Source organism: Halostella sp. PRR32 (assembly GCF_034808085.1).
GTDB classification, from domain to species: Archaea; Halobacteriota; Halobacteria; order Halobacteriales; family Natronoarchaeaceae; genus Halostella; species Halostella pelagica.
Map to the genome: position 1 here is coordinate 1 of NZ_JAXHGL010000001.1, position 54,114 is coordinate 54,114.

The 54,114-nt window shown below is 62.7% G+C and carries 64 protein-coding genes, 2 tRNA genes and 1 pseudogene; 33 read left to right on the forward strand and 34 right to left on the reverse strand.

The features are described from left to right. The first annotated feature begins 714 nt into the window (after nt 1-714). Nucleotides 715-1,323 (forward strand): transcription initiation factor IIB family protein, encoded by a 609-nt coding sequence (locus tag SM753_RS00005; RefSeq protein WP_323190089.1) that lies wholly within the window; start codon nt 715-717, stop codon nt 1,321-1,323. On the opposite strand, the gene SM753_RS00010 is transcribed toward SM753_RS00005, so the two are convergent. Continuing rightward, nucleotides 1,320-2,099, reverse strand: a complete 780-nt coding sequence (locus tag SM753_RS00010; RefSeq protein ID WP_138798636.1) for a GTP cyclohydrolase III — start codon at nt 2,097-2,099, stop codon at nt 1,320-1,322. The two genes, SM753_RS00005 and SM753_RS00010, sit on opposite strands and share 4 nt — an antisense overlap. 138 nt (nt 2,100-2,237) lie before the next feature. Between SM753_RS00010 and SM753_RS00015 the strand changes: the two genes are divergently transcribed. From SM753_RS00015 to SM753_RS00035, 5 genes are all read left to right on the forward strand, one after another. Next, the gene (locus SM753_RS00015) at nt 2,238-2,630 is read left to right on the forward strand and encodes a pyridoxamine 5'-phosphate oxidase family protein (RefSeq protein ID WP_323190090.1); all 393 of its coding nucleotides are present in this window, start codon (nt 2,238-2,240) and stop codon (nt 2,628-2,630) included. A gap of 248 nt (nt 2,631-2,878) precedes the next feature. After that, entirely contained in the window at nt 2,879-4,429 is a 1,551-nt protein-coding gene (locus SM753_RS00020; protein ID WP_323190091.1) for a TrkH family potassium uptake protein, read from the forward strand. Continuing rightward, the gene (locus tag SM753_RS00025) at nt 4,426-4,638 is read left to right on the forward strand and encodes a hypothetical protein (RefSeq protein WP_138797391.1); all 213 of its coding nucleotides are present in this window, start codon (nt 4,426-4,428) and stop codon (nt 4,636-4,638) included. Before SM753_RS00020 ends, SM753_RS00025 begins: the two co-directional genes overlap by 4 nt. A 46-nt stretch (nt 4,639-4,684) precedes the next feature. Then, entirely contained in the window at nt 4,685-5,371 is a 687-nt protein-coding gene (locus tag SM753_RS00030; protein WP_323190092.1) for a TrkA family potassium uptake protein, read from the forward strand. A 595-nt stretch (nt 5,372-5,966) separates the two neighbouring features. Beyond that, entirely contained in the window at nt 5,967-6,179 is a 213-nt protein-coding gene (locus SM753_RS00035) for a hypothetical protein (protein WP_323190093.1), read from the forward strand. Between the two features lie 276 nt (nt 6,180-6,455). Here the strand turns inward: SM753_RS00035 and SM753_RS00040 are convergent. The 4 genes from SM753_RS00040 to SM753_RS00055 form a co-directional block, all read right to left on the reverse strand. Further along, nucleotides 6,456-6,633 (reverse strand) — tRNA-Trp (locus SM753_RS00040). A gap of 61 nt (nt 6,634-6,694) precedes the next feature. Then, complete coding sequence (locus SM753_RS00045; protein ID WP_138797394.1) at nt 6,695-6,919, reverse strand: DUF5795 family protein; 225 nt, start codon at nt 6,917-6,919, stop codon at nt 6,695-6,697. 38 nt (nt 6,920-6,957) lie between these two features. Next, complete coding sequence (locus SM753_RS00050) at nt 6,958-7,839, reverse strand: DUF5794 domain-containing protein (RefSeq protein WP_323190094.1); 882 nt, start codon at nt 7,837-7,839, stop codon at nt 6,958-6,960. A gap of 6 nt (nt 7,840-7,845) precedes the next feature. Then, entirely contained in the window at nt 7,846-8,049 is a 204-nt protein-coding gene (locus SM753_RS00055) for a hypothetical protein (protein WP_323190095.1), read from the reverse strand. Nucleotides 8,050-8,201: 152 nt separating this feature from the next. Between SM753_RS00055 and guaB the strand changes: the two genes are divergently transcribed. The 3 genes from guaB (at nt 8,202) to SM753_RS00070 (ending at nt 10,907) form a co-directional block, all read left to right on the forward strand. Then, nucleotides 8,202-9,701 (forward strand): IMP dehydrogenase, encoded by a 1,500-nt coding sequence (gene guaB, locus SM753_RS00060; RefSeq protein ID WP_135534050.1) that lies wholly within the window; start codon nt 8,202-8,204, stop codon nt 9,699-9,701. A 413-nt stretch (nt 9,702-10,114) separates the two neighbouring features. After that, nucleotides 10,115-10,618 (forward strand): dual specificity protein phosphatase, encoded by a 504-nt coding sequence (locus tag SM753_RS00065; RefSeq protein ID WP_323190096.1) that lies wholly within the window; start codon nt 10,115-10,117, stop codon nt 10,616-10,618. A 151-nt stretch (nt 10,619-10,769) separates the two neighbouring features. After that, nucleotides 10,770-10,907, forward strand: a complete 138-nt coding sequence (locus tag SM753_RS00070) for a hypothetical protein (RefSeq protein WP_168192953.1) — start codon at nt 10,770-10,772, stop codon at nt 10,905-10,907. Nucleotides 10,908-10,961: 54 nt separating this feature from the next. Here the strand turns inward: SM753_RS00070 and SM753_RS00075 are convergent. Together SM753_RS00075 and SM753_RS00080 are read right to left on the reverse strand one after the other, a co-directional pair. Continuing rightward, nucleotides 10,962-11,035: transfer RNA gene (locus SM753_RS00075), tRNA-Lys, on the reverse strand. Nucleotides 11,036-11,142: 107 nt separating this feature from the next. After that, entirely contained in the window at nt 11,143-11,289 is a 147-nt protein-coding gene (locus tag SM753_RS00080; RefSeq protein ID WP_168192954.1) for a hypothetical protein, read from the reverse strand. A gap of 354 nt (nt 11,290-11,643) precedes the next feature. Here SM753_RS00080 and SM753_RS00085 point away from each other — a divergent pair, with 354 nt between their 5' ends. Then, on the forward strand, nt 11,644-13,098 hold the full coding sequence (locus SM753_RS00085) for a DHH family phosphoesterase (RefSeq protein ID WP_135534052.1): 1,455 nt from the start codon (nt 11,644-11,646) through the stop codon (nt 13,096-13,098). On the opposite strand, the gene SM753_RS00090 is transcribed toward SM753_RS00085, so the two are convergent. Further along, nucleotides 13,095-13,388 carry a PRC-barrel domain-containing protein gene (locus SM753_RS00090; RefSeq protein WP_135534053.1) on the reverse strand — a complete coding sequence of 98 codons (294 nt, stop codon included), beginning with the start codon at nt 13,386-13,388 and terminating at the stop codon, nt 13,095-13,097. The two genes, SM753_RS00085 and SM753_RS00090, sit on opposite strands and share 4 nt — an antisense overlap. Before the next feature lie 419 nt (nt 13,389-13,807). Here SM753_RS00090 and SM753_RS00095 point away from each other — a divergent pair, with 419 nt between their 5' ends. Together SM753_RS00095 and SM753_RS00100 are read left to right on the forward strand one after the other, a co-directional pair. Beyond that, nucleotides 13,808-14,290 carry an HPP family protein gene (locus tag SM753_RS00095; RefSeq protein ID WP_323190097.1) on the forward strand — a complete coding sequence of 161 codons (483 nt, stop codon included), beginning with the start codon at nt 13,808-13,810 and terminating at the stop codon, nt 14,288-14,290. 240 nt (nt 14,291-14,530) lie between these two features. Then, nucleotides 14,531-15,619 carry a hemolysin family protein gene (locus SM753_RS00100; RefSeq protein WP_323190098.1) on the forward strand — a complete coding sequence of 363 codons (1,089 nt, stop codon included), beginning with the start codon at nt 14,531-14,533 and terminating at the stop codon, nt 15,617-15,619. 89 nt (nt 15,620-15,708) lie between these two features. On the opposite strand, the gene SM753_RS00105 is transcribed toward SM753_RS00100, so the two are convergent. The 6 genes from SM753_RS00105 to SM753_RS00130 all read right to left on the reverse strand — a co-directional run bounded on the left by SM753_RS00105 (nt 15,709) and on the right by SM753_RS00130 (nt 20,836). Then, nucleotides 15,709-16,257, reverse strand: a complete 549-nt coding sequence (locus tag SM753_RS00105) for a hypothetical protein (RefSeq protein WP_323190099.1) — start codon at nt 16,255-16,257, stop codon at nt 15,709-15,711. Further along, nucleotides 16,241-16,582 (reverse strand): hypothetical protein, encoded by a 342-nt coding sequence (locus SM753_RS00110; protein WP_323190100.1) that lies wholly within the window; start codon nt 16,580-16,582, stop codon nt 16,241-16,243. Before SM753_RS00110 ends, SM753_RS00105 begins: the two co-directional genes overlap by 17 nt. 1 nt (nt 16,583) lies before the next feature. Next, on the reverse strand, nt 16,584-16,892 hold the full coding sequence (locus tag SM753_RS00115) for a hypothetical protein (protein WP_323190101.1): 309 nt from the start codon (nt 16,890-16,892) through the stop codon (nt 16,584-16,586). Nucleotides 16,893-16,995: 103 nt separating this feature from the next. Continuing rightward, nucleotides 16,996-17,619, reverse strand: a complete 624-nt coding sequence (locus SM753_RS00120) for an HAD-IA family hydrolase (RefSeq protein WP_323190102.1) — start codon at nt 17,617-17,619, stop codon at nt 16,996-16,998. Between the two features lie 59 nt (nt 17,620-17,678). Further along, on the reverse strand, nt 17,679-18,740 hold the full coding sequence (locus SM753_RS00125; RefSeq protein ID WP_323190103.1) for a phosphotransacetylase family protein: 1,062 nt from the start codon (nt 18,738-18,740) through the stop codon (nt 17,679-17,681). Beyond that, nucleotides 18,737-20,836, reverse strand: coding sequence for an acetate--CoA ligase family protein (locus tag SM753_RS00130; RefSeq protein ID WP_323190104.1), 2,100 nt, complete (start codon nt 20,834-20,836; stop codon nt 18,737-18,739). The genes SM753_RS00125 and SM753_RS00130 overlap by 4 nt, the downstream gene beginning before the upstream one ends. A 233-nt stretch (nt 20,837-21,069) precedes the next feature. Here SM753_RS00130 and SM753_RS00135 point away from each other — a divergent pair, with 233 nt between their 5' ends. Beyond that, nucleotides 21,070-22,857 carry a PQQ-binding-like beta-propeller repeat protein gene (locus SM753_RS00135; RefSeq protein ID WP_323190105.1) on the forward strand — a complete coding sequence of 596 codons (1,788 nt, stop codon included), beginning with the start codon at nt 21,070-21,072 and terminating at the stop codon, nt 22,855-22,857. Here SM753_RS00135 and SM753_RS00140 read toward each other — a convergent pair. The 4 genes from SM753_RS00140 to SM753_RS00155 form a co-directional block, all read right to left on the reverse strand. Beyond that, nucleotides 22,813-23,289: a YbaK/EbsC family protein gene (locus SM753_RS00140; RefSeq protein WP_135534064.1), complete on the reverse strand. Its 477-nt coding sequence runs from the start codon at nt 23,287-23,289 to the stop codon at nt 22,813-22,815. The two genes, SM753_RS00135 and SM753_RS00140, sit on opposite strands and share 45 nt — an antisense overlap. A gap of 126 nt (nt 23,290-23,415) precedes the next feature. Continuing rightward, nucleotides 23,416-24,414, reverse strand: coding sequence for a carbohydrate kinase (locus SM753_RS00145; protein ID WP_323190106.1), 999 nt, complete (start codon nt 24,412-24,414; stop codon nt 23,416-23,418). Nucleotides 24,415-24,582: 168 nt separating this feature from the next. Next, on the reverse strand, nt 24,583-24,915 hold the full coding sequence (locus SM753_RS00150) for a HalOD1 output domain-containing protein (protein WP_323190107.1): 333 nt from the start codon (nt 24,913-24,915) through the stop codon (nt 24,583-24,585). Between the two features lie 55 nt (nt 24,916-24,970). Then, nucleotides 24,971-25,630 (reverse strand): helix-turn-helix domain-containing protein, encoded by a 660-nt coding sequence (locus SM753_RS00155; protein WP_323190108.1) that lies wholly within the window; start codon nt 25,628-25,630, stop codon nt 24,971-24,973. Nucleotides 25,631-25,793: 163 nt separating this feature from the next. Here SM753_RS00155 and dpsA point away from each other — a divergent pair, with 163 nt between their 5' ends. Next, entirely contained in the window at nt 25,794-26,327 is a 534-nt protein-coding gene (gene dpsA, locus SM753_RS00160; RefSeq protein WP_323190109.1) for a DNA starvation/stationary phase protection protein DpsA, read from the forward strand. A gap of 106 nt (nt 26,328-26,433) precedes the next feature. Here dpsA and SM753_RS00165 read toward each other — a convergent pair whose 3' ends face one another. Then, nucleotides 26,434-26,604 (reverse strand): hypothetical protein, encoded by a 171-nt coding sequence (locus tag SM753_RS00165; protein WP_168192955.1) that lies wholly within the window; start codon nt 26,602-26,604, stop codon nt 26,434-26,436. Nucleotides 26,605-26,709: 105 nt separating this feature from the next. Here SM753_RS00165 and SM753_RS00170 point away from each other — a divergent pair. After that, nucleotides 26,710-27,015 (forward strand): annotated as a pseudogene (locus tag SM753_RS00170) (macro domain-containing protein); the annotation flags it as partial. Here the strand turns inward: SM753_RS00170 and SM753_RS00175 are convergent. Continuing rightward, nucleotides 26,955-27,929, reverse strand: a complete 975-nt coding sequence (locus tag SM753_RS00175; protein WP_323190110.1) for an aldo/keto reductase — start codon at nt 27,927-27,929, stop codon at nt 26,955-26,957. The pseudogene SM753_RS00170 and the gene SM753_RS00175 sit on opposite strands and share 61 nt — an antisense overlap. Nucleotides 27,930-28,119: 190 nt before the next feature. Continuing rightward, nucleotides 28,120-28,536, reverse strand: a complete 417-nt coding sequence (locus SM753_RS00180; protein ID WP_323190111.1) for a DoxX family membrane protein — start codon at nt 28,534-28,536, stop codon at nt 28,120-28,122. A 135-nt stretch (nt 28,537-28,671) separates the two neighbouring features. Here SM753_RS00180 and SM753_RS00185 point away from each other — a divergent pair, with 135 nt between their 5' ends. The 3 genes from SM753_RS00185 to SM753_RS00195 all read left to right on the forward strand — a co-directional run bounded on the left by SM753_RS00185 (nt 28,672) and on the right by SM753_RS00195 (nt 30,238). Next, a complete protein-coding gene (locus SM753_RS00185) occupies nt 28,672-29,019 on the forward strand; it encodes a helix-turn-helix domain-containing protein (protein WP_323190112.1) in 348 nt (115 codons plus the stop codon). Between the two features lie 25 nt (nt 29,020-29,044). Beyond that, entirely contained in the window at nt 29,045-29,239 is a 195-nt protein-coding gene (locus SM753_RS00190) for a hypothetical protein (protein WP_135534072.1), read from the forward strand. 72 nt (nt 29,240-29,311) lie between these two features. Continuing rightward, a complete protein-coding gene (locus SM753_RS00195) occupies nt 29,312-30,238 on the forward strand; it encodes a biotin--[acetyl-CoA-carboxylase] ligase (RefSeq protein ID WP_323190113.1) in 927 nt (308 codons plus the stop codon). A 35-nt stretch (nt 30,239-30,273) separates the two neighbouring features. On the opposite strand, the gene SM753_RS00200 is transcribed toward SM753_RS00195, so the two are convergent. The 4 genes from SM753_RS00200 to SM753_RS00215 form a co-directional block, all read right to left on the reverse strand. Then, nucleotides 30,274-30,810, reverse strand: a complete 537-nt coding sequence (locus SM753_RS00200; protein WP_323190795.1) for a universal stress protein — start codon at nt 30,808-30,810, stop codon at nt 30,274-30,276. A 64-nt stretch (nt 30,811-30,874) separates the two neighbouring features. Beyond that, complete coding sequence (locus SM753_RS00205) at nt 30,875-31,888, reverse strand: amidohydrolase family protein (RefSeq protein WP_138797414.1); 1,014 nt, start codon at nt 31,886-31,888, stop codon at nt 30,875-30,877. A 63-nt stretch (nt 31,889-31,951) separates the two neighbouring features. Further along, the gene (locus SM753_RS00210) at nt 31,952-33,181 is read right to left on the reverse strand and encodes an HD domain-containing protein (RefSeq protein WP_138797415.1); all 1,230 of its coding nucleotides are present in this window, start codon (nt 33,179-33,181) and stop codon (nt 31,952-31,954) included. A 623-nt stretch (nt 33,182-33,804) separates the two neighbouring features. Continuing rightward, nucleotides 33,805-34,125, reverse strand: coding sequence for a DUF4188 domain-containing protein (locus SM753_RS00215; RefSeq protein ID WP_323190114.1), 321 nt, complete (start codon nt 34,123-34,125; stop codon nt 33,805-33,807). 221 nt (nt 34,126-34,346) lie between these two features. Between SM753_RS00215 and SM753_RS00220 the strand changes: the two genes are divergently transcribed. Then, the gene (locus tag SM753_RS00220) at nt 34,347-35,531 is read left to right on the forward strand and encodes an aminotransferase class I/II-fold pyridoxal phosphate-dependent enzyme (RefSeq protein ID WP_323190115.1); all 1,185 of its coding nucleotides are present in this window, start codon (nt 34,347-34,349) and stop codon (nt 35,529-35,531) included. A 582-nt stretch (nt 35,532-36,113) separates the two neighbouring features. Here SM753_RS00220 and SM753_RS00225 read toward each other — a convergent pair. From SM753_RS00225 to SM753_RS00240, 4 genes are all read right to left on the reverse strand, one after another. After that, on the reverse strand, nt 36,114-38,765 hold the full coding sequence (locus SM753_RS00225; protein WP_323190116.1) for a PAS domain S-box protein: 2,652 nt from the start codon (nt 38,763-38,765) through the stop codon (nt 36,114-36,116). A 416-nt stretch (nt 38,766-39,181) separates the two neighbouring features. Then, a complete protein-coding gene (locus SM753_RS00230; RefSeq protein WP_323190117.1) occupies nt 39,182-39,361 on the reverse strand; it encodes a hypothetical protein in 180 nt (59 codons plus the stop codon). 147 nt (nt 39,362-39,508) lie between these two features. Then, on the reverse strand, nt 39,509-40,243 hold the full coding sequence (gene psmB / locus SM753_RS00235) for an archaeal proteasome endopeptidase complex subunit beta (protein ID WP_369335308.1): 735 nt from the start codon (nt 40,241-40,243) through the stop codon (nt 39,509-39,511). 86 nt (nt 40,244-40,329) lie between these two features. After that, nucleotides 40,330-40,509 (reverse strand): hypothetical protein, encoded by a 180-nt coding sequence (locus SM753_RS00240; protein ID WP_135534085.1) that lies wholly within the window; start codon nt 40,507-40,509, stop codon nt 40,330-40,332. Nucleotides 40,510-40,815: 306 nt separating this feature from the next. On the opposite strand from SM753_RS00240, the gene SM753_RS00245 reads away from it, so the two are divergent. The 3 genes from SM753_RS00245 to SM753_RS00255 all read left to right on the forward strand — a co-directional run bounded on the left by SM753_RS00245 (nt 40,816) and on the right by SM753_RS00255 (nt 43,225). Further along, nucleotides 40,816-41,187 (forward strand): DUF555 domain-containing protein, encoded by a 372-nt coding sequence (locus tag SM753_RS00245; protein ID WP_135534086.1) that lies wholly within the window; start codon nt 40,816-40,818, stop codon nt 41,185-41,187. Nucleotides 41,188-41,225: 38 nt separating this feature from the next. Continuing rightward, a complete protein-coding gene (locus SM753_RS00250) occupies nt 41,226-41,765 on the forward strand; it encodes a CBS domain-containing protein (RefSeq protein WP_323190118.1) in 540 nt (179 codons plus the stop codon). Nucleotides 41,766-41,875: 110 nt separating this feature from the next. Continuing rightward, nucleotides 41,876-43,225 (forward strand): hypothetical protein, encoded by a 1,350-nt coding sequence (locus SM753_RS00255; protein WP_323190119.1) that lies wholly within the window; start codon nt 41,876-41,878, stop codon nt 43,223-43,225. 15 nt (nt 43,226-43,240) lie between these two features. Here the strand turns inward: SM753_RS00255 and purM are convergent, their stop codons facing one another. After that, nucleotides 43,241-44,221 carry a phosphoribosylformylglycinamidine cyclo-ligase gene (purM, locus tag SM753_RS00260; RefSeq protein ID WP_369335316.1) on the reverse strand — a complete coding sequence of 327 codons (981 nt, stop codon included), beginning with the start codon at nt 44,219-44,221 and terminating at the stop codon, nt 43,241-43,243. Nucleotides 44,222-44,368: 147 nt separating this feature from the next. Here purM and SM753_RS00265 point away from each other — a divergent pair, with 147 nt between their 5' ends. The 4 genes from SM753_RS00265 to SM753_RS00280 are packed head-to-tail and all read left to right on the forward strand — an operon-like array spanning nt 44,369 to nt 46,931. After that, nucleotides 44,369-44,848, forward strand: a complete 480-nt coding sequence (locus tag SM753_RS00265) for a hypothetical protein (RefSeq protein ID WP_323190121.1) — start codon at nt 44,369-44,371, stop codon at nt 44,846-44,848. Beyond that, on the forward strand, nt 44,845-46,314 hold the full coding sequence (locus SM753_RS00270) for a molybdopterin-dependent oxidoreductase (RefSeq protein ID WP_323190122.1): 1,470 nt from the start codon (nt 44,845-44,847) through the stop codon (nt 46,312-46,314). The genes SM753_RS00265 and SM753_RS00270 overlap by 4 nt, the downstream gene beginning before the upstream one ends. 42 nt (nt 46,315-46,356) lie before the next feature. Beyond that, entirely contained in the window at nt 46,357-46,632 is a 276-nt protein-coding gene (locus SM753_RS00275; protein WP_135534091.1) for a winged helix-turn-helix domain-containing protein, read from the forward strand. Nucleotides 46,633-46,640: 8 nt separating this feature from the next. Next, nucleotides 46,641-46,931 carry a hypothetical protein gene (locus tag SM753_RS00280; RefSeq protein ID WP_369335309.1) on the forward strand — a complete coding sequence of 97 codons (291 nt, stop codon included), beginning with the start codon at nt 46,641-46,643 and terminating at the stop codon, nt 46,929-46,931. A 41-nt stretch (nt 46,932-46,972) separates the two neighbouring features. Here SM753_RS00280 and SM753_RS00285 read toward each other — a convergent pair whose 3' ends face one another. Together SM753_RS00285 and SM753_RS00290 are read right to left on the reverse strand one after the other, a co-directional pair. Beyond that, nucleotides 46,973-47,578 carry a metalloprotease gene (locus SM753_RS00285; protein ID WP_135534093.1) on the reverse strand — a complete coding sequence of 202 codons (606 nt, stop codon included), beginning with the start codon at nt 47,576-47,578 and terminating at the stop codon, nt 46,973-46,975. Continuing rightward, a complete protein-coding gene (locus tag SM753_RS00290) occupies nt 47,578-48,897 on the reverse strand; it encodes a TraB/GumN family protein (RefSeq protein WP_323190123.1) in 1,320 nt (439 codons plus the stop codon). The genes SM753_RS00285 and SM753_RS00290 overlap by 1 nt, the downstream gene beginning before the upstream one ends. Nucleotides 48,898-49,021: 124 nt before the next feature. Here SM753_RS00290 and SM753_RS00295 point away from each other — a divergent pair, with 124 nt between their 5' ends. Together SM753_RS00295 and SM753_RS00300 are read left to right on the forward strand one after the other, a co-directional pair. Next, nucleotides 49,022-49,462 (forward strand): acyl-CoA thioesterase, encoded by a 441-nt coding sequence (locus tag SM753_RS00295; protein ID WP_323190124.1) that lies wholly within the window; start codon nt 49,022-49,024, stop codon nt 49,460-49,462. Nucleotides 49,463-49,535: 73 nt separating this feature from the next. Then, the gene (locus tag SM753_RS00300; protein WP_323190125.1) at nt 49,536-49,994 is read left to right on the forward strand and encodes a hypothetical protein; all 459 of its coding nucleotides are present in this window, start codon (nt 49,536-49,538) and stop codon (nt 49,992-49,994) included. Between the two features lie 78 nt (nt 49,995-50,072). Here the strand turns inward: SM753_RS00300 and SM753_RS00305 are convergent, their stop codons facing one another. After that, the gene (locus tag SM753_RS00305; protein WP_323190126.1) at nt 50,073-50,660 is read right to left on the reverse strand and encodes a hypothetical protein; all 588 of its coding nucleotides are present in this window, start codon (nt 50,658-50,660) and stop codon (nt 50,073-50,075) included. Nucleotides 50,661-50,878: 218 nt separating this feature from the next. Here SM753_RS00305 and SM753_RS00310 point away from each other — a divergent pair, with 218 nt between their 5' ends. Further along, entirely contained in the window at nt 50,879-51,385 is a 507-nt protein-coding gene (locus SM753_RS00310; protein ID WP_323190127.1) for a GNAT family N-acetyltransferase, read from the forward strand. A 342-nt stretch (nt 51,386-51,727) separates the two neighbouring features. On the opposite strand, the gene SM753_RS00315 is transcribed toward SM753_RS00310, so the two are convergent. Continuing rightward, a complete protein-coding gene (locus SM753_RS00315; RefSeq protein WP_323190128.1) occupies nt 51,728-51,871 on the reverse strand; it encodes a hypothetical protein in 144 nt (47 codons plus the stop codon). 140 nt (nt 51,872-52,011) lie between these two features. On the opposite strand from SM753_RS00315, the gene SM753_RS00320 reads away from it, so the two are divergent. From SM753_RS00320 to SM753_RS00335, 4 genes are all read left to right on the forward strand, one after another. Further along, complete coding sequence (locus tag SM753_RS00320) at nt 52,012-52,680, forward strand: bacterio-opsin activator domain-containing protein (protein ID WP_323190129.1); 669 nt, start codon at nt 52,012-52,014, stop codon at nt 52,678-52,680. A gap of 56 nt (nt 52,681-52,736) precedes the next feature. Then, nucleotides 52,737-53,078, forward strand: coding sequence for a hypothetical protein (locus SM753_RS00325; protein WP_135534101.1), 342 nt, complete (start codon nt 52,737-52,739; stop codon nt 53,076-53,078). Nucleotides 53,079-53,156: 78 nt separating this feature from the next. Further along, nucleotides 53,157-53,510: a cupin domain-containing protein gene (locus tag SM753_RS00330; RefSeq protein ID WP_135534102.1), complete on the forward strand. Its 354-nt coding sequence runs from the start codon at nt 53,157-53,159 to the stop codon at nt 53,508-53,510. A gap of 217 nt (nt 53,511-53,727) precedes the next feature. After that, on the forward strand, nt 53,728-53,910 hold the full coding sequence (locus tag SM753_RS00335) for an HEWD family protein (protein WP_323190130.1): 183 nt from the start codon (nt 53,728-53,730) through the stop codon (nt 53,908-53,910). The last annotated feature ends 204 nt before the right edge of the window (nt 53,911-54,114 follow it).

A 54,114-nucleotide genomic window follows, 5' to 3' on the forward strand; every position in this document is an offset into this window, starting at 1 on the left:
GACCCCGATAGCAATGGCCTCCGGCAGGATCAACCGGAATGTACCTGGCCACTAAGGGCCAGGGGGCGTGGCGGGTATACTCAGACGAGTATACACCATCTTGCGTGGTCCGTAATTCGGCGACAACCGGATCGCGACCGATCGGGTGTCACCGAACTACCAAGGCTAACATCAGATCCCATCGTGTACGGCGGACCGCAGGGGTGGAATCCTCATGTCCTTCGGACTTCATTGTAGTGGACGACGGGTACATAAACCCGTCGAACCCACCTGCGGACATCGGTCCGCGGGAAGTCCGAGGCGGGACGTCCCGCCTCACTTCTTCGGACTAATTTGTAGAGTCGGAAGGGTACATAAACCCTTCGACCCAGCTCCGTCGGGCCGAAGCCCGACAGAACCCCGGGAGGGCGGCACGATGCTCGCCAACTCGGCGTCCGAGTACGGACTCGATTGTAGAGTACTTGGGTACTTAAACCCGTTCATCTTCGGTCGGCCCGTAGTAGTCCGAAATTCACCTGGAGGGACGAGGAATCTCTCGCCCTCCGCGTGTGTTGCGTCGCATCCTATTCGAGGCGAGGTAATCATAAAAGGCCGTCGAATCGGTTACTATGCAATTAACGTTCCTGTAGTATGTTGGTAATGTTCGAAATCGACGAAAGAGATAGATGTGTGCGGGCTGAATGGAGACACGAACACGTCGGTTCGTTGGGAATCATGGATATCGAAGCCCTGCGTGAGAGCGGTAGCGAACAGATCCACACCGTCGCGAGCGCACTCGACCTGCCTGACAGTGTGTGTGAAACTGGATACGCCATCTTCCACCAGGTGTACACGCCTGAGACACAGCAAGGGAGACCCTGTGACGTGATCGCCACGGCGGCTCTGTATCTGGCGTGCAAGCAAGAGAACGTTCCCGTCCATCCGACAGACATCGCTGAAGAGGCTGACCTCCAAGAGAAGTATCTCTACAGGCGTTCGAAGTGGATCCAGTCGGAGTTAGGAACGCGGATCCAGTCGTTCAACCCGAACGACTACGTCGACGAGTACTGCGAACAGCTCGGCCTTCCCGATGAAACGCGAAAGCTGGCTCAGAACATCGTCACCGTTACCACCGACCGAGGACTGGCCTCCGGTAAGTCGCCGCGAGGATTCGCCGCCGCTGCAGTGTACTACGCTGCGACGGTTCACAAGGAAGACTGTACGCAGGGTGACGTCCACGAGATCGCGGACGTGAGCAAAATCACGATACGGAACCGCTACCAGGAACAGGCGGAGGCGGTCGGCGACCTACTGTCGGACGGGGGCGAACTCGCGGCGGATTAATCGCCGTGAGCCAGATCGCTGGCTCGTTCGACCTGCGTCCCGTTGTACCGACACTGTTCGAGCGCGTGTTTCGCCGCCATACCGGCCTCGTGTGCGTTGCTCGCACGTCCAACGCCGACCTGTAAGTCCACGTCCACGCTCTCCGCGACGTGGTCGATGGCGTCCTGATACTCTGTGGCGTCGAGGTCCGGGCAGGTGGCGATGACGTTGTCGCCGCCCACGAAGAACGATAGCGACTCGTGCGCGCGGCGCATGTAACGCATGAGTTCCGCGTACCCCTGCTCGATAGTGATGAACGAGTCGAAGGCGTTGAGTTCGTCGGTGTACTTTCCGGTTGCGTTGATCACGTCGAAATGTGCGATCTGAACGTCGTCGTCGCTCCGTTCGAGATCAGAGAGCGGCTCTCCGCGGAGGATCTCTCTGCGGCCTTTGTCCTGTGCGCTCCCGGCGTCCTGTAACTGTGCAGTCGCATCGTCGAGCGCCGCGACCGGTGATGGGGCTGCAGCGACGCTGAGACTGATAGAGACCGGATATCGGTTCCCGATAGACTCCTGAACGCGCGCGTGGTCGTCGATATCCAGACCGTTCGTCACCGCGATCATATTGTCGAATCGGGTGAAGAACACGTACCCGTCGCGATTGCCGACCAGTTGCGATAGGTCGGCGTAGAGGCGGGACTGCATCGTCTGGAGATCGACCTCGCGTCGCGGTTCCGGAGTCACCGTCCAGGGACCGTAATTATCGATCTGAACGAGTGTTACCTGAGTGTTCGCCACGATGAGCGGTGCTATGGTGTACTCCCTTATTCCAGTATTGATTGACATCAGGCTGGGATCGACCCCCTCGACCACCACTGCCCGCTCGCGTTCAGCGACGTACCAAATCATACCCGTCACGCGCGCGTACGCGAAACCGTGTCTGACACCACTACATCCGAGGCCGAACGATTACTCACGAGCGAGCCATTAATGGCGCATCTCGCAACGAGCGTCGACGACCGCCCGCACGTCGCTCCCCTCTGGTACGTCTACGACGACGGCGTCGTCGAGATCGTGACGACCGGTCGGAAGTTAGCGAACGTCCGAGAAAACCCGCGCGTCGCGCTCTCGGTGCAGAAAGACGAAGACGGAGACCCTCACTGGATGGTGACGCTTCGCGGGACGGCAACGGTGGTCGAAGACGAGGACGCGTTCCGCGAGACCAACCGCCGGATAAACGCGAAATACGGCGTCGCCGAGGACGCACACGCTGAAAACACACTGGTTCGGATCGACGTCGGGTCAGTGAACTACCGGACGTACGACTGACCCCGGGACGCCAGGAAACAGGGTTGCGGTTGAGAGCGCCACACCGCCAAGGACGGGATGTGAGAGAAGGGATCCATCTTCGTCCGCAATTACCCAGGCCGGATTCATCACCGTCGTCGCGAAATGTAGGACGGTCTTCTCTCTGCCGTGTTTACAGTGGTGCTGTCGCGGTAACAGAGTCAGACCCGAAAGCGATCACGCACGTTACACTGGCGTATAAACCCGTGTACGAAGATATCTTCTTATGGATGGTCGAGTTCAAGTTGCTTGCTCGCGACCTGGGTCGGATGCTTCAGGCGCTGTCGCTCATGATGGCGGCCACTGTCGTCGTCGCCCTCATCTGGCGAGAGTTCTACGCGGTCCCGGCGCTGATCATTTCCGGCCTCATCCCGCTGGCAATCGGGAGTTCCCTCACCAGTTACTTCGGCGGTGCGGTAGAGGTCGGAAAGCTCCACGGCATGATGATCGCAGCGTCGGGATGGTTCCTCGTCGCGATATTCGGTAGCCTTCCGTTTTACCTGATCGCCTGGACGATCCACCTGGACCCGGCTCTTCTGAACGCACCCGAGCTCACTGGGCGGGCCGCGAGTACGGTCGGGGCCTTCCGCGATCCTCTCAACGCTTTCTTCGAAAGTATGAGTGGGTTCACCGGGACTGGACTGACGATGACCGACGACGAGTCGTCGCTCCCGCGGTCGCTGCAGTGGTGGCGGTCGTTCATCGAGTGGATCGGCGGCGTCGGCGTCATCGTTCTCACCACGGCTATCCTCGCCCGGCCCGGGAGCGGATCGCTCACACTCTACGAGAGCGAGGCACGCGAGGAGAAGATCCATCCGAGCATCATCTCGACCGTGCGGACGATCTGGTGGATCTTCCTCCTGTTTACGTTCCTCTCGATCACGCTGCTGTGGCTTGCCGGGATGCCCGCGTGGGATGCGATCAACCACGGGATGACCGGTCTCTCGACCGGCGGGTTTTCGATCACGGACAACTCGATCGCCACGTACGACAGCCCGCTCATCGACTTCGCGCTGTTTCCGGTGATGATCCTGGGGGGAATCGCCTTCCCCGTTCACTACCTGATTCTACAGGGGCAACTACGGAACTTTTACACCGACTTGCAGACCCGCTGGTTTTTCGGGTTCCTCGCAGTCGGTTCCGCGGCCGTCACGTGGCTGTTGAACAGGCAAGACACCTATGAGTCGACGTTCGCCGCGTTTCGCTACGGGGCCTTCCAGTTCGTCTCGGCGCTTTCGTGTACCGGGTTCCAGACGGCCGGCAGCCTCGGGCCGAAGTGGCCGACTGAGGCGCAACTGGCCATCGCGTTCGCGATGTCGATCGGGGCGGCCGCGGGGTCGACGGTCGGGGGGATCAAGCTCATCCGCGTCGCGACGTTCACCAAGGGGACGCTGTTTCGCATCCAGGGCGTGTTCGTCCCGGACACCGTCGTTCGCCGGTTCAAACTCGACAGCCGGAAACTCGACGATGTGGAGGCCGCCCGCGAGATCGAGGAGGCGGCCATCATCTCCTTCCTCTGGGTGGTCTTCCTCTCGGTGAGCACGCTCGTCCTGCTTCTCGTGTTGCCCATCGAACCGGGGGAGTTCACGCTCGAGAACGTCATATTCGAGGTGACCAGCGCCCAGGGCAACGTCGGCCTCTCCTCGGGTATCACCGGTCCAGATATGCCGACGCCTGCGAAGGTGATCTTCCTGTTCAACATGTGGATCGGGCGCCTGGAGATCATCCCGGTGCTCGTCCTGCTTCGGGGCCTCTTCCAGCAGTTCAACGTGTACGAATGAATCCAGAACAGATACCGTTCGTCCGTTTCGCGGCTCGCTTCGGCGTCGAGGACCGCGTGCTCGCGGCGTTCATGCTGGCCGGGCCGCTGGTCGTCTCCTCGCTCGCACTGCTCGGCCGGTCAGCGGTCACTTCCGTCCTCGCGGGAGCGTACGTAGGGCTGTTCGTCCTCTACGTCGCGTATCGGGGGGTCGCCACGGACGGGGAGTGATCCACCGCCCCCGGAACTTTGGAGGGTGGCCGTCGTAGCTCGTCCGATGTACATAATCATCGTCGGAGCGGGTCGGATCGGCACGCCGCTGATCGATCTCGCGACGGGCTCCGGACACGAGGTCGTCGTGATCGAGAGCGATGAGGTCGTCGCGGACCGCATCGCTGACGAGTACGACTGCATCGTCATCAACGCGGACGCCACGAGGATGAGCACGCTCGACGATGCCGACGTCGACGAGGCCGACGCGCTCATCTCGACCACAGACCGCGACGCGACAAACGTCATGGTCTGCCTGCTGGCGAAAAAGCGCAAAGTGCCGGCCGTCGTCTCGGTCGTCCACGACCCCGACCACATGGACCTGTTCAAGGAGATCGGGATCAGCACGATGGAGAACCCGTCGCGGCTCATCGCCGAACACCTCTTCCGGTCGGTCGTCCGCCCCTCTATCGTCGACTACATGCGCATCGGCGAGGCGGCGGAGGTGTTCGAGATCACGATCGACGAGGATGCCCCCATCGCGGGGAAGACGATCCGCGAGGCCGCGTCCGACGGGACACTGCAGGGCGAAGTGCTCATCGTCGCCGTCGAGCGCGGCGAGGGCGAACCGGTGACGCCGCAGGGTAACACCCCGCTCCGGCCGGGCGACCTCCTGACTGTGTACTCGGCGGAGGGGGCAACGCCGGACGTGACGGACATCTTCGGCCACTACGAGGACCAGGAATCGGAGTGACGGTGGGAGGCTTCGTCTTCGTCAGTATCGCAATTTTCGCGCCGGGCAGGAGACCGTACTGTCGGTAGAACGGATGAGGAACGGAGCGCTCCCGGCGGTGTTTCCTCATACGGATTGTTGTAACGATTTACCGGTCATCGCCGGTGCGGGTCGGCGATGACGAACGAGATGATAGCGCTGCTTCCCACCACGGCCACCGCCTGGCCGGACAACGAGAAGATCCCCGCCGCGATCATCGTGCCTAGCCCCAGCCCAAAGGCAACCCAGAAACCCAATGTCCGGGTGTGTTCCCATATACGCCGTTCAACAGCCACTCTGGTAAACGTCTGTGACAGCACGAGCGCATTTCGATTCTTCAGCACGGAGAGTGCAGGACATACTGAATTACCGTAACCCGATGGACTGAAAAACTGGTTCGTGTATGTGGACCCGTCGAGGGGCGAACGTAACCCCTTCAACGAACCCGATACCGACTGAGCCCTATTCCTTTCGAATTATTGAGAGAACAATAATGCTACCGGATTGAGGAATATCGAGCATGGACTAATCAATCATCACCCATACGTATTTGCCTGCAGATGTTCTATCACATAGCATGAACGTCCCCTCTAGGCACTGGTTTTCGGAGGTTCGCCAACTACTTTTCATCGGGTTCGGGGGAGTCATGGCGGTTGCTTTGTCGTATGATTACGTGACAACAGAAGGGGAATCAGACATGTTTTTTGTTATCATCGGGGCCGGTCTGTTGCTTGCAATGCTGGTGATTGTCCCTGTACTACTGGTTAACCGCAGGCAAGGTTCTGACTGATAAGTTCGCACGTGTAGTGAGCACACGATTCACGCTATACCGGCCGCATAACGTCCATGAGACGTAGCCGCTACTACTGGCGGTGATTCTGCTACGGACCTTCTCCGGCTTTCTTCATCGAAACCAGTTCGGGACGGACTAGTAGTGGTTGTGAGTCGGGTTCCAGTATCGTTTGCTGACCGAACCGTGACGTATTCACAACGAAGAAGCGTCTCGGAGAACTGTTTTCTCCTAATAGAACCCATCAGCAATGCTAAGAAAGGTTAATATATGGTATGGGGTCGGAGGGATTTGAACCCCCGATCGACTGATATCTCCGGCGCGCCTCGGTACCCCAGAGGGTCGTCAACGCGACCGATGATCAGTCGGTCGCTCGGTATATCAGTCTGGGATGTCGTCACCGGGCGCTGAAACCTCTGGAGTCAGTCGCCATTCCGGGCTTGGCCACGACCCCGCGATAGTCGCTTGGTCGGAGTTTCGTAAAGTGGTTTCGATTCAAGACCGAGCGCAGGCGGTTACTCCCGGTCAGTTTCGGCCCAGTCGCAGTCCTGGCACTTGTAGCCAGTGACGAACTCGGTAACGGTTGGCATGTAACCGACCTGAAGCACGTCCTCGCCGCAGTTCGGACACTCGCGGTCCGCATCCGTAATCGCCTCCGCTTCCATGATATCCTCGCCTTCGATCATCTCGGCCAGTGACTCGGCCGTGACCATACGACCTTGCACGACGCGGTTGCTCATACGCGAAGAAGTCGGTCGGGGGAAGTAAGCGTTCGCTTCTACAGCCACGGGGCGCGTCCCTCGGCCGATATCGGCGCGTCGACGGACTGGGCAGCCTCGTCGGAGTCCTCGGCGTCCTGTCCTCCGTCGGGCAGGGCGCGGTCGGGGGCCGAGTCGCGATGTCGCGCGTGGGTACTATCTTCGCGGACCGTCGCCGTTCCGCTGGGGTCGAACGCGAACAGCGCGGTCACGGCGAGGACGGCGAGTGGCGCGCGTCCGAACGGCATGCCGAGCAACGACAGCGGCAGGAGACCGAGGGCAACGGCGCTGCCGAACCTGAAGCGGTCGATGTCGACGTGTTCGCGCAGCGTCGGAGCGAGCAAAGCAACGAGGAACGCGAAGCCGACACCGACGCCCGCCGAGGCGACCGCTCGCAGGACTAACGCGGCGTCGGGCACCAGTACGAGTTCGGCACCGGCGGGGTCGAGACTGCCGATGAGTCCCAGGCCGACGATGACCGCCGGCCGAGGGAGGTACTCACCGATTCGCGCGCTCGCGGTCTGGGCCGCGACGGCCGCGATGACCAGCGCCGCGAAGCGCTCGAACAGTTCGAGATTCAGCAGGCTCTGTATCGTCGGGGCGAGCGCCGCTTCGACGGCCGCGACGACGAGCAACACCGCGCCGACGAGCAGAACAGTTCGGGCCTGCTCCCGCGGCGTTCCGTCCATCTCCGCGAGGATGACAGCGACCGTAGCGCTCCCGCCGAACACCAGTAGGCCGACCTGCAGGATGCCCGCCGTGGTGTCCAGCGCGCCGGCGAGAACCAGCGCGGGGAATATGCCGTCGACCAGCGGCAGACACATGATGGTCGCGAGTAGCTTGGTCGCATCGCTCAGCCGTTCTTCGAGGCCGAGTGCGATCTGCTCTCGGGACGTAGTCATCGCAGGCTAACCAGCATGGCCGTACCCCGCGGCCGGAAGGCGGTCTGAACTACAGTCGTGCCCGCAGTCGACGTTCTCCCGCCACTCGATCGGGGGGAGTGTCCGCGACCGTTTAAATGCCGTCGCCATCGCAAAAAACGAGAGGAGGGTGTCGGAGTCGGCGCTCGTCTGACCGGCGCGAGACGGTGCGATGGGACTGGCGGAGTCCATACTCGACTATCGAGTCGCCCGAAGAATAAGCATTGCGTGAGACGTGTATGCACGCCCCTGAGTGTCCGATTTCGGGGTATCTGACGTGCGGCTGGCTCCCACAGCGCCGGGCATCTCGCAACGTTTTTGGGCGGGGGAGCCCGACAGTTTACATGGCGAACGACGTTCCTGACGACGGCACTTTCTCCGAGAAGCTACGCGTACCGGAAGCGCTCACGTTCGACGACGTGTTGCTCCGACCGAAAGAGAGCAGCGTTGAACCGGACGAGGCGGACCTCTCGACGCGTGTCTCGACGAACGTCACCCTGAACGTCCCCGTCCTCTCGGCAGCGATGGACACCGTCACCGAGAGCGACCTGGCGATAGAGATGGCGCGCCAGGGTGGTCTCGGCGTCCTACACCGAAACATGGACGTCGACAAGATGGTCAGCGAGATAGTGCGCATCAAACGCGCGGACGAACTCATTATCCGGGAGGTCGTCACCGCGCGCCCCGACCAGACCGTCCGCGACGTCGACGAGATGATGAGCCGCAAGGGCGTCAGCGGAGCGCCAGTGGTAAACGACGACGACGAGGTACTCGGTATCATCAGCGGTACGGACATCCGCCCGTATCTGGAGGTCGGCGAGAGCGACGAAGTCCGCGAAGCGATGACCGACGAGGTCATCACCGCCCCGGAGGACGTCACGGCGCGCGAAGCGCTCGAACTGATGTACGAGTACAAGATCGAGCGAGTGCCCATCGTCGACGACGAGAACCGCCTGGTCGGTCTCGTCACGATGCAGGGCATCCTCCAGCGGCGCGAGTACGACAACGCCGCCCGCGACGAAGACGGGAAACTGATCGCCGGCGTCGCCGTCGGACCGTTCGAAACCGACCGCGCCGCGGCCGCCGACGAGGCCGGCGCAGACGTGGTTTTCATCGATTGCGCGCACGCACACAACAACAACGTGATCGAGGGTGCCGAAGAGATCAAAGAGTCCATCGACGCGGACGTGGTCGTCGGCAACGTCGGAACGCGAGAAGCCGCCGAGGCTCTCGTCGACTTCGCCGACGGTCTGAAGGTCGGTATCGGCCCGGGAAGCATCTGTACGACCCGCGTGGTCAGCGGGTCGGGCATGCCTCAGATAACGGCCGTCGCGCAGGTCGCGGACGTCGCCAGTCAGCATGACGTTCCCGTCATCGCGGACGGCGGCATCCGCTACTCGGGCGACGCGATCAAGGCTATCGCCGCCGGCGCGGACGCGGTCATGCTCGGGTCGTACTTCGCGGGTACCGACGAGGCACCCGGTCGCGTCATCACGATGAAAGGCAAGAAGTACAAGCAGTACCGCGGCATGGGAAGCGTCGGCGCGATGAAAGGCGGTGACGACGAGGAGAACCGCTACCTGAAAGAGGCCCCCGAGGACGACGAGGAGTACGTTCCCGAGGGCGTCGAGGCCGCAACGCCGTACAAGGGAAGTCTCCAGAGCGAACTCCACCAGCTAACCGGCGGTATGCAAAGCGGGATGGGGTACGTCGGCGCGGAGACGATACCGGGGTTCAAACGGCGCTCGGAGTTCGTCCGCGTCTCCTCCGCGGGCCAGCGCGAGAGCCACGCCCACGACGTCGTCATCACGGACGAAGCGCCGAACTACAGTCCGGACGAGTAGGCTCGGACAACGGTCTCTCGTAGGGACTGTTGTACGTCTGTCCGGGAGTTGTTCGTCGACCCCGTGTCGACGAATGCCGGAACACAGTTACAACGGCCTCTATCAGTTGCCAGCCGTCACGCACCGCGGTGAACACGCCGGACTCTCTGCCGCGTTCGAACTCGGATGCGCTTTAAACTCGCGACCACAGCCCGCGCAGTCGTAGGTCTCGAAGCCCGCCATACGTTTCGAGGTACAGCAGGATACGCTAAAGAAGTTTTGTCGACACTGACACGGGTCGAGCGACCGGAAACCGCCGACCGGTCCACCTGTATCAAATCCCCGTTGATTGCCGTCCGCTGTCCGCCGACCTCCGCTCCCGGCTTCGAGAGGTTTGCTGTAGAGTTAATAGGGGCGAGCGATTGGATGGAGAAGTGACACCCGACGAGAGAGCGACTACGGACGGGGAGTACGGTTCTTCGGACCCGCTCGTCCGACCGAAAGGGTACGTGGAGGAGACACCGGTCATCCGCCGGATCGGCGATAGAGAGCTCTATCTAGGGAACAGACTTGCGGCCGACCCCGAGGAACACGACCGCACGTTCGACTACGTCCTCTCGGCGACTACCGAGACACAGCCGCTCACGACGCATCATCGGCCCCTGACCGATGGCCCCGGGAACGGGTGGGTCGTCTTCGAGTCGGCTGTCGACACTGCCCGGACGCTGTACCGTCGAGAGGGATCCGTTTTAGTCAACTGTAAAGCCGGTATATCGCGGAGTACCACGGTCATCGCGGCGGCGCTCGCGGCCGAGGAAGACCGAACGTTCCGCGACGCACTCGCTTTCGTCCATGACGCTCGTCCGTACGCGATGCCGAACCCGGCTCTCCACGAGTTGGCGGTGGTGTATCTGGCTGCCCGGTCGCGGCCAGCGTAGTCGAACGGCCCGTTCCAGTCACGGAATTCTCCGCGGCACGTCCGTCCTGACCGATCTCGTTGGGTCCCGGCTGACGGCGGCAGCAAGTTCGGAACCGGACGATTGATCACGATAACAGTTAACAACACACACTACGAAGTGAAAACACGCCATGAACGTCCTCGACCGCATCCGTTCACTCGGGGAACCCCCGACCGAACAGTACCAGTGTGCGTACTGCGATCTCACGTACGAGACGTCGTATCTGGTCTGTCCGTCCTGCGGGGGCGACAAACTCGAACAGCTGTGAGGAGTCGGAGACGAAACGCGCGAGTCTTCGACTCACTAGCGTTCGTCAGAAGAGCGGGCCGGGCGCGATTTGAACACGCGACCGTCTGATTAAGAGTCAGACGCTCTGCCAGACTGAGCTACCGGCCCAATACACCCGAGAGTTACCGGGGTGTACTAAAATACGTTTTGTTTCTCCGGCGGGACCGTCCGAGAATCAGGGACGCGAGCACGACGATACTCGAAGCAACGACCAGTCACTCGATCTCGAACTGGGCTGATTCGGTCGAACCGCATTCGGGGCACATGTCCTCATCAGCGCTAAGGGAGGTGCCACAGCGGCGACACTCGTGGACCACGTTGGGCTCGTCGGCAAACAGTCGTTTCATTTTGTCGAGAAGCACGGTTTGACCTCCATTGAGATAGGTAGTGTAGCCGACGACGCGGGATCGGCACCGCGGAATTCGAGTCGTCGGCAGATTGGTGGGCGTGCTCGGATAATTCAGTCGAAGAGTATAACAGGTTCGGATCGGCTTCCAATCTCGGCGGAAGTAAAATGACTCGGTTTAGACGCCCAATAGAACGTCTACGTTCCTCTAGAGCTACTATCTGAAGAACCATCTCGGCGTGGATCGAGACGACTCGGCAGACATATATTCTGTCTCTCTTCCAGTGAAAGTAGCGCTCATTCGCGAGTTTCGTCGGGGAAAGAGCGTGTTCGGGACCGTTAAGTATCGTCCGAAGTAACAGAGCGGCAAATGAACACTGGCGTAACTATCTCCTCGATTTCGACGTACGCTATTCTCGGTTGCGGGAGCGTCGGTCACGCGGTCGCGGAGGAACTCGTAGACCAGGGGAAAGACGTGCTCATCGTCGACAAGGACGAAGGCCGGGTCGAGGCGTTGCGGGACCAGGACCTGAACGCTCAGCAGGCGAACATCGTCGACGAGTCCGTGGCCGAGACTGTCGCGAGCCGCGATGTGATCCTCATCATGTCCTCGGACGTAGAGGCGAACAAGGCGGCAGTAGCGAACATTCGCGAGAAAAACGACGACCAGTTCGTCGTCGTCCGCGCGAGCGACCCCGTCTCCAGCGACGAACTCCGGGAACTCGGCGCGGACCACGTCATCAACCCGTCCGCCGTCATCGCCGATTCCGCGCTTCGGTCGCTAGAAACCGGCGAGTTGGAGTACAAGGCGCGCCAGTTGAGCGACGTCCTGAGCGACACGAAAGAGCAGGTCGCGATACTCACTCACGACAATCCGGACCCGGATTCGATCGCAAGCGCCGCCGCGTTGCAGGCTATCGCAGAACACCTCGACGTGGAAGCGGACATCTTCTATCTCGGCGACATCGGTCATCAGGAGAACCGAGCGTTCGTCAATCTCCTGGGGATCGAACTCCACGACTGGACCGCCGTCGAGGACTTCGACACGTACGATACGGTCGCACTCGTCGACCACGCGAAGTCATCGGAAGTCGACCACGACCTGCCCGTCGATATCCTCATCGACCACTACGAACCCGACGAGGACTACGACGCGTCGTTCGTCGACGTCCGGCCGAACATGTCCTCGACATCGACGATCATGACGAAGTACATACAGGAGTTCGACATGAACGTCGGCGAGGAGGTCGCCACCGCGTTGCTGTACGGCATCCGTGCGGAGACGCTCGATTTCAAACGCGATACGACGCCCGCCGACCTGACGGCGGCGGCGTATCTCTACCCGTTCGCCAACCACGATACGCTGGAACAGGTCGAGTCGCCGAGCATGTCTCCGGAGACGCTGGACGTCCTCGCGGAAGCGATCACGAACCGCGAAGTCCAGGGGAGTCATCTCGTTTCGAACGCGGGGTTTATCCGCGACCGCGACGCCCTAGCGCAGGCCGCACAACACCTCCTGAACCTCGAAGGGATCACGACGACCGCGGTGTTCGGCATCGCCGACGACACCATCTACCTCGCCGCACGGTCGAAGGACATCCGCATGAACATCGGGAAGGTGCTCGCGGACGCCTACGCGGAGATCGGCGAGGCCGCGGGCCACTCGACGCAGGCGAGCGCGGAGATACCGCTCGGCATCTTCACGGGCATCGAGACGAACGAGGAAAACCGTGATACGCTCCTCAAGTTGACTGAGGAAGCGGTGAAACGAAAACTGTTCGACGCGATGGGCGTCGAGAGCGGCGAGAGCGGGAACGGGTCCTAAACGACCGCTTCTTCGCTTTCGTCCTCGGGGCGTTGGATCCGTTCTATCACGTCGTTTATCAGTACGATATCACCGACGGCTTTGACCCAGCGGTACGGGATGATGACGCCCCGGGCGTCGTCGCGAACGCCCGCGAACAGGTCCCGATTGAGTTCGCGTAGTGCGAGGCCGGTGACGAGTTCCGTGTCGAGATCGAGGCGCACGTCCTCGATCTCGCCGACGAAAACGCCGCCGTTCGAGTACACCTCCCGCCCGACGAGTGCAGTGATCTCCTGGGGTGTGTCGTCCATACAGAACCGGTGGGCAGGGTGTGCCTTAATTGTTAGTCAGACGCGCGGCGACAGTCTCGGCCGGTATCGGATGCTGTTGGATCATTATACAAAAGATATATGTGATTATAATCAAACGCTGACTTTCATTTCGGGAGGTGAGGTTATATGCGAGGCAACGGTGTATCTCTAATGCCGGGGTGCCTCTGACAACCGGCAAACAACGTCGGGTTGACTTGCCCGGGTCGGCCCGACGAAACGGGGGAAACCCCGTTCGGTGGCTCCGTATCGCTTTTGCTACACTGACAGACGTGCGTCACCGAAGGTGTTCTATCGGTCAGATACGCGAAATAGACGACACGGAGAGTCGGCAGTAGACCCGACCGGGAGTCTGACTGCGATCATGCCTTACTTCAGACAGCACGCGCGTAGCCGATGATATGGACCGGCACGACGCGGCGACGGCGGTGTATGCGGGTCTTTTGCTCGTAGTGCTCGGCGGCGTCGCCTGGGCCGCCGGCGAACCGTTCGTTTTCCCGAGTCTCGGACCGTCCGCCTTTCTCATGGCGAAGGCTCGACGAGGGTCTTCGGTTACGCCCCGGCGGGTCATCGGCGGTCACACTGTCGGCGTCATCGGTGGACTCGTCACCTACGGGTTGGTCGACCCGGGCGTGGCGCTGTCAACCTCGCTGCCCGCGTTCTCGGAGGGGGCACTTGAACTCGCTGTGGCCGCGGCGCTTTCGGTTCTGCTGACGAGCGTCGGGATGCTGGCCACGAATACGAGCCATCCGCCGGCGTGCGCGACGACGCTCATCGTCGCTCTGGGCGTTCTCCCTACCGTCCGAGCCGGCGCAGTGATCGTCCTCGCGGTGACGGTCCTCGTCGCGGTTCACGAACTCGTACTGCGGTCGGTAGCGCTATAGTAACAGCTGAAACGATTTACACACCGATCGCACAGCTGTCGTGCGATCGGGTGTGCAATGACTGTCAGTGGCTACTATAGTTCTGTCGCGATTAAACCGGTCCCGAACGGCGGCAAGCGGGTCCGGATAGCCGACGTAGCGCGGTTCGCGGGGCGACCGTGCTGGTTCCAGTCCGGAAGGAACTGTCGCCGGCCGTTCCGAAGGCCATCCATATGACTCCAGGCGACGAATTGCCACCCGATGGTCTCGATCGTCACCGGCGGACGATTGCTGACTGGGGTCGCCCTGATCCTCACCAACGGCTTTTTCGTCGCTATCGAGTTCGCATTGACCAGAGTCCGGCAGTACGACGAGTCGGAGTTCGACGCTCCCGGCCTCCGGCGTGCCTGGGAAATGACCGAACGCCTGGAGATCTACCTCACGAGCTGCCAGGTCGGGATCACTGCCTCGAGCATCGCGCTGGGCGTCGTCGCCGAACCGGCCCTGGTCGAACTGCTCGCGCCGCTGACTGCGGTGCTTTCCGGCGCTTTGCCCGCTGCGCTTCCCGGCGGTTCGGGTCACGTGGTCGGTGCGACGCTTGCGTTCATCATCATCAATCTCCTCCATCTCACCCACGGCGAGCAGACGCCGACGTACCTCGGCGTCGAGAAGACGAAATTCGTCGCACGATACGGTGCCGGGCCGCTGTACTGGTTCACGAAGGCGATCACTCCGCTGATCGCCTTCGGCGACTGGGTGGCGAAGGCGACGCTCCGACTGTTCGGAATCGACGTAACTCGCCCGTGGGCGGACGACGAAGAGGAACTGATCTCGACGCGTGCAGCGCTCAGGAGCGAGATAAACGAAGCGCTGAGTCAGGGCCCGGTTTCGGACGAACGGGAACAGGAGATACTGAACGCCCTCCAGATCGGCGACGAACCGGTCGGACAGATCATGGTGCCACGCGAGGGTGTCGTCTCCCTCTCGGTCGAGGACGAGTTCGAGACGAACCTCGCTCGGATGCAGGAACACCCGCACGTCCGGTTTCCGCTCGTAGAAGGCGACTTCGAGGGGTTCCGCGGCGTCGTGTACTCGCCCGACGTCTTACGGAACCTCGAACCGCTTCGATCCGGACAAACCACCCTTACCGACATCTCCCGCGACGCCGTCGAGATAGATTCCGAGACGTCCGTCAGCGACGCTATCGATCGGTTTCAGTCGGCCGGAGAGGAGTTAGCTCTCGTGGTCGATGCGGGTGATGTCGTCGGATTACTAACGGCGACCGACGCCTGGGAAGCCATCACCGGGGAGTTAGAGGACCCGCTCAACGAGTACACCCCTGCCGCGTGACCGCCCGCACGGACGCGGCTCTCCGAGCGATCGCTCGGACAGTCACCGGTTCCAGCCGACCGCCTGCGAGCGCATCGACGGCCGCGCAGTCACGCGTCGGGCGCGAACTCCTCGTCGAACAGTTCTCGAACGCTCGCGTACGTTTCGTCAGTGATAGCGTCGCGGACTACCGCGTAAACGCCTCGGACCTGCCGGCTGCGGGCCTGCGATATGACCGCGGAGAGGAACTGATACACGCTGTCCGACTGGGCGTACATCAGTAGGACGTTGACGTTGTCGAAAACGACCCACCCGGCACCGGGTTCGACGTGACGCATCGCGTTGGAAAACCGGAGGTTGATGCCGGTGAGGTCGGTGGGACCGACGACATCGGCCACCCACAGCGGACCGTCGTAGTTGATCGATGATCCGGAAACTGGGACGACTCCTACTTTCGACGGCTCGCCGCCCATCTCGCGAACGGTCCGTTCGATCTTGGTCGGCGACCGCGTGACGGAGACCACGAGCAAGTTTTCGAACGCGTCCGCGGGGAGACGTTCGAGCGGCGACCGCATCGACGGGACGGAAAGCAGACACTGCGTCCCCGGGTCGACCGAGATCTGCTCCCGGCGATCGGCGCGGTTACTCGTCGTTAGCACGGTCGAACCCTCCGCTTGTCGTTGTATCCACTATTTCGAAGGCGTCAGTCTCGGCGGTGACGAATTCGCTGGCGAACGACCAGATCCCGACTGTCATACAGGTCGTCGCAAGGAAGTGAAGGGCGCTTCGGACCCCGAAGTCCCCGATCCCGAACGTTCCCAGGATGTACGTCGCGGTAAAGACCAGAAAGCCCAGAGATAGAAAGACGAACCCCTCCGAGTACGCCACGTTCTGGGCGTAGGCGACCAGCGGATAGACGAGTAACGCGCCGGTCACGAAAAGCAGGACGGATTGGGTGACGAACACCGCACCGGCGATGTCCATCTCAGACCGCCCTCCGTTCAGTGAGTAGCAAGATCCCGTTGACAGTCGCCACCAACGCCGCTCCGACGCCGATCGACGAGAACACGAGATATCCGGTTCCCGTAGTCTCGCCCCCGAGCAGGGAGATAGCGTCCGACAGGATGAACGCGAAGATGGTCACAGGAAGGGGCTTCAGCATTGCGCCGAACGGGGCGTTACGAAACCCGTACGCCGCGATTACTGACAACGGCAGCGCTACTGACAGCATCGACACCGTGGCGAGGGCGAACACGTCGCCCGCCGTGACGGCACCCGTCCCGTCAATCGACATTATTCTGACGTATCCGAACACGATCATTCGAGAAGAACGCGACCGCAACGTAGTAAACCCGATGGCCGGATCGCCCCGTCGTCGCCGTAGCCACCGACAGGGGTCACAGCGCGTCGGAGATGCGCTCTAGGGGACCGTCCGCGAGTTCTGCCGCATCGGCCGGTATCGTTTTCCACCCCGCGGCCTCGGCGGCTTCGAGGTCGGAGTCGTGATTGGAGACGTAGACGAACGTCTCGGCGTCCGCCGCCGCTTCGGCCGCGGCGAACAGGTCTCCGCTCGCTTTCGTCGCATCGCGCTCGTACGATATGACCACGTCGTCGAGCGAGTCCGCGATCCCCAGTTTCTCCAGTTTCGCGCGCTGGAGGTCCGGCAAGCCGCTGGTGAGGACGCCGACGGCGTGCTCCGCGCCGACGGTTTCGACCAGGCCCGGGAGGTCCGCGACGGCAGGGCGGACGGCGTCGACTTCCAGTTGCTTCTGGAGGTCAGCGGCCTCCTCGGCCGAGACGTCGACATCGGCGGTTATGTCGTCGAAGTACGCCGCGTACGACCCCACGAGCGGATCGTCCTCCAGTTCGAGGAACCGGTCGAAAAACAGGTTTGAGTGTTTCGTCGGATCTATCTCCGGGTCCGGAACGTCGGCGTGCTGGAGAACCTCCACGGCGAGAGCGTCGAAGGGACGCTCCATCCGGGTGAGTGTCAGGTCGAGATTGAAGTAGACGGCCGGCATGAGCGGCAGTTCCAACGCCGCGACGGTATTCCTTGCGATCAGCGGGCGTCTTTCGGCGGTCAGTGGCCGAGCAAGCCGTCCACGTCGGCGTGGTCAGCGAGCAGCGACCGCATCGTCGCGACCGTCTCGGCGTCGCGGGTGCGTCCCGAGCGGACCACTTCTTCCGCCCGGTCGACCGTCGTCAGCGTGTCCGTCTGGACGAGCAGGATCGGGACGCCCTTATCGGCGGCTTTCCCCACGACCGATCCGGACGGCCGGTGCCCGCCGGTCAGGATCAGGCATCTGACGCCGGGGGCTTCGAGCGCCGCCGTGTGGATGTCCGCGCGGTCGCCGCCGGTGATGACGGCGGCGTCTTTCGTCCGCCGGAAATGTCGCAGTGCTTCGTCAGCACCCATCGCGCCGACGCTGAACCGTTCGACGTACCCGTCGGTCGGAACGTCAGTAACGACATCTGCGGCCAGTTCTTCCGCCAGTTCGCCGACAGTCACGCCCGCCAGATCCCGGTCGCGGGGGAGAACACCGTAGACGGTGATCCCGCGCCCTTCGAGGAAGGGGACGACGTCCGTTTCCAGCGCGTCGAAGTTCGCGTCCGCGACGAGGTTGAACACGACGCCGTCGAGGCGGTCGCCCAGTCGGTCGGCGGCGGCGATGATGTCGTCGGCGTCGCTCGGCCGTTCGTACGTCGCGACGAGCACGACACGAGCGTCGATGATATCGGCTATCTGGTCGTCTGTCAGGTCGACGATGCCACCGGTAGTGAGACTGCCGCCGCCCTCGACGAACACGTGGTCTGCGTCCGCGGCGATGGAGTCGAACCGCTCGGCGACGGTGTCGCGAAGTTCCTCCGGGTCCTCGCGGCCGCGGATCGCCTGCTCGACGAACGTGGGGGAGTAGACGATAGGCTCCATCTCGTGCATCTCGGCGTCAAGGCCGAGCAGTTCCCGCGCGAGCATCGGGTCGTCGTCCATCGTCTTGCCGACGTTGCTCTGGAGACGGGTCCCCTTCGGCTTCATGTAACTGACCGACTCGCCGCCCTCCCGTGCCAACTGGGCGAGCGCGAGGGTAATGGCGGTCTTACCGGTGCTTTCGTCTATCGATGTCACGAGCGTGGTGTGGGTCATAGCTTGTCGGTGTCTACGGTGAGTCTGATGTCGACTGCCTGTACTCCGTCCGGCCCCGCGACGAGCGGGTTGATGTCGAGTTCGAGTATCGCCGGGAAGTCCGTTACCAACTGCGAGAGCCGCTGGATCGTTTCGACGATCGCGCCCTCGTCAGCGGACGTTCTGCCGCGGGCACCGCGGAGAAGCGGCGCGGCTTTGATCTCGTCTATCATTTCGGTCGCTTCGTCGCGGCCGACGGGGGCGACACGAACCGTCGTGTCTTCGAGTATCTCGACGAAGATACCGCCCAGACCGAACAGGACGAGCGGTCCGAACTGCGGGTCCCGGTTCATCCCGACGATAGTCTCGGTGCCCGTATCGAGGTCGACCATCTCCTGAACCTGAACGCCGATCACCGTGGCGTCGGGCTGATAGTTCCGGGCGCGGGTGATCAGGTCCTCGTACGCGTCGTACACGTCCTCGTTTTCGACACCGACTTTCACGCCGCCGATGTCGGACTTGTGAAGGATGTCGGGGCTGACTATCTTCATCACGACCGGTCCGTCGATGTCCTGTGCGACCGACACTGCATCCTCGGGCGCGTCGGTGATGTCGCCCTCCGGCGTCGGGATGCCGTAGGCGTCTAACAGGTCCATCGCCTCGACGCCGAGGCGGTTGTCCCCCCGTCGCTTCGCGCCGCGAAGCACGTCCCGCGCTCGCTCGCGGTCGACGTCGAACTCGGCGGGCGGTTCGACCGTGTGGTCCCGGATATCGCGGTACTCCGAGAGCGCTTCGAGGCTCCGGATGCCGCGGGCGGGGTCGAAGTAGTTCGGGATGCCGCCCTCGCGGAGGACGTCCGCCGCCGCCTCGGTGCTCTCGCCGCCCATCAGGCAGGTGACGACGGGTTTGCCGTGTTTCTCCTGCAGGGCGAGGATCTCCTCGGCGAGCGTCTCGAACGACAGGACTGCGGTCGGGGCGGAGACGACCACCGCCGCGCCGACGCCGTCGTCCGACAGCGCGACGTCGATCGCCGACCGAAACCGCTCGATGTCGGCGTCTCCGATCGTGTCGACCGGGTTGTACACGTTCGCCTCGTCCGGCAGAGCGTCCTGTAGCGCCGAGATCGTCTCGTCCGAGAACGACGCGAGCGAGAGGCGGGAATCGCCGATGGCGTCCGTCGCCATCACGCCGGGGCCGCCGGCGTTCGTGACGACGGCCACGCCGTCGCTGTCGGGGAGCGGTTGCCCCGAAAGCGCCCGGGCGTAGTCGAACAGTTCCTGAACCGTCTCGACTCGCTGGACGCCCGCCTGTTCGAGACCGGCCTCGTACGCCTCGTCGCTCCCGGCGATGGATCCGGTGTGCGAGGACGCGGCTTGCGCGCCCGCGTCAGTCCGGCCCGACTTCACGAGCACTATCGGCGTGTCGTCGGTCACGTCGCGGGCGGTACGGATGAACTCCTGACCGTTGTCGATGCCTTCGAGGTAGCCGAGGATCACGTCGGTGTCGGGGTCGTCGCCCCACTCCCGGACGAAATCAGTTTCGTCCAGAACGGCCTCGTTTCCGAGGGAGACGACGTCTTTGAAGCCGAGCCCCTGGTCGTTCGCCCAGTCGAGCACGGCGGTGATGAACGCGCCGGACTGACTCATGAACGAGAGCGACCCCGGAAGCGCCTTCTCCGGGCCGAACGTGGCGTTCATGTCGACGGGAGTGCTCATCACGCCGAGGCTGTTGGGGCCGACGAGGTTGAGGTCGTGTTCCTCTGCCACGGCGACGAGTTCCCGCTCCCGGGCGGCCCCGTCGCTGCCGGTTTCGCTGAACCCGGCGGTGATGACGACGACGTTCTCGACGCCCGCCTCCGCGGCCTCCTCGACGGCGTCGACAGCGATCTGAGGCGGAACGACCACGACAGCCAGGTCGGGCGCGTCGGGGACGCTCCCGACGTCCGGATAGCAGTCGAGGCCGAGAACCGACTCCCGGTTGGGGTTCACCGGGACGACGCTCCCGTCGAACTCGTCACGCAGATTCGTCACGATGGCCCGACCGACCGACCCCTCGCGGTCGGTTGCGCCGACGACTGCGACGCTCTCGGGCGCGAACAACTCGGATAACGATCCCATCGTTTTCAACTTCGCCCGCACGAGTGATTAAATGTATGCATCTTCCCGCCGGACGGGAACAGTCACGACATGTATCTCGTCGGGACACACGCCGCCGGTCCTCCACGTCGGTTTCCCCCGCTCTCTCCCTTGATCCGGAATTCCGCTACGGGGAGCGATTCCCCAGCGCCGCTGTCCGCGTTCGTCCGTAGGCGACCCCGAACGGACTTAACGCAGGTCGTTGGAAAGCGTCCATGAGACGCCGTATCTTCCTCCGGAGGTCGGCAGCCTGTCTGGGCGGCGCGGTCGCCAGCGCCTTCGGCATCGACGGTCGCGTCGCGGACGCCCAGGAGGCGGCTCCGACGGTCGTCGACGCCGAGTTGACGGTGCGCGACAGCGGGTGCGGCGACGGCTCCCAACGCGCGACCGTTCGGGCCGACGCGGCGGCGGACCGCGTTACGGTCGACGGCGTCGTCGCCGCGCCGAGCGCGTGTTACACGGCGGAACTCGCCGGCGCGGCGTACGACGATGACGCGGACGCACTGGATCTGACTGTCAGAACCGTCGAACGCGAGGACGTCGACCTCTGCGTACAGTGTCTCACGGCCATCGAGTACCGGGCCGTCGTGACGTTCGACGGCGGGATTCCGGGCCGGGTGGTCGTCCGTCACGACGACGAGACGGTGACCGAATCGGCACTCGACGCCGCTACCGCGAACTGGCGACAGTCCGCGTTCGACGCCGCAAACACCGCAGTCGACGCTACGGGGCGCGGGCCCGACACCGCCACGACGGTCCAGTGGACGCAGGACGACGTTCGCACTGCCCCCGCAGTCGTCGACCCGGGCGACGGCAGTAGTGCCGGAGAGAGCGGTTCCGAGGAGGGCGCTACTGGTAGTAGCGATGGTGACGAACGCGTCGGTTCAGGCGACGGCCCCGTGGCGTTCGTCGGTGCATCCGGCGGCGGAGTCAGCGCGCTGGACGGCGAAACCGGCGACGAGCGCTGGTCGTTCGACGACGTCGGACCCCTCGCAGGCACGCCGGCTGTCGTCGACGGAACGGTGTACGCGGCCGGTACCGACGGGCGCGTCGTCGCAGTCGACGCGGTAACGGGCGATACGGGGTGGAACCGTTCCGTTGACGGCAGCGTCGCGGCGGCCCCGACAGTCACCGGAGGTGGCGGGAGCCGGTCCACGGTACCCGGCACGGTGTACGTCGTCGCCAGCGGCTCCAGTACCCCGGGTCGCGTTATCGCTATCGACACAGGGGACGGAACGGTCCGCTGGACGCGCGAGTCCGGCGGGAACGTCCGCGACCCCCTCGCTATCACGGAGGATCTGGTTTACGTCGGTCGGTCGGACGGAACGCTGCTGGCGCTGTCCCCCGAGGACGGGCAACGGCAGTGGGAACGCCGGGTCGGCGACGAGACGGCCCACGTCACAGCGCCCGCCGTCCGCGACGGGCTAGCGTATCTCGCCGCCCGGACTGAGAACGAGGACGGTCCCGGCGGCCGCGTGTTCGCGTTCGATGCGGCCTCGGGAGAATCGGAATGGACGCGCGGTCTCGGGACATCGGCGGTCCCGCGCTCGCTCGCAGTCGCCGACGGTACGGTTGTCGCAAGCGCCGCCGCGTACGGAGAGGTCGCGCTCAGTGACGGTGCCGGCGGCGCTCAGAGCGGGGGCGACACCGACATGTCGGTGGCAGGGGGGAGTATCCACGCGCTGAACGCTTCGAACGGGGACGAGCGGTGGAGTCGGACCACGACCGCCGAGGTCACCGCGGGACCGACCGTCGCGGGCGGGACGGCGTACGTCCCGCTGAACGGCGGCGTCGCGGCGGTCGCGCTCGACGACGGCGGGGAGCGCTTCACCGCGTCCTTTCCCGCCCGCGTCACCGCACCGGCGACGCCCGCCGCGGGGCGACTGTACGTCGCTGTCGACGACGACCGACTCGTCGCTCTGGAGCCAGCGGATGCCGAGGGCAGAATGACGCGACAGTCACTCGGTGACGTCGACGACCGACGCGCCGGAAACGTCCAGTAGTACGTCGGGGTCTATCGGGAACACTGCGTCGGGCGTTCCGGCGGCGGCCCAGACCGTCTCGTACGCCGAGAGCGTCTCGTCGAAGAGAACCGGGATCTCTTCGTCGTGACACACCGGCGGAACGCCGCCGATCGACCAGCCCAGGGCATCCTTGACCACAGCGGGTGACGCCGGTTCGACGTCGGAGGGGTCGACGTCGAAATGGTCGGCAAGTCGCTGCTCACTGACCCGGTTCTCGCCGCTGGTGAGCGCGACTACGAGGTCGTCGCCGACGCGCATCACGATGCTTTTGACTATCTGCGCCACTTCGCACCCTACCGCGTCGGCGGCGTCGTCCGCGGTTTTCGTCCCGGCGGGGAACTCCGTCACTTCGATATCGAGGTCGTACTCGTCGCGCGCTCGCTGGGCGAATCGTTCCGCGCTCGGATGCATACCTCTCGCACTGACGCGGTCAGACAAAAACCCTCGGTGTCGCGACAGTATACACCGCGACGAACGGTGCCGTCGGGCGGTCCGGCCGTCGCACCGAACCTGGTATACCCGGTGTGTGATACGCCGCTACTTCCGTCTCGCTGCGACCTCATCCCGGCCGGGGAGTGCCGTCATCGCCCCCTTCTCGGTCGTCGTCGTCGCAGCGACGGCGTTGGCGAACGCGAGCGTCTCGTCTAACGACCGCCCCGCGACGAGGGCGGCTATCGCGCCGGCAGTGAAGGCATCGCCCGCACCCGTCGTGTCTACCGCGTCGACGTCGTAGCCGCCGTGGCGGGCCGTGCCTGCCCAGGGCGCGTCGTCGGTCGCGACGGCGACGGAGCCGTCGCCGCCGAGGGTGAGCAACACGGTGTGTGGCCCGAGGTCGCAGGCGCTCCGAGCGAGCGCAGCCGTTCTCTCTCCCGACGCACCGAGCGAGCGGAGTTCGGCCGGCGTCGCCTTCAGCACGTCCGTGTGTTCCAGTACCCATCCGGCGACCGTCTCGAACTCCGTGTCGCTACCCCACAGTTCCGGCCTCGCGTTGGGATCGAACGAGACCGTACAGCCGGCGTCCGCCGCGCGCTCTACCAGGTCGAGCGTCGCCGTCCGACTCGGTTCGTCGGCCAGCGTCACGCCGCCTACGTGGACCCACTGCGCCTCGGCTACCGTTTCGTCCGGGACGGTTCCCGATCGCATGCGCGTGTCCGCGGTGCCGTCTCGGTAGAACGTAAACGACCGGTCCGGGTCCCCGGGAGACGAAGACGGTCGAGGGCTCGATGAACTGTCTTCATCGGTGACCTCGTGATGCGAGACGAAGGCGAGCGTCGTCTTGGCGCTCGGGTCGCGTTCGACGAACCGGTCCGGCAGGCCGTACTCGTCGAGTGTTCGCGCGAGGAAGTCACCGAACGGGTCGTCTCCGACCCGGGTCCAGAACAGCGGTGGTTCGTCCAGTCGCGACAGGCCCACTGCCACGTTCGCGGGTGCGCCACCGGCGCGACGGGTGAACGCTCCTGTCTCGTCCAGAGCGCCGGGGGTCTCTGGAATGAAATCGATCAGCGTCTCCCCGGCGACGATGACGTCGCGTGTCATGGCTATCACTTGACGTTCTCGGTCAAAGTACTGCCGGGGCGGGTTGGTCGCGGTTACGCTGGCCGCCGCGGGTCCCACCCAACAGCGCGCCCCAGTTTCGCCGGACCGGGAAAGCGACAGAAGCCGCCGTCCTGCAGCAGTGCAACGGAGTCGAAGCCCGACAGTTCGTCAGTCCGTTTTTTCCGGTGCGACGACAACGCGGCCCGCCCCCGAGACGGACACGTAGTGGTCGGCGTGGACGAACGAGAGGGCGGTCGACCTTTCGCCTCGCCGGATGAGGGCGTCGAGTGCGTCGGTGTCGACGCTTTCGTGTAGGGGGTCGATATCGAACGGGTCGGTGTCCGCGGCGTCTGACAGTGCGTACACGACCGCTTCGCTCGCCGGGTTCGCACCGGGTTCAAACGTCCGCTCTACGATGTCGTTCTGATCGGGGACGGTGCCCGGTTGCTCGTCAGCATCGTTCGACGCGGTTCCAACGCGATGAATGTCGCTATCTCCCATCGACTATCTTTATCCCCCGAGGACGGGTCTACCGGCGGGTTTAGTACGCAACCCTTTATTTGGGGTCGCGGACCGGCGAGGCATCGATAAGCGTTGCGGTGACGAGCGTATCGATACCGCGCTGGAGACGTGCGGAGGTAGCCTGTGACGAGATGCCGAGTTCCCGTGCTAACGCTTTCAGAGTCGTCTCCCGCGGTTGCGAGAAGTACCCCTTTTCGTGGGCGAGCAACAGCGTGTCGCGTTGCTTGTCGGTGAGTCCGTAACACTTCCCGGGGTCTTCCGTGTCAGTGTAGAGGCGGTGAAGAACGAACGAGACGCCAGTGTTCTCGAACACTTTCCGGTACTGGAACAGGGATTCGCGGGTCGGGAACCGCATGTTCATGGCCCACCCGCGGTGGCTCGCGGTTATTCCGAGAAACGTCGCGGCGGACTCTCGGTAGGCGTCGTAGAAGGAGGTTCGAGAACAGTGGACGCGGTACATGCGTCTGTCTTCGAGGCGTTCGAGGAGGGTGTACTCCGAAACGGACCCGTCCTCGGCGAGCGCCGCCTCGAAGTCGTCGAAGTCGCCCCCGGTGGCCCAGAAGTAGAAGATAGGGAGCCCCGACTCGCCGGCGGTGTCCTCTTCGACGGAGAGTTCTATCTCCGGGACTGCTTCGAGCGAATCAGTGAGCAGTAGCTCGTTCCCCTTGAGAGTCAGTTCGGCGACGATACCCATACAGCTATTTGGTGCCGAGAGCGCTAAACGGTTCCGCCCCTTCGTGCGAATCTGTTTTAGGTAACTCTAAATCACACTTGCTGGAAATATCTTTAGGTTATCCAAAAAACTGTTTGTGTAGTGGGAATCTTTAAGTACCTGTACGGAGTAGGTAGAACTGAACATGAGTACCCAGGAAACCGTCCGGCGAGAGGCCGGTACCGTAGAAGAGAGCGCCCTCCGCATCGACGAAGAGAAAGCCGAGCAGATCATCGATGCGTTGAACACCGACCTGGCCGCGACGTACGTGCTGTATCACCAGCTGAAAAAGCACCACTGGAACGTCGAGGGAGCCGAGTTCGAAGCGCTCCACGAGTTCTTCGAGGAGGCCTACGAGGCCGCGGAGATAGCCGCCGACGAACAGGCGGAACGAGTGCAGGCTCTGGGCGGCGTCCCGATAAGCGGGATGTCCGACCTCGAAGAGGCCGCGCCGGTCGAACCGGAAGGCAACGACGTGTACGACGCCCGAACCTCCATGGAGAACGACATGGAGATGTACGGCGACATCATCGAGAGCCTGCGCGACCACGTCGAACTCGCCGAGAACCTCGGCGACCCCGGCACCGCCGAGATGCTTCGCGGGCACCTGCTAGAGGCCGAGGAGTTCGCCCACCACATCGAACACTACCTCGAAGACGACTCCCTGAAGAACTGGTAAGCGTCCGGTAGAGAGACTCCGTTTTTGCAGTTCCGACTAGCAGGGCCGTCGCACGCTTTCGATCCTCGATGGGGTTCGACTGCCCGCGTAAAGAGAAATCGGGTGTTTACCGGTGAAGGTCGACGGTGAGGTCGGTCGCTATCCAGGCGTCGCTGTTTTCGGGGTCGGTGAAGACGGTACGGCCCGGTCGCGTTTCGTATGCCGCGACGACTGTCGATTCAGCAGGTACTGATTCCGCGACGTGTTCTTCCTGTTCCGAACTACCTTGAACTGCCATTACCCGGATTAGGCCCGCCTAAAGCTATAAGGGTTTTGGTCGGCCTAAGTTTCGGAAGACCGACCAAGCGCTTACTGCTCACCGGAACGGACCGACGATCATGGAGTGGACCGTCTTCAGGGGGATATCAGTCAGGAGTCCGCCGATGTGCTGGTCAACGCCGAGGGCACCAGCCTTCGGATAGGGCGCGGCGTCGCCGGGGCGCTGCGGCGCGGTGCCGGCGAGCAGATAAACGAGGCGGCGATGGAGAGGAGACCTGTCGACCTCGGCGAAGTCGCGGTCACGGACGCGTTCGACCTCGACGCTGACTACGTCGGCAACGTCGTTTCACCGGCCGCTACCGTGCCGCTTCACTCGTGGCCGGAGACGCGGACCGGTTCGTACGGTTCCTCGAGATACTCTAGTTCGTCGTCCGAAAGCGTCATCTCGACAGCTTCGACGGCGTCTTCCAGGTGTTCGACGCTCGTCGTGCCGACGATGGGTGCGTCGACCGCGTCCTGATGGAGCAACCAGGCCAGCGCTATCTGCGCCATCGTCGCGTTGCGGTCGTCGGCCAGGTCCGCGACGCGTTCGTTGACCTCCCGACCGTCGCCCTCGAAGTACGGATGTTCGCGGGCGTAGTCGTCCGTTTCGCCGCGGGTCGTCGCCTCGTGTTCCTCGTGTGGACGCGTGAGGTAGCCGCGGGCGAGCGGACTCCACGGAACGACGCCGACGTCTTCCTGCTCGCACAGCGGGAGCATCTCGCGTTCTTCCTCCCGGTAGAGCAGGTTGTAGTGGTTCTGCATGGTGACGAACCGTTCCAGGTCCAGCCGTTCGCTCGTCCGAAGCGCGTCCGCGAACTGGTAGGTCCACATGGAACTCGCGCCGAGGTACCGGACCTGTCCCCTCCGCACGGCGTCGTCGAGCGCCCGGAGCGTCGTCTCTATCGGCGTGTCGTAATCCCAGCGGTGGATCTGGTAGAGATCGACCGTCTCCATGCCGAGGCGGTCGAGACTGTTCTGCAGTTCCTGCTCGATAGCCTTCCGGGAGAGGCCGCCGGAGTTCGGGTCGTCCTCGTCCATCCGGAAGTAGCCCTTCGTGGCGACGACGGCTTCGTTTCGTCGACCGTCTAACGCCGTTCCGAGGACGCGCTCGCTCTCGCCTTCCGAGTACATGTTCGCCGTGTCGAAGAAGTTGATACCGAGGTCCATCGCCCGGTCGAGTATCTCCAGGCTCTCCTCCTCGTCTAGGACCCAGTCGCGCCAGTCGCTCGTGCCGAAGCTCATGCAACCGAGACAGATACGACTGACTTCCATGCCGGTGGAACCGAGCGTCGTGTATTCCATGCCACCGCGTACGGCGAGGGGGTGCAAAAGCGTGGAGGTGGAGGAACCTCGCACGGGCACTGAACCCGTCTGGCTATCGTTCAGCTCTCGAACGATACTAGTCCCGGAAACGGGTTACAGCTGAGCGCATTGCCGTCGTGCGATCAGGTGTGTATTGACTTTCAGTGACTACTGTAACGTCGTCACCGCATCAGAGCGATATCGCGTACGGCCAGGCCCGGGTACTCAGGGCCAGGAGGACGATCGCGGTTCCGAACATGGCGGCGTTTTTCAGGAAGCTGTTCATCTCGTTTTGCTGTTGCTGAGGGTCGTCGACGTTCCAGAAGTCGTGCATCTTCGGCGTCGCGACGAGAAGGAACGTCGCCAGCGCTCCCGCGCCCAGGAGAGGGTACAGTCCGAGCGCCACGAGTAGACCGCCGACCAGCAACATCCCGCCAGTGAACGGGACCATCAGTCCCGCGGCGGGGACGCCCTTGGCGTCCGCGTAGCCGACCATAGATTCGGTATCCGCGAAGTGGTTCAGTCCCGTGAACGCGAGAACGGCACCGAACAGTACCCTCCCCACGAGGAAGAGGACCTCGCCGACGGCCGTTAGTTCGAGGGCCATCAGGCCCCACCTCTGGCGGAAACAGTTGCGAGACGATACGAAACTTGCGTCGGGATACGTGATTTCATTACGTTACCTGGTTCGATAGCGAACCTTTTAGGCGTTCCCGGACGTCGGAGTTAGTAGGTAACACCGATGTCCCTCGAATCTACCCCCTCGCCTGAAGAGAAAAACGAGAGCGCCTGCGACGTGGTCGAATCGCTCGAACAGATCGGCTCCCAGTGGCGACTCATTGTTCTCAACGACCTGCAGGAGGATGAAAAGCGGTTCAACGAACTCAAACGCTCGACTGGCGCGAACTCCCGGACCCTCTCTCGGGTGCTCGACGACCTGACCGACCTCGGATTCGTCACGCGCCGCCTCGAAGAGGACGCGCCGGTCGCGACGTACTACAGTCTCACGGAGAAGGGTCGGTCGCTCTGTCCCGTCTTCGACGAGATCGAGGACTGGGCAGAAAATTGGCTCGGCGAGGCGGAGAGTTAAGTCCTCGGCGTCCGACCGTCTGACCATGCCGAATGTACCGTTCACCCCGTCCTCGTCACACGCAGAAGACGGTGCGGCTAAAGGGGCGAAAACCGGCGCGAAACTAGCCAAACCGTTCGGGCCGGTGCCCGCCGGCGTCGCGGCCGGCGTCGGCGGTGCGACCGGTTTCGCCGCGGGCTACGCCCGCGATCAGGTCGAGTCGCTCTGCCCGTTCAGCTGACCGTTCGTTCGGGAGATCGCGGTCCGGCGGTTCTCTGGTGGATTCAAGTTACGGAGACGCGTAGCGTCGCGCATGAACGACACTCGACGCGCGATTCTCGCCGCGCTCGCCGACGGACCGGTGACGGGGCCGGCGCTGGCGGACCGCCTCGATGTCTCGCGCGCTGCCGTCTGGAAACAGGTCGACGGCCTCCGCGAAGAGGGGTTCGAGATCGAGAGCAACGGCGAGGGGTACCGGTTGACCGCGGTCCCGGAGTTCGGGGGCACGGCTGTCGAATACGGCCTCGACGCCCCCTACGAAGTGAAATACCACGACACGATAGACAGCACGAACGCCCGCGCCCGGGACCTGGCGGGCGACGGCGCGAGCGACGTAGTCGTCCTCGCAGACGAGCAGACGCACAGCAAAGGCCGCCTCGATCGCGAGTGGACCTCGCCGAGCGGCGGAGTCTGGATGAGCGTCGTCGTCCGCCCGGACCTCCCGCCGGCGCACGTTCCGCTGGTGACGCTCGCCGCTGCCGTTGCGACGACTCGCGCGCTTCGCGAAGCGGGCGTCGACGCCGGCATCAAGTGGCCGAACGACGTACTCGCCGCCGACGACGGGCGGAAACTCGCCGGGATCCTGACCGAGATGGAAGGCGAGGCTGACCGCGCGAACTGGGTAGTCGTCGGCGTCGGCGTGAACGCGAACGTCGACCCGGAAACACTGCCCGACACGGCGACCAGCGTCCGCGAGCGCGCCGGAGACGTAGAGCGTCGGCCGTTCGTCCAGCGGTTCCTAGAGGAGTTCGACGACCTGCTTTCCGACTCGGACGCGGTGCTTGCGGCCTGGAGAGACAACGCTTTAACGCTCGGACGGACGGTACGCGTCGAGACGCCCTCCGGCGACGTAATCGGCGAGGCTATCGACGTGGAGTTTCCCGGAACTCTCGTAATCGACACCGAAGACGGCGAGCGACGGGTACACGCCGGCGATTGCGAGCACCTCCGGCCGCACTGAAAACCGATCAACGCTGGCGGCGGTGCCGTCTGTCGCTACTCCTCGACGCTGGCGACTGATCCCGTATCGTCCTCCTCGCGGTTTCTCTCCCGCTTTTCCGCCGGATTCTGCTCGCGGCCCTCCGCTCTCTCCTCACTCGGTTCGCCGACGCGGACAGTCAGAACGGGGACGTCCGACGAGCGAACAACACGTTCCGCGACGCTGCCCAGAAGCAAGCGGTCGATGCCGCCGCGACCGTGGGTCCCCATGACGATCAGGTCGCAGTCGTTCTGCTCGGCGTATCGGACGATCTCCTTGCTCGGCGTCCCGTCGACCAGCGATCCCTCGACATCGACGGACGTTCCGGCGGCGATGTCGCGGACGCGGTCTATCGCCGCTTCGCCCTCGTCCCGGAGCATGTCGGAGATACCCTCCCAGGACGTCTCCATCGGGAGAGTGCCGTAGCTAGCCGTGTTCACCACGTACACCGCGTGGACGCTCGCCCCGTGGGCTTCAGCGAGATCGATCGCGTGCCCGATTGCGCGTTCGACGCCGTCCGAACCGTCCGTCGGGACGAGAATGCGGTCGTACATCGTGTTACGTGTTCGCATACGACGCAGGTTGATAAAAACCCATCGTGCGAGAGACGCGTTCCTGCTACAGCAACACGCGCTCCACGTCCGAACTGCCGGCGCGGCGAACGACGGATCTGACCACGTCCCGAGCGCCGGCGAGATTGTCGGAGTCGCCGTCTAGAACCAGGAGCTTCGCCGCTCGGCCCGGTTCGATCAGACCGCAGTTCAGACCCGCGATGTCCGCGCCGCGTACCGTCGCCATCCGCAGGACCTCGGTCGCTGACAGGTCGAACAGCTTCGCCGCGAACTCCATCTCGCGAAACATCGACGGGCTGTTCGTCATCACGTTGTCCGTCCCGAGCGCGAGCGTCGTTCGCTCGGCCAACTCGTCGACCGGCGGCAGGCCGACATCGGTGACCAGATTCGACCGCGGACAGATGACGACCGGTATCTCGTTGTCCTGTAACCGCTCTAAGTGGAGCGGTTCCGGGTGAACCATGTGGACCAGAAAGTCCGGGTCCAGGTCCAGAGCGGGGTTGATATCGCTGCTGTCGACCTCGCCTGCGTGAATGCCGAACAGTTTGTCGGCGGCCCGCGTCGCCGTCCGTTCGCGGCCGAACCGGTCGTCGTTCGCACCGCTCGCTCCGTACCCGTCTGCGGCCTCCATCGCGTCGATTGTCTCCCGGCCGAGCACGACCGGGTCGATACGCAGTCCGTCAGCGGCCGCCCTGATCGCGTCGACGCCGTCGACGCCGCCCTCCCGGAACTCGATCGTCGTCGCAGTGCCTGTCGCTTGCATGTACGCGAGCGACCGCCGCATCGCGGCGACTAGTTCCGACTGGTCGGCCTTCCGGAGCAGGCGATGTTTCAGCCCGTCCGGCGGCGCGACGAGTTCCTCCAGAGTGAGGCCGCCTCCCGCCTCCTTCGCGATCGAATCACCGATGTGGGTGTGGGCGTTGACGAACGCGGGAATCACGACAGCGTCACTCTCGACCGACGCCTCCTCGATGGCCGTTATCTCGCCGTCCTCCGCGACGACGCGGCCCTCGATAGGCTCGAACTCCCGGCCGCGAAGTATCGTCCCCTCTATCTCCATATGGATGGTGGTTGTGCGGACTCCGTAATCAGTTGTCCGACTCGCCGTCGCTTCGCCCGCATCTCAGCGGTCGCCGAACTCGTCCAGTCGGGCGTTCCACCCGCTCCGGCGCTCGGTGACGAGTGACCCGTCGATGTCCAGACCGAGCGAATCGACCGCGGCCCGCCCGACCTGTGCAGTCACCTCCTCGGGTGCGTACACGCCCAGCCGCCACTGCGAGCGCTGTGCTGCCCGGAGCGCCTCGACGAGCGGCGACTGCTCGTCGAGTCTCCGTATCTCTCCGGCGACAGCTACTCGCGTCGACGACTCGGTCATCGTCGGACGCGCCGGCACGTCGAGGATGACCTGCTCCGGGTCGACGCCAGCGTTCGCGGCTATCTCCCGTTCGCACTCTCGGACAACGTCGTGGTTGGCCGCCAGAACGCTCTCGGGTACGCTCTCTAGTTCAGCCCACAGAGCGCGCTTGAACAGGTCCCGGTTGCAGAGCCGTCTGGCGGTGTTCGCCGTCGCGTCCGCCTCCCGAAGCGCGACGAGGAGCCCCGGGTCGTCCAACCGACGGAGTTCCTCGGCGGTGTAGTCGGTCGTTTCGAGCAGTCGCTCGGATGCCCGCCGGAGCATAGACTTGCTGATCCGGGCCACGTGATGGCTGTAGACGGTCGGATTCATCAGCGCTCGCGCGACCAGAAGGCTCTCCGCCGCCTGGACGTTCCCCTCGGCTAACACGAGTTCCCCGTCGACGAAGGTGAGCTCTCGGATCAGTCGTTCGTGGTCGATCGTCCCGTACGGGACGCCGGTGTGGTGTGCGTCTCGCACGAGATAGTCCATCCGGTCTACGTCTAACTCGCCAGAGACGATCTGTCCGAAGCGGCCCTCGCCGGCGACGAGATCCGCGACGGCGGCAGGCGAGAGCCCGTGGTCGCGAAGTACCGAACCGACCTCGCCGCCGACGAACAGCTCGTGGACGTCGTCGTGGTACTTCCCGGTGCGTCGGTGGATGATGTCCTCGACGTTGTGGCTGAACGGGGAGTGACCGACGTCGTGCAGTAGCGCGGCGGCCTCGACGCGTGCGGCCCGGTCGCCCTCGACGCCGAGGTTAGAGAGCGCTTCGCAGGCGAGGTGATACACGCCGAGGCTGTGTTCGAACCGCGTGTGGTTTGCGGACGGATACACCAGAGACACCGTCCCTAACTGCTTGATCCGGCGGAGTCGCTGGACCGCGGGCGTGTCCAGGAGGTCTCGCGCCACGCCGTCCACGGTGATGTGGTCGTGGACGGAGTCCTTGATCGTCTTCATGCGCCGACCTTCGGCGCGTTCCTTCAAAAAGTGTCGTTCGTCTCCTCGGTAGTCGCTCGCGACGCCGGGCAACGGTCACCGTGTCCCCTGAAACGGGTCAGCCTCCGGAGTCGTGTCGGTCGGAACGGTAGAGACGGTGGAACTACAGTAGTCACTGAAAATCAATACACACCTAATCGCACGACAGCAATGCGATCAGCGTATAAATCGGTTCTGTGACTACTATAGCGACTGCTGCTGACGGAGAACACGGATGCGAGCGTTTCATCGCTGGATCACACTAGTCACGAGATCGCAACTGCGACGACTATCAGTCCGGCTAAACATACACACATTCCGACAATAAACCCGACTAGGTCAGCTGTTTCGTCCATTTCAATATCAGATGGCCGTTGCGTTGTCCCGGTAGCCTTCAGCTGTCGATTGAGTCGGTCGATAACCGGATGGTTGATCGCAGTAAGTGCCCCACCGAGAACCAGGACGACACCGAATACCGCCTGTCCGACTGCGACCATAGCGCGAGTATCTATCGACCAAAACAATAGTTTTGCCCTTCCCGCGTACAGAGAGTATGCTTATCGCACCGCTTTCGGACTTCACCGTTCGAACAAGATCGTGAGGCCCTACACAGGTGGGTCTGTGTCGTCACCGAATCCACTCCCGTATGCCTCGACGACTTCCGTGACGGTGACTTCGTACGCATCATACCACTCTGTCCACCGCTGTTTCGCCCGTTCGTGGTCAGAATCTGCTCCAAACGACTCAAGCGCGTCCAACGACTCCCAGTAGTATACGACGAGAACCTCCTCACTCTCCGGGGCGTGCCACGTCCGCTTGCCCAGATACCCCTCCGTGCCCTCGGCAGCCGCCTGTATCGCGTCATTCAGCTCGTGAAACTCCGAATCGTACTCCCCCGGATCGAGGCGAAACGTAACAAGATACATCCCTACAGGCAGTTCGCCCCACGTGAATAAGGAATTTCTCTTTCGGGGACACAAAATTCGCTACAGTCCACTCGCTGACGCGGTCCATCTCAGTTTTTCGTCTTCGGCCAGTCTCGCCAGATACTCCATGATTATTCATTGGCACAGCGAACACTCTTATGGACAACCTGCTCCCATCGGTGGCACGTACCGCCGCCCGAGTGGGTCTATGAAGACCACCTATGACACGAGACGATGATCGGTCCAACAAGAACCGATTCGCGACCATTGCCGTCGGCACAACTGAGACCAACACGCGCCCCGACAGAGGTGGAACGAACGATGTCGTCCCGCCGATCCACCTCTCGACTACATTCGAGTGGGCCAGTGGGGACGACGGCAATAAACACGATTACTCGCGTGAGAGCAATCCGACGCGGGCGGCCCTTGAGGAGCAGTTAGCCCACCTCGAAGGCGGCGAGCATGGGCTTGCGTTCGCCTCCGGAATGGCCGCGATCTCAACAGCTATCCTCTCGATCGTCCCACCCGGAGGCCACCTCGTCACCTCCGACTCCATCTATAGCGGAACCGAAAAACTGCTCACAGAACTCGTCGGCGGTCACTTCGGCGTCGATGTCGAGTTCGTCGATGCCCGTGACCCTGAAAACGTCGCTGCCACAGTCGATTCGGACACCGACTTGGTCTGGGCGGAGACGCCGACGAATCCGCTGATACGGCTGTGCGACATCCGGGCGATAGCTGACATCGCCGATGACTACGACATCCCGTTTGGGGTGGATAGCACCTTTGCGAGTCCGTACTTCCAAGCACCGCTCGGACTAGGTGCCGACATCGTCGTCCACAGTACTACCAAGTATCTCAACGGGCATTCCGACTCGATCGGTGGTGCCGTTATCACTGACGACGATGGGCTGTTCGAGCAGTTGGCGTTTGCCCAGCGGACTGGGCTTGGGAACATGCTTTCGCCGTTTGACTGCTATCTGGTTGCGCGGGGGCTGAAGACGTTGCCGGCGCGGATGGAACATCACGAGGCGAACGCGATGGCGGTTGCGCGGTTCCTCGAGGGCCACGATCGGATTGCACGCGTTCAGTATCCGGGCCTTGAGAGTCACCCGCAACACGACCTTGCGAGTGAGCAGATGTCGGGGTACAGCGGGATGCTGTCCTTCGAATTCGACGGCACGCTCATCGAACTCGAAGCGTTCATCGAGGGACTCGAAGTGTTCACACCGGGAGCCAGTCTCGGGGGAGTCGAGAGCCTTGTTGAGGTACCGTCGTTGATGATTCCCGACGAAGTGAGCCACGGGGAGGCTACGGCGGAGATTCCTGAGACGCTGGTCCGGGTGTCGGTTGGCCTCGAAGATGCTGATGACCTTTGCGAGGATCTCGAGACGGCGCTACCGTAGGCGTCCCCCGTGCCTAATCGGGAAGGAAGTTAATTGCTGACCCATACGCAAACGCACTCCTCAGTTGGTTCGGGTAGATATCTTTGAAAACAACCGGGCATATCCCATCGGTGTAGGCGATGACCCGACCAGTACAGTTTGTGAGACTTGCAGTCGACGAACCGTGGGGAACATTGCTCCGCACCCTGCCTAGCGGGACGACTTCCCGTTCCGATCACGAGTTGTATCGACGGAACCTTGTTCGATCTGCAGTACTCTTGATAGCGGATGCGGTCAGACAACATCGACTTGCGCTTCCGAACTCGGCGGGACGACCGCAGCAGGTGTGATTATGACGAAGTTTTTTTAGACCACGTCGTCGCCGTTCTTTCGCGGGAGGACGGGATTCCGAAAGCCGGACACGGCGCATCCGCCTACTCGCCGTGCTGGTGAAGGAAATCGAGTGTGTCGATATCGTCGTTTACGACGCGAAGGCATGGACGATCTAGCTCTCCCCGCATGCGACTTTCGTGAACCTGATTTCGCCCGGGGTCTTCCCGGCGGGAACGATATCAGCCGAGTCACCAGCATCTCGGCTGGCACTCAGTACGACCCCTCGGCCGGCAGCGTCACCCGGAACGTCGAACCAGCCCCGGGGTCAGAGTCGACACAGATCTCGCCACCGTGGCGCTCGACGATCCGCTGGCAGAGGGCCAGACCGATGCCCGTCCCCTCGTGCTCGTCATGGTTGTGGAGCCGCTGGAACACCTGAAAGATCCGGTCTTGGTCGTCAGGGTCGATGCCGATCCCCGTATCGCGGACCGCGACCTCCCACTCGTTGCCGTCGCGTTCGACCCCGACGTGTACCTGTGGCGGTGCGTCGCCGCTGTACTCGATCGCGTTCTCCAGCAGGTTCTGAAACACCTGACGGAGTTGATCACCGTCGCCTCTCACTGTCGGAAGATCATCTGCTGTGATCTCGGCACCGGTTTCCGCGATCCGAACCTGCAGATCCTCGCGAACATCGTCGAGGACGCTGTCGAGAGCGACGGATTCGAACGGGTCTCCCTCCGTTTCGACCCGAGAATACTTCAACAGTGCATCGATCATCTCCCGCATCCGGTCGGCCCCGTCGACGGCGAACTCGAGAAACTCCCGGCCGTCCTCGTCGAATTCGTCCCCGAAACGGCGCTCGATCAACTGGAGGTAGCTCGACACCATCCGCAGGGGCTCCTGGAGGTCGTGGGAGGCGGCGTACGCGAACTGCTCCAGTCGTTCGTTCGACTCTTCGAGTTTGCGCTGATACTCCTTTCGTTCGGTTATGTCAACGAGAGTGACGACTGCGCGGCTCACCTCGCCATCTGCGTCTCGGACCGGCATGCCGTGGTTCAGTACCGTGCGGTACTCCCCGTCGAACCCCTTGATTTTGATCTCGTCCGGGTCGGTTACCTCTTCGCCCTGAAGCGCCCGTGCTAGCGGCCACTCGTCAGGGTCGACCGGTTCGCCGGTGTCTTCCCACCAGGCATCGTATTCGTCGTACTCGGCGACTGACTCGGATTCGGCGACTTCTCCACCCCAGATATCCTCGGCGGCCTCGTTCCACTCGACGATCTTACCGTCGACTTCGGCGACGAACACAGCGATCGGGAGCACGTCAATGAGCGCCTGAAGCTGATTACGGCTCTCCTGGAGCGCCTGCTCGCGCTCCTTGCGCTCGGTGACATCCTGGACCGCTCCGCGTAGCGAGACGACTTCACCTTTCTCAGTCTCGGGGTCTCCCTTTACTCGGAGCCAGCCTACGTCGCCCGTCGGTCTCGGAAAGCGCGCCTCCACGTCGAAGGGTTTCCCGGTCTCCAGCGCTTCTTCGATGGCCTCTTCGACGATCGCCCCGTCCTCTTCCGTATAGTAGACGTCGAGAGCTTCGTCGAACGTCGGCTGGTCGTCGTAGTCCACGTCCAGAAGGTCGAAGAGATGGTCGGACCAGTAGGGTTCGTTCGTGTCGGGGTCGACCTCCCAGCCCGCGACATCTGCGATTCGCTCGGTCTTGTTGAGCAGGTCTAGCGCGCGTTCGAGTTCACGTTCTCGCTCTTTGCGTTCGGTGATGTCCTGGACGACTAACATCCCGGCGTAGATCTCATCCTCGGCGTTCCGTACGGGTAGCGTGTGTGCCATGAAGTCCCGTTCGCCGAGATCGATCTCGAACGTGTTCGATTCGCCTTCGAACACGGCGCGGAAGTTCGGTTTGAGTTCGTCGATGAGTTCGTCGGGATACCGTCCGTAAATGGTCGTTCCGACGACATCGTCCGGGGAGAGTCCGAGGTCGTCGAGAAGTTCCCCGCCGACGACGTTGTAGGTGTAGTTCTCGTTGAACAGGCCGACAGAGCCGTTCGGGAAGTTATCAACCAGAGTCCGGTAGCGCCGCTCGCTCTCCTCGAATTCACGCTCGCGCTTTTTTCGCTCGGTAATGTCTCGGTCCGAGACGATGATCGAGACGACCTCGCCGTCGTCGTCGGTGACGGGTCGGAAATAGCCGCTGAGCGTGTATTGTTCTCCGTCTGTCCGGGTGAGATCGGCCTCGAAGTCGACGTACTCGCCGTTGGCCGCTCGCTCGGTCCACTTTTTCACCTCCGACTGTTTCGCGTTGTTACCGCCCCACCAGGGCGTCTCCCAGAACAACTCGCCGGTCACGTCTTCGAGGGTGGCGTCGATGTACTCCATCGCCGTCCGATTGATTTCTATGACCGTTCCATCCGGTTCCAGCAATCCAACGAGGATGTTCGGGTCCTCGAAGACGGCCTGGTAACGGCGCTCTTTCGCTCGAAGTTCCCGCTCGTGGTTTTTTCGCTCCGTGATATCCTCGAACGCGAAGATGGCTCGTTCCAGTTCGCCGTCCTCGTTCCACTGCGGGGCACCGTTGACCGACACCCAGACGCGCTCACCGGACGGACGGCGAAGGCCGATGACCTGATCATAGATAGTCTCCTCTCCGTCGACCACGCGGTCAAAGGGTGCTTCGCCTGCTTCGAGTGGCTCCCCGGCCTCGTTTACGAGAGCCCAGCGCGAGTCGTCGTGGGTGAACTCGTTGATCTCCTGGCGGGGACGTCCGTATATCTCCTCTGCGCGCTCGTTGGCGAACGTCATCGTGCCATCGTCGTCAACGACTGCGATCCCGACTGGACTGGTCTGGACGATACCCTCAACGAGATCACGGTCCGTCCAGAAGTCCCGTTCTGTGAGATCCCCTCCATCGCTCATATGAACGGTGATGGGCAGGGAGGAGGATAAATTGACCGTTCAACTACACCGTGATCGGGTCTCACCGAGGGATACTTCCGGACAAAACTACCGGACTGGCGGTCGTTCAGACGCCGCCATCACCGCCTGAGACGGCCGGTTTGGGCGATCTACTTCGCACTGGCTTCTGTCCGACAGTGTGAGTATCGTGATTCGACCCCCGGCAGTGCGGCCACAACGAGAGAACTGGAGAGGGTCACAGCCCGTTATCGGCCTCTTTGATAGGGACTGTTGTATCTGTGTGCCGTTATCCGACCCCGTGTCGGCGAACTACCGAACTGACTTGCAACAGTCCCCATGAGTCACAGATTAGTCCACTGGCTACAGGATTTGTCTCTGCGACGAGTGAGAATCTACATTTCACACGGTATCAGCGTTCACTCCTCCGACTTCGTCGATTCGACTTTCGCTGCTCCGCATTCAGGACACTGGCCGTCATCGGTATTAAACCGCGCATCACACGCCCGACACCGGAAGTTTGCGGTCTCCTCGGCCCGTTCCTTCGCAGTCTGTTTGAACTGCTCGACCTGTCGTCCGAACTCTTCGAAGAGCCCCATTAGTTCTATACGATGACGGCCCCGGGAAATATAAATCGCCAGGTTCGCACACCTGTCGACCACTGCCTCGTTTCAAGAGGTCGTAGAGAATACTGATGAAAAGCGGTCTGTATCGTTCCGACCCGGCTACGGGGCCACGGACACCGACTACAGCACGTGGTCGAAGTCCTTGTGGCCGCGGATGTCGACGCCGTCGGTGGTGATCTCGGCGAGGAAGACGCCGTTGCCGGAGCCGGTGTCGCGCTCGACGGCGCTTTTGACGCTGCGAGCGGCGATAGTTTTGCCTTCCTCGTTGGAGAGGCCCGCTTCGTACTCCTGTTCGAGGACGCCGTAGGCGATCTGCATACCGGAGCCGGTGACGGTGTAGTCGTCGGCGACGACGCCGCCGGCGGGGTCGATCGAGTAGACGTGATGTCCTTCCTCATCGACGCCGCCGAGGATCGGGTGGATGGCGAAGAACGGACCGCCGCGGGCGAAGTTCCCCGCGAGCGTCGCCAGCGCGTTGATGCTCATGGGCTCGCCGCGGCGGGCCTCGTAGAGGTTCGCCTCGGCGCGGAGGCTACTGATGAACGACTGCGCGCCGCCGACGGAGCCGACCAGCGTCAGCGCCGCCGTGTCGTGGATCTGCTCGACCTTCTGGACGTTCTTGTTCGAGACGAACCGACCGCCGAGGCTCGCGCGCATGTCCGTCGCGATGATGACGCCTTCCGCCGTTGCCAGCCCCACCGTCGTCGTCCCCGTCTTGTTCACGTTCTCCAGGTCGTCCAGGCTGTGGTCGTTCGTCGGCATCTCCCCTATCTCGGGTTGGTAGGGGTCGATGTCGGTCCCAGTGAATCGGTTGTGGTTTCGGGAAAACTCGGAGCCGTTCGGAGGCGTACGCATTGGCCGGAAGTACACCTCGGTAGATAAAAAGAACAACGGTCGGAACCGGCGGGACCGGAGCGTCGCGACGGCTGGTTATGGCCCTGTTATCTGGCTTGGCCGGCGGCGTTCTGGTACGCGTCGCCGAGGTTTTCGATGATTCTGTGAACCGGCAGGACAACGCCGGCGCGGCTCATTGCGAGTGCGAACGGCATCAGCATGATGCCGACCGCGAGGCTAATCTGGTACAGGGCGAACAGCGTGGCGAGATACACCCGTCGTATCATTGAACTTCAACCGGTCCCAACAGAAGGAAGTATATAAGAGTTACTGTGGTTTTGTCTATATAACAATCTATAATATCATAACCATCCCGACGCAGTACTGCGGTTCAACTGGAGTTGTATCAGGCCAAACGAATCGGGGGGATCGGTCCGACGCGAGTCTATGTACGGGTTCGCTCATCCCCCGGATTCTCATAAGTTATGAGCATTATCGGCCTGACGTGCGCGTCTGTCAGCGGGCCCGTCAGCGGACCGCGCGGACCGGCCGCGAACCGCAAAGAAAGAAACCCTCCGGCCACAAGCGTTCCTATGAGCAACTATCTCGTTGTGATGGAGGCCGCATGGCTGGTTCGCGATGTCGAAGAAATAGACGACGCTATCGGCGTTGCGGTGAGCGAAGCGGGGAAGCGATTGAACGAGAAGGACATGGATTACGTCGAGGTCGACGTGGGCGCAACCGGCTGTCCGGCGTGTGGCGAACCGTTCGACTCGGCGTTTATCGCCGCGGACACCGCCCTCGTCGGCCTCGTCCTCGAAATGAAGGTGTTCAACGCCGACAGCCAGGAACACGCCCAGCGCATCGGTAAAAGCGAGGTCGGTGGGGCGCTTCGCGACGTGCCGCTTTCCGTCGTCGAAACCATCGAGTACGAAAACGAGGAAGAACTCGAGAGCGGCGAGTGACCGAAGGTTTATTTTATAACCGAAAGTAATCTGGGAGTATGGAACTCCCGACGCCGGCCGACTTACGCGAGCGGCGGAACGAACTGGGGCTAACCCAGAGCGAACTCGCGGAGCGAGCAGACGTGTCTCAGCCGCTCATCGCGCGTATTGAGGGCGGCGACGTCGACCCGCGACTGTCGACGCTTCGACGGATCGTCAACGCGCTCGAAGCGGCAGAGGGCGGTATCGTCCGCGCCGAGGACCTGATGCACGAGACGGTGATACACGTCGCCCCCGACGACGAACTCCGAAAAGCCGTGGGGAAGATGGAAGACGAGGCGTACTCCCAACTCCCCGTTATTCAGGAAGGGATACCCGTCGGGAGCATCAGCCAGAGCGATCTAGTTCACGTCGACGAAGACGCTCGCGGTGAACCGGTACGCGAGTTCATGAGCGAGAGCTTCCCGACCGTCTCGAAAAACGCGACGTTAGACGAGATCAGCAGTCTGCTCGACCACTACAAGGCGGTGATGGTAACCGAGGACGGTGAGACCGTCGGTATCGTCACCGAGGCAGATCTGGCGGCACGACTCTCCTGAGCGGTCTGTTTCCGATCCCGGTTACCTGAATCACACAGTATACGATAGGTTCGTGACACCATTGATCACGGCTAAGTGCTCTCCTGCGGACTAGCGTGATGGTGGGGATAATGAGTAACGAACGAAACAGAGACGACACGTGGAACGCAACGAGAGACCCGGGAACGATCCGCGAATGGGGTGAAGAACGCGGAATCAGACCGTACCGACGACGGGATGCCGAGGAACACGAGGTCGACTTCCACCGCCCGGAAGAAGCGTCTGACCGACACGAAGAGGTAGAGTGGAATCGCCTCGGAGAGACCATGGAGGAACGTGACCTGGTCTTTCTCTACGGCGACAACTCGGACGAGTACGAACTGGTGTCCCACGACGACGCCATCGAGCGTGCGACGATGGAGAGCGACGCGGTCGAGGAGGCGCTTCTCGAAGGCGAAACCGTCGAGACGGAGGTCGTCGAAACGAAGGTAGTCGAGACGGAAGTCGTCGAACACGAGACGATAGAGAGCGAAGTCGTTGACACCGAACTGCTCGGAAGCGAGGTGATCGAAAGCGAGGTCGTCGATCGGAACGTCATCGACACGAGGTTCACCTCCGACGAGATGGTCGACGACGACCGCGGGACCGACGAGATACCACCGGGACGGCCGGAAGACCTGACGCTCGAAGCCGACATCGAGGAAGTACGGACCGAGACGCGCGAGCAGTTCGAGCGCGTGATCGTTGAGAGCGAAGTCGTCGAGAGCGACACCGTCGAGAGCGACACCGTCGAGACCGACGCGGTGGAAACAACCGTCGACGTGGAGGGCGTCGAACGACACCTGCTTCAAAGCGACGTCGTCGGCGCGGGGGAACTCGACGAGAACGCGGTCGACACCGAGGTTATCGAGAGCAGGATGAAAGAGGGGGATATCATCGAAACCGAGTTCGTCAAACGCACGCTGGTTGAGGAGGAAGTCGTCGACGAGTACCGGAACGTCTACGACCTCGAGGACAGTGACCGACTCGCGAGCGACATCGTCGAGACGGAGTACCTGGAGTCGGCGGTCGTCGGGGAAGAAGCCGTGCCGGCCGGCGAGTTCGAAGAAATGCGCGCCGAGCCGACTGTCGAGGCCACCGCGGGGACCGCCGGACGGACGAGTTCCGGCGGGGCGACCGCTTCCGGTCCGGACGAGGAGTACGCCGAAGGCGAAGCCGTCGGGACCGGGAACGAACCCGGCGGCAGTACCGTCCAACTGACCGACGACGACGTCGGCAAGACCGTCGTGGACGAACACGGTACCGACGTCGGCGTCGTCTCGGACGTCGAGGCCAGTAGAATACACGTAAACCCCGAATCGGGGATCGCAGAACGGATCAAGTCGAGTCTCGGTTGGGGAGACGCCGACGAAACCTACGCTATCGGCACCGACCAGATCGACCGTATCGACGACGACGAGGTCACCCTCAGGAGCATCTAGTCGAAACGCCAGAGACTACAGCGTCAGGCCGCGGATCGAGACGCCGTCGCCTTCTTTTACCGTGCCGATGACCTGTCCGTCGGTCGCGTCCGCGAGCGGGTCCGCGCTGTCCGCCGGGACGGCGACGACGAACCCGGTCCCCATGTTGAACGTGCGGTGCATCTCCTCGTCGCTGACGTCGCCTTCGGACTGGACGAACTCGAACACGGACTGTGCCGGAAGCGGGTCCGTGATCTCATAGCGGTTCTCGCCCATGCGTTCGAGGTTGGTCCACCCGCCGCCGGTGACGTGGGCCGCGGCGCGGACACCGTGGTCACGCAGGTCGTCGAGCAGGTATGTGTAGATCCGCGTCGGTTCCAACAGTTCTTCGCCGATGGAGCGGTCGGAGTTCGGCGGGAACGGGTCGGTGTACTCGTGATTTCGGGTGACGGCTTCGCGGGCGAGCGTCAGCCCGTTCGAATGGATGCCGCTGGACGGGAATCCGACGAGGCGGTCACCGGGTTCCGCCTCGCCGTCGAAGATGGCGTCTTTCGGTGCGAGGCCCGCGCAGGTCCCGGCCAGGTCGAGGCCTTTGATCACGTCCGGCATCACCGCCGTCTCGCCGCCGAGCAGTGCGATCCCGGCGTCGTCGGTGCCTGCGGCGAGGCCCTCGCCGATCTGTTCCGTGAACTCGTCGTTCGGTTCGTCGATGGCGATGTAGTCGACGAACGCGACGGGGTCGACGCCGGCCGCCACCAGGTCGTTGGCGTTCATCGCGATGCAGTCGATACCGATCGTCGAGTAGTCTTCGAGCGCCTCCGCGACGAGCAGTTTCGTTCCGACGCCGTCGGTCGCGAGCGCCAGGTAGCGGTCGCCGATGTCGAGCAGTCCGGCGTACCCGTCGACGTCGCCGAACGCCGATAGCAGCGCCGCCGTCGCCGCCTCGCTCTCCTCGATATCGACGCCCGTGTCGGCGTAGGTCAACTCCTCGGAGTTCTCCTCGCTCATAGGCGATATCGCTCCCGGCGCGAGCAAAAGGTCATCGGTCCCGCTCAGGCCGGTCCGGACGACGGATCCCGAACGAATTCTAGACGCAGTTTGTACCGACACCGAACCGAGTTTGAAAAATCGGTTTATCCCAATCCTCTCTGCATACAGACGGAGATGAACCGACGACACTTCGGACGGACGCTCGTGGTAGCGCTTATCGGACTCGCACTGGTCTCTCTGCCGGTCGCAGGACTCACAGCGGTCGACGACTCGCCGTCAGACAGTTCGAACACTGCCCCGTTGACGACGACCACCACGATGGACGACGGGATGGAAGAGAACGAGAGCGACGGGATGGACGATGACATGGATGACAGCGACGGGATGGGCACGACCGAATCGATGAATGATGGCGACGACATGAACGACGGCGACGGTATGGAAACGACCGAAGAGATGAACGATGGTGACGGCATGAACGGCAGCGACGGCGACGGTATGGAAACGACCGAAGGAATGAATGATAGTAACGACATGGACGACGGCAACGATATGGACGAAGAGGAAAGCGAGGGCGGGTCGCTCGACGGCTTCGGAACCGTCGCGGTCGCCCTGGCCGCCGTCGCCATCCTGGGGTACACTCGACTCCGATGATCGACACACTCCGTGACTATCGGTCGGCGTTCGCCCTCGCGGGAGCGGGCGGTCTCGCATCCGTCGCTGGGTCGTACGCCGCAACCGGGTTCACCCCTCAGTTCGTCGGGGCGGCGACCGAGGAGGTCCTCCGGGACCTCTCGCCCGACGTGCTTGTTGCGTTTGCCATCGAGCAACTGGGCGACCTCGGCCACCAGTTGTTGCTGGTCGGCGCTATCGCGACCGCTATCGGCCTGTTCGCGCTCGCCGGATTCGCGGGGATCGTTGCGGCCGACCGGACCGGCCACGCGCTCCCGGGTGTCGCGGTCGGCGGCGGGATCGCGCTTGCACTGTCGTTTACCGTGGGGTCGCCGGTACTCTCCGCGGCAGCCACAGCCCTGCCCGCAGCCGCGGTCCCAGTTGCCAGGCGGGTCAGCGACGGACCGGCCGAGACTTCCGAGCGCCGCCGCGCCGTCCTCGGTTCAGTCGGATCGCTGCTCGGCCTTGCGGCGGCCGGGACCGTCATCGGGACGCAACGGGACACCGGGATCGAAACGGAACCGCTCGACGAGCAAGCGGAGACGGAGGCGCTACTGGACACCGCAGAAGAGCGCTCGCTCGACGTAGCCGGAATCGAGGGGCTCGTCAGCGACGAGTTCTACGAGGTCGATTACAGTAGCTTCGACCCAACCGTCGATCAAGACGACTGGGAACTGGCGGTGACGGGTGAGGTCGACGAGCCGTTCACCCTCGACTTCGACGACCTGCGGGGGAGAGAGTCAGAACACCGATTCGTCACGCTTCGCTGCGTCGGCGAAAACCTGAACGGGAAGAAGATGGACAACGCGCTCTGGACCGGAACGCCGGTCGCGCCGCTTATCGAGCGGGCCGGTCCCCAGGGCGGATGCGAATGCGTCAGGCTCCACGCCGCGGACGACTACTATCAGGTGTTCCCGCTGTCGGCCCTCCAGCGTGGGTTCTTGGCGTACGGAATGAACGGGACCGAACTCCCCAAAGGCCACGGCCATCCCGTCCGGACGTTGATACCCGGCCACTGGGGCGAGATCAACGTCAAGTGGGTCACCGAAATAGAGGTGCTCGATCAGGAGGCGGAAGGCTACTGGGAGGAACGCGGCTGGCACGGTACGGGCCCGGTCGAAACGGTCGCGAAACTCTACGACGAGGGCGTCGAACACAAAGACGACGGAAACGTCCGACTCGCCGGCCACGCCTACGCGGGGACGCGCGGAGTCCAGACAGTCGAGGTGTCGACCGACGGCGGCGACACGTGGGCCGAGGCGGCCCTGTCGGAACCGCTCCCAGGAGACGACGTGTGGCGACAGTGGAGTCACGAGTTCACGCCGTCGGGCACACACGAAGTGGTCGTTCGCGCCGTCGACGGCAACGGCGACGTGCAACCGGAGGAGCGGTCCGACTCGTATCCGAGCGGTCCCACCGGCTGGGTCTCCAGAACCGTTGAGGGGTAACGGTGAAACTATATAATCCGGGACAGACCGACACGTACGGAGATGGAACAGGCGCTCTGGTATCTCTTCGCCGGTACGCGGGGCGGCGAAACGCGGGCGCGGATCGTCCGCACGCTATCGGAGCGTCCACGCAACGCGAATCAGATCGCGGAGGCGATCGAGATGGATTACAACACTGTTCGTCACCACCTAGATATGCTCACTGAACACGACGTCCTCGAGAGCGGCGAGAACGAGTACGGCAAGCTGTACTTTCTCACAGACCGCTTCGAGCAACACCGCGAGGAGTTCGAGACCATCCTCGACGAAGTGGAGTAACCATGGCGATGGGCACCGAAATCATGGTTGCGAGCGCCCTCTCGGGGGTCAACATCCTCCTGTTAGCGGGCCTGACCGCTGTCTGGGTGCGGAATTATCGGACCTTCCGGACGCCGCTCATCCTGGGGCTGATCGCCTTCGGGAGCGTGATGCTGCTCGAAAACGCTACCGCGATCTACTTCTTCTTCAGCACGAAGATGCTGTACTCCGGTGACCCCGGCGTACAGACGGCTGTCGCAGTCCTCCGCGGGATGCAGTTCGTCGCGCTCGTCTTCCTGGCGTGGGTGACGGCGAAGTGACGACCGACCGGCGTCGCGGGCGGTCCGACTTCCCGCAGTAGTCAGTATCCGGGCGTTCCGAGGAACATCCACACCACGAACGCCGCGGCCGGAACGAACACGGCGAGATACACCGCTTTGTTCCACTTCCAGACCGTCTTCCCGTCGAGCGGGCCGTACGGGATCATGTTGAACGCCGCGAGGAAGCCGTTGATGCCGACACCGAGACTGCCGACCGAGTAGCCGCTGACGTCCGGGCCAGCGCCGGTGAGCGCGAGCGCGCCGAACGGAACCATCAGCAGGATGTTCGTTACCGGACCGGCGAGCGATATGAGGCCGTTCTCTCGGCGCGTGATCCGACCGCGGTGGTGGACGGCACCCGGAGCCGCGAATATAAAGCCGGCAAGGGCGCTCATGATGGCGATAAAGAGCATCCCGTAGTCGGCCCGGAACTCCGCAATCTGGCCGAATCGGACTGCGACGAACTTGTGAGCGAGTTCGTGGAGGAGGAACGCAACCCCGACAGTCAGCATGCTCACGGGGAGAAACGAGAGGATAGCGTCCGGATCCATGGCCCGCGCGGCAGGGACGAAAAAAAGCGTGAACGCGAGGCCGAGCGCCAGCCACGCCGCTACCAGATCGACGACCTCGCGGCCGGAGAAACGCATCAGGTGACCAGCTCCCAGATCAGTTCCGCGCTGTTTTCCGCGCCGGCGATCAGTTGGTCGAGGACGCCGCTGACGCCACCTATCTCGGGGGCGAGCCACGGCAAGACCGTGAACGGAAAGAGGAAACTGGCGATCATGCTGCCGATGTTCGTCAGCGCGACGACCATGATGAGTCGGAACAGCGGCACGTCGAACATCTGTCCGATGAGGTCGCGGATCGGCGTCTCCTCGTCGCTCATGATCTCGTTCAGCTTGCCGATATCGCCGATGTCGACGGAGCGGTGCCGGAGCTCCATGTAGCCGGCGAACCACCCCGGAGCGAGCAACGGGTTGACGCTGGTGAGCCACGCGACTGCGCCGCCGACTCCTGCGCTCGTCCAGCGCGCGCCGGCTATCTTCGCCAGCGAGAACGCGAGAATCCCGTTGAACAGGAACCACGCTCCGAACAGTTTCAGGAGGAACGTGTCGTTGACGCCCGCCATGATGAGCAGGAAGAAGAACACGAGAAAACCGACGGTAAAGAGGTATCCGAGCAGCTTAACCGGCGAGAACCAGCGCTTGGAGTGGGTCCCGACGAGCGATTCCATCGGCGGTAGCGTCTCGGGGTTTTCGAGGTAGCCTTCGATCCCTTCGCGGTGGCCGGCACCGACGGTGGCGACGACGTGATACCCCTGCTCCCGTAGCGCAAGCAGTTTGTGGGCGATGAAGGCGTCCCGTTCGTCGATGAGCGCCTCGGCTCCGCCGGGGCTGAACCGCCGGAACTCCTCTATCATCGCCGTGACGACGTCCGCGTCCGTGATGTCCTCCATATCGAACTCCTCTTGCGGTTCGCCGCCGAATCCGAACAGCCCGAGAAAGAGGCTCCCGACCATCTTCACTTTCTCGATGAACGTCATCCTCGCCCAGAATCGCTGGATCGTCACCTGGATGTTTCGGTCGACCAGGGCGACGCCGATACCGAGTTCCTCGGCGGTGTCGATAGCGGCTTTCATGTCCGCACCCGGCTGGATGTCGAACCGTTCTCCGAGTCGCGCCTGAACGTACGAGAGCATCCAGTAGGCGAGAAACTGAAACACCGTGTTGCCGCGCAAGAGGTCGCGGGCTTCTAGGTCCTGGCCCGCTTCGCCCTGCATCTGTTGGTATCTGCCCTCGTCTAGTTCCACCGCAACGATGTCGGGACGCTCTTCCTCGATAGTCCGTTCGACTTCCTCTACGCTGTCGGCGGAGACGTGAGCCGTTCCGACGACCTGCACCCTGCCCTCGCCGGAGGGCGGGTGCGACGCCTGGGGAGGCGTCGCCGACTCCGCTTCGTCACTCATGCACATCGATATACTGCCGCGGCTTTTACCACTGTCGGAGAGTCGTGACGGCGAGAACGGCTTTCGGCGGCCGGCACTCGTTCGATCCGACAGTATCTTTCCCGGGCCGTGACAACTCCCGAACATGCCGAGTCTGATGGACACGTACATCGAGAACCGCGAAATGGTGCAGCCGAACCAGGCCAACAGCCTCGACACCGTCCACGGTGGCAACGTCATGAAGTGGATGGACGAGATCGGCGCGATGTCAGCGATGCGCTTCGCCGGCGAGGCGTGTGTCACCGCCCGCGTGAACGAGATGAACTTCCGCCAGCCGATATACGTCGGGGACACTGCCGTCATCGAGTCCTACGTCTACGACACGGGCGAAACTAGCGTCAGCGTTAGACTCCGAGCGTTCCGCGAGAACCCGCGGACCGGCGAGCGCGAACCAACGACCGGATCGTACTTCGTCTACGTCGCTATCGACGACGAGCACGAACCCGTTCCGGTCCCCGAGCTCACGGTCGATAGCGAAGAAGGGGAGCGACGGCAAAACGCGGCGCTCTCTACGAACGATCGCTAAGCGTTCGGTCCGCGGTCGCCGGGGGAGGTGACTGAACGACACTACTATTCCTCGCGCCGGCGTAGGGGACTGTATGACTCTCGATGTCGACGCGCCCGACCCGCCCGAACTACAGGAGACGGACCCGGAAGAGTACGACGACGTCGAGGTGACGGGGAACGCGAACTACCGCCGTCAGGACCTCGAACAGTTCCTGAAAGACGGCGCGTGGGCGGACGCCTTCGACGAGTGGCGAGGGAACACGGACATGGACGAAGCGGAGTTCGAGATCGCGAGGGACCTCGGTCTGTTCCGGGAGTTCGACTTTTTCTGGGACGACTTTGCCGACAGAGTCGGCTATCACGCGCCCGGCATTCCCGAGGACTGGCGCGAACGCGACTATCATCCGGACCTCGACTCCTGGGGAACGGTCTCCGCTATCAACGCTGGACTGACCGAACTCGGTCAGGTCGTCAGCGAGGTACTGAAGCAAGACTTCGTAGACTGGGAAGCGGAGTACGACTCACCGGACGACCTTCCGGATTTCGACTAAGGCATTCGAGAAGCAGAGCGGGTCGCGACCGGACGAGCTAACCAAACGGAGACGACTGGGTCACGGTCGTTTTACCTGTCAAGTATCCTGCTCAGCCGTGAGCGTTCCGAACGTAACCGAAACCTTCCGCTTCTCGCCCGATGACGGTGACCGTATTTCGACGGTCCACTGTCCCGGTTCTGATGAATCCACCGTCCAGGTTCTGATGCCGATGGCCTCTTTCGTCGAATCACCCGGATCCACGGACCGGTGGACAGTCTCGTCCGGACCGATAAGCTCGACCGTGTGCCCGGTACTGAAATGGACGTGAATCGAGAGCGAATCGGCGCTCGTACTGACGCCGGCGTAAAACGTTGCGACGGTTCCGGGATCGAGCATCGTCGACTGGGTTCCGGTGTCGGTCTCGACCCGTTTCTCGTCGTTTCGGTCTCCCTCCAACCCCCCTTGCGAGTGCAACCGTCGGACGGTGTTTTCCCGGTCGTGGACAGCAGTCGCCCGGTTGCTGGCACACTCCGGACACTCGGTGAGCGCCGTGGCAAAGGCGTGCCACGCCCCCTCCCCCTCGAAAACCTCCGGCAGTGAGCCGTCGTCGACCCCACTACGAGAGTGAGTGGGGTGCCTCTGAGTCCCGTTCTGTCGTGTCTCGTAGTGATGTCGTTTCGACATGGTGTTTTCTCCGTCGTCCGTGATGGGTGACCCCCGTCCCCCACGTCCCCCACGTCCCCTGCGTGATCGAACGCCCCGGTATCGCCCCAGGTTGCCCCGATAACACCATAGTTGGGGGTACAAAAGGGGTTTGTGACAAACCCGTCCAAACGTATCCAATTCACCAGCGATCCGACAGCCAGCGAAAAACGTAACGGTTTTTCCAACGAAACACCCGCATGGAGATCCGCCCAGCCACTGAATCGGACGTATTGACCGTCAAGGGGATCGCTGAACGGTCGTGGGAGCAGGATTACCCCGAGTTCGTCAGCCGGGAAACTATCGACGACACGGTCGAAGACTGGTATGCCGAGGGGAAACTGAGAGACGTGGTCGACGCTGACGACGCCGAAATATTCGTCGCTGACGACGGCGGCGCTATCGTCGGGTTCGCCCATGTTGTCTGGGACGTATCTGAGGGGGACATCCTCCGTTTGTACGTTGCGCCGGATTACCGCCGGCAGGGAGTCGGCACGCATCTCCTCACATCTGTTCGTGACGAACTGTTCGGAAGGGGCGTCGAACGCATCCGAGCGATGGTACTCGCGGAGAACGAACTCGGGAACGCGTTCTACGAAGAACACGGCTTCGAGCGATCGGACGAGAACGAGACGCAGGTCGGGGACGAACGGCACCCGGAGAACGTGTACTCTCTCCAGCGGGTGAAGACCGGGACGAGCCAGTAACACATCGGATACATATCCTTTCGCCGCTGTCTCGAAGAGGGGATCCGTCACTACCGCTCGTGACGGAACGGAGTACGCGCCGAGGGCCCGCGAGAACGAACAGACGGCGCGAAGCGAACGCGGTGCAGTGCGCCGTACTCCCGTCTGAACCGACACCGCGCGATGGTTACCGCACGCCGGCGTTGGGCCGGGTATCCGGTATAAACCTTCGGAGCGGCGCTCTCGACGTGCGCGGTCTCCAACGTCATCGTGACGTTTCCACTCGTCGTAACAGTGGTCGGAGGGCCACTGGTTGTCCCACTTCGAACGGCGTTCGTTTCCGGCTTCGACGACAGTCCCTTGTCAGGTGTACTCACCGGGAGATTCTTCGAACTCGTCGCGGTGCTCCTCGGAACAGAAGTGGAACTGTTCGCTCTGGTGCTCCGTTACGATCTGGTTCTCCTCGCCCTGGTATATCTCCTCGCCGCAAACAGGACATTTCTCCATACGGGATCTCTCTACGTCGAGCGGCATAAGCCGCCGCCCCAAAGACGAGCGGCGGGGGAGGTAGAGCATGCTATTACGGTCCCGACGACGCCCCCAAGCGACCGCAGAGGTTAGGTACTTTGAGGCAATAAACCGGTCGAATGCCAACTATCGCGGAGTTCAGCCACCCGTCGACGGAGTTCGTTCTCGGACGGGCACTGCAGGAAGACCCGGGGGTAACCGTCGAGGTAGAACGTATTGTCGCTGATACCACGAACCGCGTCACCCCGTTCTTCTGGGCACGGGGCGACGGTATCGACGAGTTCCACGACGCGCTACGAACCGATCCGAGCGTCAAGGACGTGCGCCGACTCGACGACAGTTCCGAAGGGCGGTTCTACCGCGCGGAGTGGGACGAGAACGCGGAACCGCTCGTGTACGCCCTCGATGACGTAGGCGCGACGATACTGGACGCAGTGGGAGACGACGGGAAGTGGCACGTCCGGATCCTGTTTCCCGACGACGAATCGCTCGCCGAGTTCCACGACCTGTGTGCAGCGTACGACCTCTCGTTCGAACTGGTTCGCCTGTACAAGGCGGATACGACGAGCGATCCAGCGGTACAACATCTCACGGACGAACAGCGCGAAGTACTCGAACTCGCCTACGATCAGGGGTATTTCTCAGTCCCCCGTGAAACGTCGATGGAAGAACTCGCGAACGAACTGGATATTTCTACGAACGCTATCTCGAAGCGCCTGCGGCGCGCGCACGAGACAGTGCTCGAAGAAACGTTCGAAGGCGTCAGGGGGACGGCGACCGACACTTAAACCGGTTCGATATCGAACCCGTCGATGCTTTCGGGTCCGCCGCGTGAGTGATACTGATGGCTACCAACCGATCGCAATCGCTCGCCGACCCTGTGCAAACGGTGTTCGAGGCACTGTCAAATAGCCGCCGGCAGCGGATCCTCTCCTATCTCGCCGAGAGGAGCGACAGTGCGTCGCTCGACGGACTTGCGGGACATCTCGCAACAGAAACCGGGGCAGATCCCGCTGAGATACGGATCTCACTCGTCCACTCGGACCTCCCGAAATTAGAGGAGATGGGAATGCTGACTTACGACCGCGAGACGGAGACGGTACGGCGATGCATGTTAGCGGAACAGGCCATCACTGCCCTCGAAACCACTCGGACGGTGTTGGCCGTTGACGGCACGGCGGAATGATCGGTGTTCTCCGGGACGATGTGTCTCCGATGTAAGTGAGCGTGTCAGTTTTTGCGTCTGCGAACCGAACTAGCGGCCATGTACTCCCGAACGACTGTCGATGAACTCGACGAACGGGATATTGAGGGGATCGAACCCGGTCTGAAAGCAGTCGGATACGAACTCCGGCCTGAGGAGATGCGGCCGAGCGTCTGGTCGTTCGACGAGGGGGAGTCGAACAACCGCCACAGGCACGATGCTCAGGAAGAACTGTATTTCGTCGTCGACGGGCGATTCGAGATGGACGTCGGAGACGAAACGTTCGAGGTCGGTGCCGGCGAGTTCGTGGTAGTCGACCCCGACGCGTGGCGGCAGTTGACAGCGCTGACAGAGAGTACGCTGTTCGTCGTGGGCGCGCCGAACGTCGAGGGCGACGCCGTGACCGAGGAGTGAGAGCGGGTCGGACGACGCTACCCGGCAAATGCGTTCAGGTCACGCGTCCGGGTATCCGGAGTGTACGGACGGGGGCGACGGTCGGACGCACATACCGGAAATGTTAGACGAAAGGCCGTCGACCAGGCCGGTGTTTGAACGTCCGAAAACCGAGAGGAGGGTGAACTCGACGCCCGCAGATGGCACTGTTATATACCTCGACAACGTTGGGACGGGTATGGGTACAGGACTCCAGACCCCGTCGTTTCGGGAGTGCGAGCGGTGCGGTCGAAGCGAACACTGGGACGAGGACGACGAAACCTGGCGGATCCGCGAGGAAGACGACGAACGCCAGGTCGGGAATCCCCACTGCATCCACGAGTGGAACATCACCGGATCGTTCAGTCCGTTCAAGGATTAGCCGGACGACGGCCAACGAGACGGTAAAGCACCGGTTGGAAACGACCGCAAAGCGTCGGTGTGAACGATCGTAACTGTGTGAACGAACATAAATTATTGATGACGGACGCGCGTACGTACACGATGAACGCGTCTAAGCGCGCGAAGAGTAATCTGGTACGGGTTCGACACGACTGAGACGAGTTCAACACGGCGCATTTCTGAT

Coding starts and splice junctions, on each gene's coding strand:
- SM753_RS00145 (WP_323190106.1), bottom strand. CDS start 24,414: ATGACACGCGACGTCATCGTCGCCGGGGAGACGCTGATCGATTTCATT.
- SM753_RS00190 (WP_135534072.1), top strand. CDS start 29,045: ATGCCGAATGTACCGTTCACCCCGTCCTCGTCACACGCAGAAGACGGT.
- SM753_RS00150 (WP_323190107.1), bottom strand. CDS start 24,915: ATGGGAGATAGCGACATTCATCGCGTTGGAACCGCGTCGAACGATGCT.
- SM753_RS00135 (WP_323190105.1), top strand. CDS start 21,070: ATGAGACGCCGTATCTTCCTCCGGAGGTCGGCAGCCTGTCTGGGCGGC.
- SM753_RS00155 (WP_323190108.1), bottom strand. CDS start 25,630: ATGGGTATCGTCGCCGAACTGACTCTCAAGGGGAACGAGCTACTGCTC.
- SM753_RS00315 (WP_323190128.1), bottom strand. CDS start 51,871: ATGGAGAAATGTCCTGTTTGCGGCGAGGAGATATACCAGGGCGAGGAG.
- SM753_RS00085 (WP_135534052.1), top strand. CDS start 11,644: ATGAACACTGGCGTAACTATCTCCTCGATTTCGACGTACGCTATTCTC.
- SM753_RS00110 (WP_323190100.1), bottom strand. CDS start 16,582: ATGGACATCGCCGGTGCGGTGTTCGTCACCCAATCCGTCCTGCTTTTC.
- SM753_RS00020 (WP_323190091.1), top strand. CDS start 2,879: ATGGTCGAGTTCAAGTTGCTTGCTCGCGACCTGGGTCGGATGCTTCAG.
- SM753_RS00275 (WP_135534091.1), top strand. CDS start 46,357: ATGGAACAGGCGCTCTGGTATCTCTTCGCCGGTACGCGGGGCGGCGAA.
- SM753_RS00025 (WP_138797391.1), top strand. CDS start 4,426: ATGAATCCAGAACAGATACCGTTCGTCCGTTTCGCGGCTCGCTTCGGC.
- SM753_RS00030 (WP_323190092.1), top strand. CDS start 4,685: ATGTACATAATCATCGTCGGAGCGGGTCGGATCGGCACGCCGCTGATC.
- SM753_RS00230 (WP_323190117.1), bottom strand. CDS start 39,361: ATGGGGCTCTTCGAAGAGTTCGGACGACAGGTCGAGCAGTTCAAACAG.
- SM753_RS00265 (WP_323190121.1), top strand. CDS start 44,369: ATGAACCGACGACACTTCGGACGGACGCTCGTGGTAGCGCTTATCGGA.
- SM753_RS00335 (WP_323190130.1), top strand. CDS start 53,728: ATGGGTACAGGACTCCAGACCCCGTCGTTTCGGGAGTGCGAGCGGTGC.
- psmB (WP_369335308.1), bottom strand. CDS start 40,243: ATGCGTACGCCTCCGAACGGCTCCGAGTTTTCCCGAAACCACAACCGA.
- SM753_RS00200 (WP_323190795.1), bottom strand. CDS start 30,810: ATGTACGACCGCATTCTCGTCCCGACGGACGGTTCGGACGGCGTCGAA.
- SM753_RS00125 (WP_323190103.1), bottom strand. CDS start 18,740: ATGACCCACACCACGCTCGTGACATCGATAGACGAAAGCACCGGTAAG.
- SM753_RS00255 (WP_323190119.1), top strand. CDS start 41,876: ATGAGTAACGAACGAAACAGAGACGACACGTGGAACGCAACGAGAGAC.
- dpsA (WP_323190109.1), top strand. CDS start 25,794: ATGAGTACCCAGGAAACCGTCCGGCGAGAGGCCGGTACCGTAGAAGAG.
- SM753_RS00320 (WP_323190129.1), top strand. CDS start 52,012: ATGCCAACTATCGCGGAGTTCAGCCACCCGTCGACGGAGTTCGTTCTC.
- SM753_RS00245 (WP_135534086.1), top strand. CDS start 40,816: ATGAGCAACTATCTCGTTGTGATGGAGGCCGCATGGCTGGTTCGCGAT.
- SM753_RS00295 (WP_323190124.1), top strand. CDS start 49,022: ATGCCGAGTCTGATGGACACGTACATCGAGAACCGCGAAATGGTGCAG.
- SM753_RS00120 (WP_323190102.1), bottom strand. CDS start 17,619: ATGCCGGCCGTCTACTTCAATCTCGACCTGACACTCACCCGGATGGAG.
- SM753_RS00285 (WP_135534093.1), bottom strand. CDS start 47,578: ATGCGTTTCTCCGGCCGCGAGGTCGTCGATCTGGTAGCGGCGTGGCTG.
- SM753_RS00220 (WP_323190115.1), top strand. CDS start 34,347: ATGACACGAGACGATGATCGGTCCAACAAGAACCGATTCGCGACCATT.
- SM753_RS00045 (WP_138797394.1), bottom strand. CDS start 6,919: ATGAGCAACCGCGTCGTGCAAGGTCGTATGGTCACGGCCGAGTCACTG.
- SM753_RS00090 (WP_135534053.1), bottom strand. CDS start 13,388: ATGGACGACACACCCCAGGAGATCACTGCACTCGTCGGGCGGGAGGTG.
- SM753_RS00050 (WP_323190094.1), bottom strand. CDS start 7,839: ATGACTACGTCCCGAGAGCAGATCGCACTCGGCCTCGAAGAACGGCTG.
- SM753_RS00165 (WP_168192955.1), bottom strand. CDS start 26,604: ATGGCAGTTCAAGGTAGTTCGGAACAGGAAGAACACGTCGCGGAATCA.
- SM753_RS00035 (WP_323190093.1), top strand. CDS start 5,967: ATGAACGTCCCCTCTAGGCACTGGTTTTCGGAGGTTCGCCAACTACTT.
- SM753_RS00290 (WP_323190123.1), bottom strand. CDS start 48,897: ATGAGTGACGAAGCGGAGTCGGCGACGCCTCCCCAGGCGTCGCACCCG.
- SM753_RS00055 (WP_323190095.1), bottom strand. CDS start 8,049: ATGGACTCCGCCAGTCCCATCGCACCGTCTCGCGCCGGTCAGACGAGC.
- SM753_RS00140 (WP_135534064.1), bottom strand. CDS start 23,289: ATGCATCCGAGCGCGGAACGATTCGCCCAGCGAGCGCGCGACGAGTAC.
- SM753_RS00280 (WP_369335309.1), top strand. CDS start 46,641: ATGGGCACCGAAATCATGGTTGCGAGCGCCCTCTCGGGGGTCAACATC.
- SM753_RS00185 (WP_323190112.1), top strand. CDS start 28,672: ATGTCCCTCGAATCTACCCCCTCGCCTGAAGAGAAAAACGAGAGCGCC.
- guaB (WP_135534050.1), top strand. CDS start 8,202: ATGGCGAACGACGTTCCTGACGACGGCACTTTCTCCGAGAAGCTACGC.
- SM753_RS00095 (WP_323190097.1), top strand. CDS start 13,808: ATGGACCGGCACGACGCGGCGACGGCGGTGTATGCGGGTCTTTTGCTC.
- SM753_RS00205 (WP_138797414.1), bottom strand. CDS start 31,888: ATGGAGATAGAGGGGACGATACTTCGCGGCCGGGAGTTCGAGCCTATC.
- SM753_RS00175 (WP_323190110.1), bottom strand. CDS start 27,929: ATGGAATACACGACGCTCGGTTCCACCGGCATGGAAGTCAGTCGTATC.
- SM753_RS00270 (WP_323190122.1), top strand. CDS start 44,845: ATGATCGACACACTCCGTGACTATCGGTCGGCGTTCGCCCTCGCGGGA.
- SM753_RS00305 (WP_323190126.1), bottom strand. CDS start 50,660: ATGTCGAAACGACATCACTACGAGACACGACAGAACGGGACTCAGAGG.
- SM753_RS00130 (WP_323190104.1), bottom strand. CDS start 20,836: ATGGGATCGTTATCCGAGTTGTTCGCGCCCGAGAGCGTCGCAGTCGTC.
- SM753_RS00300 (WP_323190125.1), top strand. CDS start 49,536: ATGACTCTCGATGTCGACGCGCCCGACCCGCCCGAACTACAGGAGACG.
- SM753_RS00325 (WP_135534101.1), top strand. CDS start 52,737: ATGGCTACCAACCGATCGCAATCGCTCGCCGACCCTGTGCAAACGGTG.
- SM753_RS00195 (WP_323190113.1), top strand. CDS start 29,312: ATGAACGACACTCGACGCGCGATTCTCGCCGCGCTCGCCGACGGACCG.
- SM753_RS00250 (WP_323190118.1), top strand. CDS start 41,226: ATGGAACTCCCGACGCCGGCCGACTTACGCGAGCGGCGGAACGAACTG.
- SM753_RS00310 (WP_323190127.1), top strand. CDS start 50,879: ATGGAGATCCGCCCAGCCACTGAATCGGACGTATTGACCGTCAAGGGG.
- SM753_RS00100 (WP_323190098.1), top strand. CDS start 14,531: ATGGTCTCGATCGTCACCGGCGGACGATTGCTGACTGGGGTCGCCCTG.
- SM753_RS00240 (WP_135534085.1), bottom strand. CDS start 40,509: ATGATACGACGGGTGTATCTCGCCACGCTGTTCGCCCTGTACCAGATT.
- SM753_RS00210 (WP_138797415.1), bottom strand. CDS start 33,181: ATGAAGACGATCAAGGACTCCGTCCACGACCACATCACCGTGGACGGC.
- SM753_RS00180 (WP_323190111.1), bottom strand. CDS start 28,536: ATGGCCCTCGAACTAACGGCCGTCGGCGAGGTCCTCTTCCTCGTGGGG.
- SM753_RS00225 (WP_323190116.1), bottom strand. CDS start 38,765: ATGAGCGATGGAGGGGATCTCACAGAACGGGACTTCTGGACGGACCGT.
- SM753_RS00215 (WP_323190114.1), bottom strand. CDS start 34,125: ATGTATCTTGTTACGTTTCGCCTCGATCCGGGGGAGTACGATTCGGAG.
- SM753_RS00005 (WP_323190089.1), top strand. CDS start 715: ATGGATATCGAAGCCCTGCGTGAGAGCGGTAGCGAACAGATCCACACC.
- SM753_RS00115 (WP_323190101.1), bottom strand. CDS start 16,892: ATGTCGATTGACGGGACGGGTGCCGTCACGGCGGGCGACGTGTTCGCC.
- SM753_RS00070 (WP_168192953.1), top strand. CDS start 10,770: ATGAACGTCCTCGACCGCATCCGTTCACTCGGGGAACCCCCGACCGAA.
- SM753_RS00330 (WP_135534102.1), top strand. CDS start 53,157: ATGTACTCCCGAACGACTGTCGATGAACTCGACGAACGGGATATTGAG.